53 protein-coding genes and 1 tRNA gene (1 of these 54 cut by a window edge) are annotated in these 56,108 nt (G+C 73.1%); 29 read left to right on the forward strand and 25 right to left on the reverse strand.

Features of this window, described 5'->3' with window-relative positions; genetic code table 11:
- Positions 1–65 precede the first annotated feature (65 nt).
- The 10 genes from ABD269_RS25500 to ABD269_RS25545 all read right to left on the reverse strand — a co-directional run bounded on the left by ABD269_RS25500 (position 66) and on the right by ABD269_RS25545 (position 11,917).
- Complete coding sequence (locus tag ABD269_RS25500; protein ID WP_344121391.1) at positions 66–2,231, reverse strand: 3-hydroxyacyl-CoA dehydrogenase NAD-binding domain-containing protein; 2,166 nt, start codon at positions 2,229–2,231, stop codon at positions 66–68.
- Between the two features lie 57 nt (positions 2,232–2,288).
- Complete coding sequence (locus ABD269_RS25505) at positions 2,289–3,503, reverse strand: acetyl-CoA C-acetyltransferase (protein ID WP_301891323.1); 1,215 nt, start codon at positions 3,501–3,503, stop codon at positions 2,289–2,291.
- 58 nt (positions 3,504–3,561) lie between these two features.
- Positions 3,562–4,704, reverse strand: a complete 1,143-nt coding sequence (locus ABD269_RS25510; RefSeq protein ID WP_344121394.1) for an acyl-CoA dehydrogenase family protein — start codon at positions 4,702–4,704, stop codon at positions 3,562–3,564.
- Positions 4,701–5,840: a CaiB/BaiF CoA transferase family protein gene (locus ABD269_RS25515; protein WP_344121396.1), complete on the reverse strand. Its 1,140-nt coding sequence runs from the start codon at positions 5,838–5,840 to the stop codon at positions 4,701–4,703. Before ABD269_RS25515 ends, ABD269_RS25510 begins: the two co-directional genes overlap by 4 nt.
- A gap of 223 nt (positions 5,841–6,063) precedes the next feature.
- Complete coding sequence (locus ABD269_RS25520; protein ID WP_344121398.1) at positions 6,064–6,786, reverse strand: dienelactone hydrolase family protein; 723 nt, start codon at positions 6,784–6,786, stop codon at positions 6,064–6,066.
- A gap of 207 nt (positions 6,787–6,993) precedes the next feature.
- Entirely contained in the window at positions 6,994–8,415 is a 1,422-nt protein-coding gene (locus ABD269_RS25525; RefSeq protein WP_344121400.1) for an MFS transporter, read from the reverse strand.
- Positions 8,412–9,707: an ATP-grasp domain-containing protein gene (locus ABD269_RS25530; protein WP_344121402.1), complete on the reverse strand. Its 1,296-nt coding sequence runs from the start codon at positions 9,705–9,707 to the stop codon at positions 8,412–8,414. The genes ABD269_RS25525 and ABD269_RS25530 overlap by 4 nt, the downstream gene beginning before the upstream one ends.
- Positions 9,704–10,486 (reverse strand): creatininase family protein, encoded by a 783-nt coding sequence (locus ABD269_RS25535; RefSeq protein WP_301891331.1) that lies wholly within the window; start codon positions 10,484–10,486, stop codon positions 9,704–9,706. Before ABD269_RS25535 ends, ABD269_RS25530 begins: the two co-directional genes overlap by 4 nt.
- Positions 10,483–11,391, reverse strand: a complete 909-nt coding sequence (locus ABD269_RS25540; RefSeq protein WP_344121405.1) for a beta/alpha barrel domain-containing protein — start codon at positions 11,389–11,391, stop codon at positions 10,483–10,485. The genes ABD269_RS25535 and ABD269_RS25540 overlap by 4 nt, the downstream gene beginning before the upstream one ends.
- 10 nt (positions 11,392–11,401) lie before the next feature.
- On the reverse strand, positions 11,402–11,917 hold the full coding sequence (locus tag ABD269_RS25545; RefSeq protein ID WP_301891333.1) for a nucleoside 2-deoxyribosyltransferase: 516 nt from the start codon (positions 11,915–11,917) through the stop codon (positions 11,402–11,404).
- Between the two features lie 726 nt (positions 11,918–12,643).
- Between ABD269_RS25545 and ABD269_RS25550 the strand changes: the two genes are divergently transcribed.
- The 8 genes from ABD269_RS25550 to ABD269_RS25585 are packed head-to-tail and all read left to right on the forward strand — an operon-like array spanning position 12,644 to position 19,019.
- Entirely contained in the window at positions 12,644–12,916 is a 273-nt protein-coding gene (locus ABD269_RS25550; protein ID WP_344121408.1) for an acyl carrier protein, read from the forward strand.
- Positions 12,913–14,298 (forward strand): aminotransferase class III-fold pyridoxal phosphate-dependent enzyme, encoded by a 1,386-nt coding sequence (locus ABD269_RS25555; RefSeq protein WP_344121410.1) that lies wholly within the window; start codon positions 12,913–12,915, stop codon positions 14,296–14,298. The genes ABD269_RS25550 and ABD269_RS25555 overlap by 4 nt, the downstream gene beginning before the upstream one ends.
- Before the next feature lie 11 nt (positions 14,299–14,309).
- The gene (locus ABD269_RS25560) at positions 14,310–14,864 is read left to right on the forward strand and encodes an acyl-CoA thioesterase (RefSeq protein WP_344121413.1); all 555 of its coding nucleotides are present in this window, start codon (positions 14,310–14,312) and stop codon (positions 14,862–14,864) included.
- Positions 14,815–15,255, forward strand: coding sequence for a 3-hydroxyacyl-ACP dehydratase FabZ family protein (locus ABD269_RS25565; RefSeq protein WP_301891338.1), 441 nt, complete (start codon positions 14,815–14,817; stop codon positions 15,253–15,255). Before ABD269_RS25560 ends, ABD269_RS25565 begins: the two co-directional genes overlap by 50 nt.
- Complete coding sequence (locus ABD269_RS25570; protein WP_344121417.1) at positions 15,249–16,364, forward strand: beta-ketoacyl-[acyl-carrier-protein] synthase family protein; 1,116 nt, start codon at positions 15,249–15,251, stop codon at positions 16,362–16,364. The genes ABD269_RS25565 and ABD269_RS25570 overlap by 7 nt, the downstream gene beginning before the upstream one ends.
- Entirely contained in the window at positions 16,361–16,876 is a 516-nt protein-coding gene (locus ABD269_RS25575) for a beta-ketoacyl-[acyl-carrier-protein] synthase family protein (RefSeq protein WP_344121419.1), read from the forward strand. Before ABD269_RS25570 ends, ABD269_RS25575 begins: the two co-directional genes overlap by 4 nt.
- Positions 16,873–18,207, forward strand: a complete 1,335-nt coding sequence (locus tag ABD269_RS25580) for a class I adenylate-forming enzyme family protein (RefSeq protein ID WP_344121421.1) — start codon at positions 16,873–16,875, stop codon at positions 18,205–18,207. The genes ABD269_RS25575 and ABD269_RS25580 overlap by 4 nt, the downstream gene beginning before the upstream one ends.
- The gene (locus ABD269_RS25585) at positions 18,204–19,019 is read left to right on the forward strand and encodes a TIGR03619 family F420-dependent LLM class oxidoreductase (RefSeq protein ID WP_344121423.1); all 816 of its coding nucleotides are present in this window, start codon (positions 18,204–18,206) and stop codon (positions 19,017–19,019) included. Before ABD269_RS25580 ends, ABD269_RS25585 begins: the two co-directional genes overlap by 4 nt.
- A gap of 74 nt (positions 19,020–19,093) precedes the next feature.
- Here the strand turns inward: ABD269_RS25585 and ABD269_RS25590 are convergent, their stop codons facing one another.
- Complete coding sequence (locus ABD269_RS25590; RefSeq protein ID WP_344121425.1) at positions 19,094–19,474, reverse strand: MmcQ/YjbR family DNA-binding protein; 381 nt, start codon at positions 19,472–19,474, stop codon at positions 19,094–19,096.
- Between the two features lie 53 nt (positions 19,475–19,527).
- Positions 19,528–20,463, reverse strand: a complete 936-nt coding sequence (locus ABD269_RS25595; protein WP_344121427.1) for a dihydrodipicolinate synthase family protein — start codon at positions 20,461–20,463, stop codon at positions 19,528–19,530.
- A 356-nt stretch (positions 20,464–20,819) separates the two neighbouring features.
- Here ABD269_RS25595 and ABD269_RS25600 point away from each other — a divergent pair, with 356 nt between their 5' ends.
- Complete coding sequence (locus tag ABD269_RS25600; RefSeq protein WP_301891348.1) at positions 20,820–21,326, forward strand: inorganic diphosphatase; 507 nt, start codon at positions 20,820–20,822, stop codon at positions 21,324–21,326.
- A gap of 18 nt (positions 21,327–21,344) precedes the next feature.
- A complete protein-coding gene (locus tag ABD269_RS25605; RefSeq protein WP_344121431.1) occupies positions 21,345–22,877 on the forward strand; it encodes a hypothetical protein in 1,533 nt (510 codons plus the stop codon).
- Between the two features lie 19 nt (positions 22,878–22,896).
- Here the strand turns inward: ABD269_RS25605 and ssgD are convergent, their stop codons facing one another.
- From ssgD to ABD269_RS25620, 3 genes are all read right to left on the reverse strand, one after another.
- Positions 22,897–23,313 (reverse strand): spore wall synthesis regulator SsgD, encoded by a 417-nt coding sequence (gene ssgD / locus ABD269_RS25610; RefSeq protein ID WP_344121433.1) that lies wholly within the window; start codon positions 23,311–23,313, stop codon positions 22,897–22,899.
- A gap of 130 nt (positions 23,314–23,443) precedes the next feature.
- Positions 23,444–24,628, reverse strand: coding sequence for a sensor histidine kinase (locus ABD269_RS25615; RefSeq protein ID WP_344121436.1), 1,185 nt, complete (start codon positions 24,626–24,628; stop codon positions 23,444–23,446).
- Positions 24,629–24,713: 85 nt separating this feature from the next.
- A complete protein-coding gene (locus ABD269_RS25620) occupies positions 24,714–25,013 on the reverse strand; it encodes a YciI family protein (RefSeq protein WP_344121438.1) in 300 nt (99 codons plus the stop codon).
- 81 nt (positions 25,014–25,094) lie between these two features.
- On the opposite strand from ABD269_RS25620, the gene ABD269_RS25625 reads away from it, so the two are divergent.
- Entirely contained in the window at positions 25,095–25,799 is a 705-nt protein-coding gene (locus ABD269_RS25625; protein ID WP_344121440.1) for an endonuclease V, read from the forward strand.
- Positions 25,800–25,831: 32 nt separating this feature from the next.
- Here ABD269_RS25625 and ABD269_RS25630 read toward each other — a convergent pair whose 3' ends face one another.
- Positions 25,832–26,845, reverse strand: coding sequence for a DMT family transporter (locus tag ABD269_RS25630; protein ID WP_344121442.1), 1,014 nt, complete (start codon positions 26,843–26,845; stop codon positions 25,832–25,834).
- A 304-nt stretch (positions 26,846–27,149) separates the two neighbouring features.
- On the opposite strand from ABD269_RS25630, the gene ABD269_RS25635 reads away from it, so the two are divergent.
- Positions 27,150–28,760: an FAD-dependent monooxygenase gene (locus ABD269_RS25635; protein WP_344121444.1), complete on the forward strand. Its 1,611-nt coding sequence runs from the start codon at positions 27,150–27,152 to the stop codon at positions 28,758–28,760.
- A 46-nt stretch (positions 28,761–28,806) separates the two neighbouring features.
- On the opposite strand, the gene ABD269_RS25640 is transcribed toward ABD269_RS25635, so the two are convergent.
- On the reverse strand, positions 28,807–30,375 hold the full coding sequence (locus ABD269_RS25640; RefSeq protein ID WP_344121446.1) for an FAD-dependent monooxygenase: 1,569 nt from the start codon (positions 30,373–30,375) through the stop codon (positions 28,807–28,809).
- A gap of 648 nt (positions 30,376–31,023) precedes the next feature.
- Between ABD269_RS25640 and ABD269_RS25645 the strand changes: the two genes are divergently transcribed.
- Genes ABD269_RS25645 through ABD269_RS25675 form a run of 7 tightly spaced genes read left to right on the forward strand, consistent with a single transcriptional unit; the run spans position 31,024 to position 37,935 of the window.
- A complete protein-coding gene (locus tag ABD269_RS25645) occupies positions 31,024–31,800 on the forward strand; it encodes an alpha/beta fold hydrolase (RefSeq protein ID WP_344121449.1) in 777 nt (258 codons plus the stop codon).
- A complete protein-coding gene (locus ABD269_RS25650; protein WP_344121451.1) occupies positions 31,797–33,419 on the forward strand; it encodes an AMP-binding protein in 1,623 nt (540 codons plus the stop codon). The genes ABD269_RS25645 and ABD269_RS25650 overlap by 4 nt, the downstream gene beginning before the upstream one ends.
- Before the next feature lie 25 nt (positions 33,420–33,444).
- Positions 33,445–33,708: a phosphopantetheine-binding protein gene (locus tag ABD269_RS25655; protein ID WP_344121453.1), complete on the forward strand. Its 264-nt coding sequence runs from the start codon at positions 33,445–33,447 to the stop codon at positions 33,706–33,708.
- Positions 33,705–34,874 (forward strand): acyl-CoA dehydrogenase family protein, encoded by a 1,170-nt coding sequence (locus tag ABD269_RS25660; protein WP_344121455.1) that lies wholly within the window; start codon positions 33,705–33,707, stop codon positions 34,872–34,874. Before ABD269_RS25655 ends, ABD269_RS25660 begins: the two co-directional genes overlap by 4 nt.
- A 29-nt stretch (positions 34,875–34,903) precedes the next feature.
- Positions 34,904–36,115, forward strand: a complete 1,212-nt coding sequence (locus ABD269_RS25665; protein WP_301891369.1) for an acyl-CoA dehydrogenase family protein — start codon at positions 34,904–34,906, stop codon at positions 36,113–36,115.
- A complete protein-coding gene (locus ABD269_RS25670; protein WP_344121457.1) occupies positions 36,112–37,350 on the forward strand; it encodes an MFS transporter in 1,239 nt (412 codons plus the stop codon). Before ABD269_RS25665 ends, ABD269_RS25670 begins: the two co-directional genes overlap by 4 nt.
- Positions 37,351–37,386: 36 nt before the next feature.
- The gene (locus tag ABD269_RS25675; protein WP_344121458.1) at positions 37,387–37,935 is read left to right on the forward strand and encodes a flavin reductase family protein; all 549 of its coding nucleotides are present in this window, start codon (positions 37,387–37,389) and stop codon (positions 37,933–37,935) included.
- A 55-nt stretch (positions 37,936–37,990) separates the two neighbouring features.
- Here ABD269_RS25675 and uriT read toward each other — a convergent pair whose 3' ends face one another.
- Both uriT and ABD269_RS25685 read right to left on the reverse strand, forming a co-directional pair.
- Positions 37,991–39,439: a uridine transporter UriT gene (gene uriT, locus ABD269_RS25680; RefSeq protein WP_344121460.1), complete on the reverse strand. Its 1,449-nt coding sequence runs from the start codon at positions 39,437–39,439 to the stop codon at positions 37,991–37,993.
- Between the two features lie 160 nt (positions 39,440–39,599).
- Positions 39,600–39,687, reverse strand: a tRNA-Leu gene (locus tag ABD269_RS25685).
- A gap of 106 nt (positions 39,688–39,793) precedes the next feature.
- Between ABD269_RS25685 and ABD269_RS25690 the strand changes: the two genes are divergently transcribed.
- Positions 39,794–41,125, forward strand: a complete 1,332-nt coding sequence (locus ABD269_RS25690; protein WP_344121462.1) for a DUF2254 domain-containing protein — start codon at positions 39,794–39,796, stop codon at positions 41,123–41,125.
- 99 nt (positions 41,126–41,224) lie between these two features.
- A complete protein-coding gene (gene fdhD / locus ABD269_RS25695) occupies positions 41,225–42,082 on the forward strand; it encodes a formate dehydrogenase accessory sulfurtransferase FdhD (RefSeq protein WP_344121464.1) in 858 nt (285 codons plus the stop codon).
- Positions 42,083–42,096: 14 nt separating this feature from the next.
- Here the strand turns inward: fdhD and ABD269_RS25700 are convergent, their stop codons facing one another.
- Positions 42,097–42,540, reverse strand: coding sequence for a MarR family winged helix-turn-helix transcriptional regulator (locus ABD269_RS25700; RefSeq protein ID WP_301891378.1), 444 nt, complete (start codon positions 42,538–42,540; stop codon positions 42,097–42,099).
- Between the two features lie 90 nt (positions 42,541–42,630).
- Between ABD269_RS25700 and ABD269_RS25705 the strand changes: the two genes are divergently transcribed.
- A complete protein-coding gene (locus tag ABD269_RS25705) occupies positions 42,631–43,563 on the forward strand; it encodes a quinone oxidoreductase family protein (RefSeq protein ID WP_344121465.1) in 933 nt (310 codons plus the stop codon).
- Positions 43,564–43,698: 135 nt separating this feature from the next.
- Complete coding sequence (locus ABD269_RS25710; protein WP_344121467.1) at positions 43,699–45,618, forward strand: exo-alpha-sialidase; 1,920 nt, start codon at positions 43,699–43,701, stop codon at positions 45,616–45,618.
- Between the two features lie 48 nt (positions 45,619–45,666).
- On the opposite strand, the gene ABD269_RS25715 is transcribed toward ABD269_RS25710, so the two are convergent.
- Positions 45,667–46,770, reverse strand: coding sequence for a bile acid:sodium symporter family protein (locus tag ABD269_RS25715; protein ID WP_344121469.1), 1,104 nt, complete (start codon positions 46,768–46,770; stop codon positions 45,667–45,669).
- Positions 46,771–46,855: 85 nt separating this feature from the next.
- On the opposite strand from ABD269_RS25715, the gene ABD269_RS25720 reads away from it, so the two are divergent.
- The 4 genes from ABD269_RS25720 (at position 46,856) to ABD269_RS25735 (ending at position 51,206) form a co-directional block, all read left to right on the forward strand.
- The gene (locus ABD269_RS25720; protein ID WP_344121471.1) at positions 46,856–47,731 is read left to right on the forward strand and encodes a LysR family transcriptional regulator; all 876 of its coding nucleotides are present in this window, start codon (positions 46,856–46,858) and stop codon (positions 47,729–47,731) included.
- A 168-nt stretch (positions 47,732–47,899) separates the two neighbouring features.
- Entirely contained in the window at positions 47,900–49,726 is a 1,827-nt protein-coding gene (locus ABD269_RS25725; protein WP_344121473.1) for an AMP-dependent synthetase/ligase, read from the forward strand.
- A 92-nt stretch (positions 49,727–49,818) separates the two neighbouring features.
- Positions 49,819–50,649, forward strand: a complete 831-nt coding sequence (locus ABD269_RS25730) for an aldo/keto reductase (protein ID WP_301891384.1) — start codon at positions 49,819–49,821, stop codon at positions 50,647–50,649.
- An 86-nt stretch (positions 50,650–50,735) separates the two neighbouring features.
- Positions 50,736–51,206: an Asp23/Gls24 family envelope stress response protein gene (locus tag ABD269_RS25735; RefSeq protein ID WP_301891385.1), complete on the forward strand. Its 471-nt coding sequence runs from the start codon at positions 50,736–50,738 to the stop codon at positions 51,204–51,206.
- Between the two features lie 43 nt (positions 51,207–51,249).
- On the opposite strand, the gene ABD269_RS25740 is transcribed toward ABD269_RS25735, so the two are convergent.
- Positions 51,250–51,558, reverse strand: a complete 309-nt coding sequence (locus ABD269_RS25740) for a 4a-hydroxytetrahydrobiopterin dehydratase (RefSeq protein ID WP_301891386.1) — start codon at positions 51,556–51,558, stop codon at positions 51,250–51,252.
- A gap of 177 nt (positions 51,559–51,735) precedes the next feature.
- Between ABD269_RS25740 and ABD269_RS25745 the strand changes: the two genes are divergently transcribed.
- Positions 51,736–53,511 carry a hydroxysqualene dehydroxylase gene (locus ABD269_RS25745; RefSeq protein WP_344121477.1) on the forward strand — a complete coding sequence of 592 codons (1,776 nt, stop codon included), beginning with the start codon at positions 51,736–51,738 and terminating at the stop codon, positions 53,509–53,511.
- A 41-nt stretch (positions 53,512–53,552) separates the two neighbouring features.
- Positions 53,553–54,362: a helix-turn-helix domain-containing protein gene (locus tag ABD269_RS25750; protein ID WP_344121479.1), complete on the forward strand. Its 810-nt coding sequence runs from the start codon at positions 53,553–53,555 to the stop codon at positions 54,360–54,362.
- Here ABD269_RS25750 and ABD269_RS25755 read toward each other — a convergent pair.
- The 3 genes from ABD269_RS25755 to ABD269_RS25765 all read right to left on the reverse strand — a co-directional run.
- The gene (locus ABD269_RS25755; protein ID WP_344121481.1) at positions 54,352–54,720 is read right to left on the reverse strand and encodes a nuclear transport factor 2 family protein; all 369 of its coding nucleotides are present in this window, start codon (positions 54,718–54,720) and stop codon (positions 54,352–54,354) included. The two genes, ABD269_RS25750 and ABD269_RS25755, sit on opposite strands and share 11 nt — an antisense overlap.
- A gap of 125 nt (positions 54,721–54,845) precedes the next feature.
- Positions 54,846–55,742, reverse strand: coding sequence for a nitroreductase/quinone reductase family protein (locus ABD269_RS25760; protein WP_344121483.1), 897 nt, complete (start codon positions 55,740–55,742; stop codon positions 54,846–54,848).
- Between the two features lie 319 nt (positions 55,743–56,061).
- A protein-coding gene (locus ABD269_RS25765) for a collagenase (RefSeq protein WP_344121486.1) crosses the window boundary here: on the reverse strand, positions 56,062–56,108 show its final stretch. It continues 2,272 nt past the right edge of the window; the window shows 47 of its 2,319 coding nt (coding positions 2,273–2,319); its start codon lies beyond the right edge, outside the window — the gene reads right to left on this strand; it ends in the stop codon at positions 56,062–56,064.

The raw sequence follows: 56,108 nt of genomic DNA on the forward strand, positions 1-56,108 counted from the left end.
CACCCCGGGGGTCTGGGGGCGGAGCCCCCAGTTTCGGGAAGGGGCGGGGCTGGGGAAAAATCCCCCTACTCGAAGCGTTCGCCCCGCTCCGCCTTTTCCAGGAGCAGGCGCGGCGGCGCGAAACGGTCACCGTACGCCACCTGCAAAGCGCGTGCCCGTGTCACGAACCCGGCGAGCCCGCCCTCATACCCGTTGATGTACTGAATCGCACCCCCCGTCCACCCCGGGAAGCCGATCCCCAGGATCGAGCCGATGTTCGCGTCGGCCACCGACGTCAGGACGCCCTCCTCAAGGCAGCGCACCGTGTCCAGCGCCTCGGAGAAGAGCATCCGCTCCTTCATGTCCTCGAACGGAATCGCCGCATCCGCCCGGGTGAAGTGCTCGCGCAGCCCCGGCCACAGGCCGGCCCGCTTGCCGTCGGCGTAGTCGTAGAAGCCCGCGCCGCCGCTGCGGCCGGTGCGGCCGAACTCGTCGAGCATGCGGTCGAGCACCGCGTCCGCGGGGTGCGGGGTCCAGACGCCGCCGGCCTCCTCGACCGCGCGCCGGGTCTCGTCCCGGATCCTGCGCGGGAGCGTGAAGGTGAGCTCGTCCATGAGGGAGAGCACCTTGGCGGGGTAGCCGGCCTGGGCCGCGGCCTGTTCGACGGAGGCGGGGTCGATGCCCTCGCCGACCATCGCCACGCCCTCGTTGATGAACCGGCCGATCACTCGTGAGGTGAAGAATCCGCGCGAGTCGTTGACGACGATCGGCGTCTTGCGGATCTGCCGGACCAGATCGAACGCGCGGGCCAGCGCCTCGTCCCCGGTCCGCTCGCCCTTGATGATCTCCACCAGCGGCATCTTGTCGACGGGCGAGAAGAAGTGCAGGCCGACGAAGCCGTCGGGCCGCTCGACGCCTTCGGCGAGCAAGGTGATCGGCAGGGTGGAGGTGTTGGAGCACAGCAGCGCGTCGGGGGCGACGACGTGCTGGATCTCCTGGAAGACCTTGTGCTTGAGGGACGGGTCCTCGAAGACCGCCTCGATGACGGCGTCGCAGCCCGCGAGGTCCCTCGGGTCGGCCGTGGGCGTGATCCGGGCGAGCAGCGCGTCCCGCTCGGCCTCGGTCGTACGGCCCTTGGCCAGCGCCTTCGCGAGCAGGCCCGCGGAGTAGGACTTGCCCTTCTCGGCCGCTTCGAGGGAGACGTCCTTGAGGACGACCTCGATGCCCGCCTTGGCGCAGGCGTAGGCGATGCCCGCGCCCATCATGCCCGCGCCGAGGACGGCGGCCTTCGTGACCGTGCGGGGCGCGACGTCCGCGGGCCTGCTGGCGCCGGAGTTGACGGCCTGGAGGTCGAAGAAGAACGCCTGGATCATGTTCTTGGCGGTCTGGCCGGTGACCAGCTCCGTGAAGTAGCGGGCCTCGATGACCTGCGCGTTCTCGAAGTCGACCTGCGAGCCCTCTACGGCCGCGGCCAGGATGTTGCGCGGCGCGGGGTAGGGGGCGCCGCCCAGTTGCTTCCTGAGGGTGGCGGGGAAGGCCGGGAGGTTCGCGGCGAAGCGCGGGCCGGCCGGGGTGCCGCCGGGGATCCGGTAGCCCTTCTCGTCCCAGGGCTGCCGGGACTCGGGGTGGGCGTCGATGAAGGCACGGGCCTTGGCGAGCAGTTCCTCGCCGGTGGCGGCGGTCTCGTGGACGAGGCCCGCTTCGAGGGCGCGCCGGGCGCTGTAACGGGTGCCCTGGAGCAGCACCTTGAGGAGCGCGTCGGTGATGCCGAGGAGCCGTACGGTGCGGGTGACGCCGCCGGCCGCCGGGAGGAGGCCGAGGGTGACCTCGGGCAGGCCGATCCTGACGTGCGGGGCGTCGAGGGCGACGCGGTGGTGGCAGGCGAGGGCGATCTCGTAACCGCCGCCGAGGGCCGCCCCGTTGACGGCGGCGACGACGGGCACGCCGAGGGTCTCGATGCGGCGCAGGTCGCGCTTGATGGCCATGCCGGTCTCGAAGACCTGCTGCGCGTCCCCGGGCCCGACCTTGATCATTTCCTTGAGGTCGCCGCCCGCGAAGAACGTCTTCTTCGCGGAGGTGATGACGACGCCCCGTACGGACTCCTTCTCGGCCTCCAGCCGGTCGGCGACCGCGGTGAGGGACGCCTTGAAGGCGGCGTTCATGGTGTTGGCGGACCGGCCGGGGTCGTCCAGGACGAGGGTGACGACCCCGTCGTCGCTCCGCTCCCAGCGAATGGTGTCGGGCAGGCTCATGTGGATGCTCTCCAGTGAAGGTCAAGGGGCGGGCAGGGACGGGGAATTCCCGGAGGGCTACAGGCGCTCGACGACGGTGGCGATCCCCATCCCGCCTCCGACGCAGAGCGTGACCAGCCCGTACCGCTTGCCCTGGCGTTCGAGCTCGTCGATGACCGTCCCGAGCAGCATCGCCCCGGTCGCCCCCAGCGGGTGCCCGAGCGCGATCGCCCCGCCATTGACGTTGATCTTGTCCAGGCTGATGTCCATGTCCCGGGCGAAGCGCAGCACCACCGCGGCGAACGCCTCGTTCATCTCCACCAGGTCGATGTCGTCCACGGTCAGCCCGGCCTTGGCGAGGGCCTTGCGGCAGGCGGGCGCGGGGCCGGTGAGCATGATGGTGGGGTCGTCGCCGGAGACGGCCGCGGAGACGATGCGGGCGCGGGGCGTGAGCCCGTGGCGCTCGCCGGTCTCGCGGTTGCCGATGGCGACGAGCGCGGCGCCGTCGACGATCCCGGAGGAGTTGCCCGCGTGGTGGACGTGGTCGATCTTCTCCACCCAGTGGTACTTCTGGAGCGCCACGGCGTCGAAGCCGCCCTGCTCGCCGATCGCGGCGAAGGAGGGCTTGAGGCCCGCGAGGGTCTCGGGGGTGGTGCCGGGGCGGATGTGCTCGTCGCGGTCGAGGACGACGAGGCCGTTGCGGTCGCGCACGGGCACCACGGAGCGGTCGAAGCGGCCCTCCTTCCACGCCCGGGCGGCGCGCTCCTGCGAGCGGGAGGCGAAGGTGTCGACGTCGTGGCGGGTGAAGCCGCCGATGGTGGCGATGAGGTCGGCGCCGATGCCCTGCGGCACGAAGTTCACCTGGAAGTTGGTCATGGGGTCGGCGAACCAGGCGCCGCCGTCGGAGCCCATGGGCACCCGGGACATCGATTCGACGCCACCGGCGAGCACGAGGTCCTCCCAGCCGGAGCGGACCTTGGCGGCGGCGAGGTTGACGGCTTCCAGGCCCGAGGCGCAGAAGCGGTTCTCCTGGACGCCCGCGACGGTGTCGGGCAGCCCGGCGGCGATGGCGGAGATCCGGGCGATGTCGGAGCCCTGGTCGCCGAGGGGGCTGACGACGCCGAGCACGATGTCGTCGACGGCGGCCGGGTCGAGGTCCGGGAAGCGCCGTCGCAGCTCGTGGATGAGGCCGACGACGAGGTCGACGGGCTTGGTGCCGTGCAGCGCCCCGTTGGCCTTGCCGCGGCCGCGCGGGGTGCGAATCGCGTCGTACACGTACGCTTCGGTGGTCACGGTCGTATGCCTTTCAAAGGTGGCGGCTCAGAACTGGCGGCTCGAAGTTGCGGCGGGGTCAGGCGAGCAGGGAGCGGCCGATGATCTCCTTCATGATCTCGGTGGTCCCACCGTAGATCGTCTGGATCCGGCCGTCGGTGAACGCCTTGGCGACGCGGTACTCGGTCATATAGCCGTATCCGCCGTGCAGTTGCAGGCAGCGGTCGGCGACGCGCTTCTGGAGCTCGGTCGCCCACCATTTGGCCATGGAGGCGTGGACGGCGTCGAGCTCGCCCGCGGCGTGGTCGGTGATGCAGCGGTCCAGGAACACGCGGGTGACGGCGCACTCGGTGGCCATCTCGGCGATCTCGAAGCGGATGTGCTGGAGCTTGGCGAGCGGACGGCCGAACGCCTCGCGTTCCTTGACGTAGCGGGTGGTGATCTCCAGGAGGTGCTCGGCGGCCGCGATCCCGGCGACGGCGATGGTCATGCGCTCCTGGGCGAGGTTGGCCATCAGGTGGCCGAACGCGCCGTGGAGCTCGCCCAGGAGGTTCTCCTTGGGGATCCGCACGTCCTGGAAGAAGAGCTCCGCGGTGTCCTGGGCCTTCTGGCCGATCTTGTCGAGGTTGCGGCCGCGTTCGAAGCCGGGCATGCCGCGCTCGGCCACGAACAGGCTGAGGCCCTTCGCCCCGCCCTCGGGGGTCGTCTTCGCGACGACGATGACGAGGTCGGCGAGGATCCCGTTGGAGATGAAGGTCTTGGAGCCGTTGAGCAGCCAGTGGTCGCCGCGGTCCTCGGCCGTGGTGCGGATGCCCTGGAGGTCGGAGCCCGCGCCCGGTTCGGTCATGGCGACGGCCGTGATGAGCTCGCCGGTGCAGAAGCCGGGCAGCCAGCGCCGCTTCTGCTCGTCGGTGGCCAGCGAGGTGAGATACGGCCCGATGACGTCGTTGTGCAGCCCGACCGCGAGCCCGGCGGCGCCCGCGCGGGTGAACTCCTCGGTGAGCACGGCGCTGTAGCGGAAGTCGGTGGTGCCCCCGCCGCCGTACTCCTCGGGCACCGCCAGGCCGAGCAGCCCCTGCCGCCCGGCCGCCAGCCACGCCTCGCGCGGGACGATGCCGTCCTTCTCCCACTGTCCGTGGTGCGGCTCGACCTCCTTGGCCAGGAAGGTCCGCACGGTCTTGCGGAATGCCTCGTGGTCGGCGGTGAAGATCTGACGCTTCATCGGTGCGGGCCCTTCCGGTGGGGGGCGAGGCTGCGGACGTCCCAGTCGTGTGCCACCTCGGCGGTGTCCGCGCCCGGCCGGGCGGGCGGCCGGCGCACGGAGCCGGGGGTGGCGGAGAAGCGCGGGGCGGGGGCGGGCTGGGTGAGGCCGCCGTGCTCGACGAAGGTGCCGCGGGCGGCGAGGTGCGGGTGGCCGGGGGCCTCCCGCAGGGACAGGACCGGTGCCACACAGGCGTCCGAGTGCGCGAAGACTTCCGTCCACTCGGCGCGGGTGCGCTGCTTGAAGCGTACGGCGACGGCGGTGCGCAGCGCGTCCCACTCGGCGGGGTCGTCGCGGTCGGGCACCTCGCCCGCGAGGCCGAGGCGGTCCAGGAACTCGGCGTAGAAGCGCTTCTCCAGCGCGCCCACCGCCATGTGACCGCCGTCGGCCGTCTCGTACGTCCCGTAGAAGGGCGCTCCCCCGTCGAGGAGGTTGGCGCCGCGCCGGTCCTGCCAGGCGCCCGCGGCGAGCATGCCGTGGATGAGCGCGGTCAGGTGGGCGGTGCCGTCGACGATGGCGGCGTCGACGACCTGGCCGGTGCCGGTGGCGCGGGCGTGCTGGAGGGCGGCGAGGACGCCGACGACGAGATAGAGGGAGCCGCCGGCGAAGTCGCCGAGGAGGTTGGCGGGGGCGTACGGCGGGCCGTCGGCGGGCCCGGCCAGCCCGAGGGCGCCGGTGACGGCGATGTACGCGATGTCGTGCCCGGCGGTGTCGGCCAGCGGGCCCTCCTGGCCCCAGCCGGTCATCCGGCCGTAGACGAGGCGGGGGTTGCGGGCGAGGCACGCCTCGGGGCCGATGCCCAGGCGCTCGGTCACACCGGGCCGGAAGCCCTCCAGGAGGATGTCGGCGCGCTCGGCGAGGTCCAGGACGGCCCGTGGGCCGTCCGCGGACTTCAGATCGACGATCACCGAGCGCTTGTTGCGGTTGGTGAGGTCGTGGCGGGGGTCGATGTGCAGCCCGGGCCCGTCGGGGCGGTCGACGCGGACGACGTCGGCGCCGAGGTCGGCGAGGAGCATCGCGGCGAACGGGGCGGGCCCGATCCCCGCGAGCTCGACCACGCGCACACCGGTGAGCGGACCGTTCGCCGTCTCCGTCATTCAGACCCCAGTCCTATGACACAAGTGCTGTAACACTCGTGATGTTAAGAACGGGTTCCAGTTTCCACAAGCCCCGGCCGCGGCCCGCGTTGCAGGTTCGCGCTTCGCGTGTTCCTTGGACGAACCGCCGTTCACCCGGCCACTCTTGACGGTTCTCATGCTGTTCCCGCTCCGATGCCGGGCCGGCAGCGCCTGTCGTCCGCTGCCGGCCCGGCGGCCGGCCTCACTTCAGGTGTCGGCCGAAGAACCGGTCCCCGTCCTCCCTCTCGAACCACGGGGTGCCGAGGTGCCCGCCCAGGTTGGCGTGCAGCGTCTTCTCCTTGCTGCCGAAGGCGTCGAACAGGTCCAGAGCCCGCTGCCGGGGGTTCCCTTCGTCGTCCCACTGCAGCAGGAGCAGCAGCGGAACGGTGACCTGCCGGGCCTCCTCGCGCTGGGCGCGGGGCACGTAGCCCCCGGCGAAGAAGCCGGCGGCCGCGATGCGCGGGTCGGCCACCGCGAGGCGGATGCCGAGGGCGGTCCATCCCGAGTACCCGACCGGGCCGCCGATCCCGGGCAGCGCGAGGAGGGCGTCGAGGGTGGTCCGCCATTCCGGTACCGCGTTGTCGACCAGCGGGCCGACGAGGGACTCGAGGATCTCGTCGACCGGCTCGCCGGCCTGCATCGCCCGGCGGAGGTCGGCGCGGGCCTGCTCGGCGGCGGCGGAGCGGGGCCGGTCACCGCAGCCGGGGGCGTCGATGGTGGCCACCGCGTAGCCGTACGCCGCGGACTGCCGGGCCCGGGCCACCAGCCGCGGTTCCCGCCTGGGCAGGCCGTTGTTGTGGGCCATCAGGATCAGCGGCGCCGGTGCGGCGGATTCAGGCGTCCACAGGGTGCCGGGGATCTCGCCGAGGGTGAATTCGCGCTCGAGGACGCCGTCGTCGAGGCGCTGTTCGGATGTGAAGTGCATGGTCGTGCCTTTCGGGAGTGCTCGGAGTGGCGCTCCCGGACGACCTATCGCCCGACCGTGACCCCGGAGGGGAGCACCCATGTCGATACTGCGTTCACGGGTACCACCTCCTCGTTCTCTCGCACGGCCTCCGGAAAGGTAGCAGTGGCCGTCGTGGTCCGCCAACAGGTTTTCGCGGAGGCGGCATGGTGAGCACCGCCCCGCCCCTCACTCGCGCGTTGCGCGCCTCGGGGTGGCCAGGAAGACCGTGACCAGGGTGAGGGCGGCCGCGAGCCATGTGATCGTGTGGAACGCGTCCGTGAGCACCTGGGCCGTCTCCGGGGAGTCGCCCGCCGTCAGCGGCGTCGACGACGTGCCCTCGGGGAGGAGCAGGCGGTAGGTCACCGTGGTGACCGTGCCGAAGACGGCGATGCCCAGACCGGCACCGACCTCGTAGGAGACGGATTCGATCCCGGCCGCCGCGCCCGCCTGTTCGGAGGGTGCGGTCACCATGATCAGGTTTGAGGCGACCGTCTGGACCAGCCCTTGGCCGAGGCCGATCAGCGCCAGGCCGGCCGGGACCGCCGTGCCGGACGCGACCAGGGCGTACCCCACCACCGCGAGCAGCAGGCCCGCGGGCACGCCGGTACGCGGTCCCGTGCGGTCGACGATCGGGCCGCCCGCCAGCCCCGCCACCACCGCGGCCACCGGCATCGGCAGCAGATACAGGGCGGCGTCCGCGGCCGACAGCCCCTTGGCGAACTGGAGGTACTGCACCAGCTGCAGCTCGAACCCGACCATCACCAGTACGGGCAGCACCGAGGCGACCACCCCCGCGCGCAGCAGGGGCAGCCGGAACAGGGAGAGGTCCAGCATCGGATGCTTCGCCCGCTGCTGCCGCCGTACGAACAGGACCAGGGCGGTCAGTCCGAGCGCGCCCGGCAGCAGTACCTCCGCCGGTCCGACGCCGTCGTGGGTGACGGCGATGATGGCGTAGGCGCTGCCCAGCAGTCCCACGACCGAGAGGATGGGCGACGTGGCCTCCCAGGGCTGCCGCTCGGACTCGACCTCGTTGTTCAGCAGCAGGGCCACGGCGGGCAGGGCCACCGCCACCACCGGCAGGTTGACCAGGAACGTCGAGCCCCACCAGAAGTGGTGGAGCAGGAAGCCGCCCGCCACCGGTCCCAGCGCCGAGGCGCCGGCCGCGACCGCGCTCCACGCCCCGATGGCCACCGCGTGGTCGCGGCCGCTGCTGAAGGTCTGCCGGACGATCGCCAGCGTGGCCGGGATGATCATGGCCGAGCCGACCGCCAGCGCGGCCCGGGACCCGACCAGGGCCAGCGGTCCCGATGCCGTCGCGCACAGGGCCGAGGCCGCGCCGAACACCACCAGCCCGGCCATCAGCAGCCGCTTGTGTCCGATCCGGTCGCCCAACGGCCCGGTGACCAGCACCAGTCCGACCATGAGGAGCGAGTACACGTCCACGATCCACAGCAACTGGGTCGGGGAGGCGTGCAGTTCGTCGGCCAGGGTGGGCACGGCGATGGTGAGGATGGTGACGTCCAGGGCGGCGGGCAGGAAGCACAGCAACACCACGGCCAGCACCAGCCAGCGCCGGGCCGTCGCGACGGCGGGCAGCGTGTCGGTCACAGGTCGAGGCCCAGCGCCACTCTGGCCTCGGCTATCAGATCGTGGAGCTCTGTCAGGCTCGGTGCGAAGAACATGCAGCTCAGTCTTCCGGTGTGCAGGTCGGTCAGTTCGGTCGGGACCACTCCCCGGTCGGCGTGCCGGGGCGAGGCCACGAGCTGCCCGAGCAGTCGCAGCACCTCTCCCAGCTCCAGCCCGGACGGGAGCCCGTAGAAATCGTAGTTGCCGACCGCGTGCGTGCCGATGTAGCCGGGACCGATGAACTGGTCGCCGAACTCGTGCACGTGGGTCGAGCCGGTGCGGCGGGCGTTGAGGTCGTGCATGTGGACCTCGCCGTCGCGGGCGATCGCGTCGATGCCGAAGTGCCCGCGGTAGCCGCGCCGTTGCATCTCCTCGGCCAGCCGCTGCCCGCCCTCGGTCAGCGGCTTGTACCACCACTCGTCCCGCAGTTCCCGTGCGGTGACGTTGCCGCGCAGGTGGGTGGCCCCCTCGAAGAGCATGTCGGTCGTGTAGCACAGGTGGGGCGTACCGTGCTCGGGCACCATGTACTCCACCGACGGGAACGCGATGTCCCCTTCGACGAACTCCTCGACCACCACCTGGTCCTCGCCGTAGAACGGGCTCGCGGCCAGGCGTTGGTCGATGTCGTCGTCGCCGGGCCTGAAGATCAGCAGGCCGATGCTGGCCTCGCCCCGGTCCGCCTTGACGATGCAGGGCCTTCCCGTCGCGAGCATGTCCCGCACCGCCGCCGGTATCTCCTCGCGTCCGGCGCAGTGGATGCCGGGCGGGATGCGGCAGGGTCCGTCGGTCATGCCGAGGTCGGCGGCCAGGTCGCGCAGGCCGGTCTTGGTGTCGAACGCATCGCGCAGGTCCTGTCGCGGTGTGCTCTCCGGCAGCTCGACCGCGATGCCGTGCCCGGTCCGTAGGGCCTCGGCGAAGTGCCACAGGTCGGCGGTGGTGGTGTGCGGGATCAGCCGGATCCTGCGCCCCGGTCCCGCGTAGGCGGCCACGGCGGTCATCAGCTCCGGGTCGGCGAGTGCGTCGGCGAACAGCGAGCCGGTCTTCCCGGCCGGGCTGAGGTTCACCACGTCGTCGAGCTCCAGGAACTTCCGCTGCCAGTCCAGGTCGGCGATCGGCTCGTAGGTGATGATCATCTTGGGCAGCGGGCCCCAGAACAGTGCCTGGTCCTGCTGGGCCCAGCACTCCGACAGGAGCTCGTCGACGCCGTCGGCGCGGACGGCGAAGTCCCGCAGGGTGTCGACGGCGTTGCTCACACAGACGGTGGGTACGGTCATGGCCTCTCCTCTCGCAGCAGTCCGTCGCCCTTGGACACCAGGTCGACCGCGGCCCGGACCACGTGCCAGAACAGGTCCTCGCCCAGGGCGGCGGTGGCGCCCGAAGTGCTGGACAGGACGCCCTGGTTGGTGGTGCGGTCCACGTCGACGGGGTGCAGGTAGATCCCCGGGCGGGGCGGCTCCGTGTGGTCGGGCCGCTCGGGCGAGACCAGGTCCGGGCGCAGGTAGAGCATCAGGCTGGTCTCGGTGAGCCCCGCGTGCTCGGCGTGCCACCCCGGGAAGTGCGGCACCCGCTCGGCCAGCCAGTCGGTGTCGACCAGGCTCCACCAGCTCAGCGCGATGAATTCCTTGCCCGCGGCCGCCGGCCGGCCGCTCACCTCGTCGAGGGCCTCGAAGAGGAAAGGCTCGTTCTCGAAGTGCCCGTTGACGACCAGCAGCCGCTTCCAGGGCAGTGCGCACAGCGACTGCAGCGTGTCCACCAGGAAGTCCAGCAGCGACTGGCCGCGCACATGGACGGTGCCGGGGAAGGCCAGTCCGCCGCCGCTCTGCGGCAGCGACCGTGCCGCGATGGGCTGCACCGGCAGGGTCAGCGCGGTGAGTTCGTAGGCGATCTGCCGGGCGAACGCCTCGGCCAGCACGGTGTCCACGGAGAGCGGCAGGTGCGGGCCGTGCTGTTCGGTGGCCCCGATCGGCCACACCACGGTCCGGCCGTCCGTCGCGGCCAGGACGTCGGCACTGCTCAGGTCGCTCAGCTGCGGCCCTGCCGACCGGGGGGTCACGACTGCACCTGCTCGGGCCGGCGCGCTTCGAGGGCGGGGTCCGACGGACCGGCGGTCCCGGCGGTTCCGGCGGTCTCGGCGGTCTCGGCGGTCTCGGCCACGATCCGGGCGAGCGTGTCGTACATGTCGGTGTGCAGCGCGCTGTAGACCTGTGTCACCACCGCGCCGAGCCGGAGGTAGTCGTGCACGTCCCGGCCCGACTGCACGCCGCCGGAGGCCAGTACGGGCAGCTGGAACCCGGCCCGGCGCAGCTGCCACAGCGAGGCCAGCACGAGCGGCTTGATGCCGGGCCCGGAGTAGCCGAAGACTCCGCCGAGTTCGAGTTCGCCGGTCTCCGGGTGCACCACGGCGGCGGGCAGGGTGTCGCTGATGGTGACCGCGTCCGCGCCCGCCCGGGCGGCGGCGGTTGCCCGGGCGTTCAGCCCCTCGCCGCTGGCCAGCTTGACCGAGAACGGCAGAGGGGTCGCCGCGCGGACGGCCGCGGTGTAGGAGTGCACGCGCTCGGCGGAGTCGTCGAGGCCGGCTTCCTCGTTGAGGCAGGAGATGCCCAGCTCCAGCGCCCGGCAGCCCGTCGCCTCCACCTGGACGGCCAGTTCGGCCAGTTCCGCCGGGGTGTCGGCGTGCAGCGACGCGATGACCGGCAGCCCGTCGTGTGCCAGGCTGCGCAGGATGCCCAGCCAGTGGCCGACGGACCGCTTGGAGTAGGTGGTGCTGTTGATCATTCCGGTGGGCAGCCGGAGGATGCGCTCGTCCAGACCGGTCGGCGGGCTGGGATGGATGGTCTTGGTGACCACCGCGCCCGCGCCGGTCTCCAGCAGTCTGCGGATGTTCCGTTCCTGGTCGGTGAGCAGGCCGGAGCCGACCACTACCGGATTGGCCAGGTCCAGGCCGAGCACGTGTGTCATGGCCGCCACCTCAGACCGTTGTCCGGGTCCGGGCCAGTGCCCCGAGCACGGTGTCGATCAGGCGCTCCGGGTCCAGGGCGACCTCCTCGGCGGACAGGAAGGTGGCTTCGGCGATCTGGGAGAGGCCCTTCAGCAGGTGGCTGGCCGAATCGGCGAAGGGCTGGTCGGTGATGCCGACGATGGGACGGCCCAGCGCGCTGGCCCAGCCCAGCTCGATGTGCGTGCCGTCCGTGCGCAGCAGGGTGCCGTCGAACACCGGCAGCACCGGCACGAACACGTCGCACTCGCGCATCCACCCGTAGTCGCGCACGGAGACCTGCTCGGGGGTGAACGAGGCGGTGTCGGCGCCGAAGCGCTCGGCCACGTGCGCGGACAGCACGGTGCCGCCGGCCCGCCGCACGCGGTCGATGGTCTGGCGCACGCTGTCGCGAATCGGTGCCGCCATGCCGCCGGGTACCAAGGCGTGCTGGATCGGGCCGCCGACGAACACGGTGACGCCGCTGAGGGCGTCCGGGGAGACACTCATGGCCTTTTCAATACCCCTTCGATAGAGCCTGCCGACGACCGCGCTCGACGAGTGTGGAACCGGGCGGGGTTCGGTCACCGGAAGGGAATGCACGGGCAGCGCGAAGTCCTGTGCGGCTGCGCCGAGTTTGAATGAGTCGCGGCGGAGCCCGCATACGGCGTACGGGGCCGCGCCAGTATCACCAGGGGCCCCGGGTGCATGCTCGTCCCGCACTCCGAGTTCGCCCCTGGAAAGCGAATAGGAAGCATGACCTTAGCCCTGCGACATTCGCTGCCGCAAGGGAGAACCGTGGCGCAGATCCCTGCGTCGGAATGGCGCAGAAGGGCGTGCGCCCAGCCGCGGGAACGCGGTTTCGGCCATCCTTCCTGAAGCGCCATCAGCCCACTTCAGGGGCGCGCTCACAGGGTGCGGACGGTGACCGGAGCCGGTAAATCCGCTGGTCAGTGGATCATCACGTGAGCCCTGCCGGATTCCTGCGCAAACGGCTCCCGCACCGGTGCCCGCGGCGCACGACTGGCGTGATCCGACGTCGCGTTGACAGGCCATGATCCAGCAAACTAGCTTCAGCAACCACCAACAGCCGACGTCGGCTTTATCGACGGTCGTTGACGGTGGCTATCGGCCCGCCACCGTCCGATTTGCTGCTGCATTCCCTCCGGCTTTTCCAGGCGCCGGATGCTCAGTCGTGCCCTTTAGGATAAACCCAGTCCAGAGGTGAGAACGCTGATGAACCCTTTGCAGACGATCAAACAGATTCTGTCCTCCGATGTGCTGGTGGAGGTACCGACGGACCAGATGCAGCTCGACGACAGCCTGCGCGAGGGCTACGGCATCGACTCGCTCGGCTTCGTGGAGTTGCGCGTGCGATGCGAGGAGTCCTTCGGCATCGACATCCCCGACGAGGCCTTCGCCGTGGAGGAGCTGGCCACCCTCGGCGACGTACTCGCGCTGATCGAGCGGCTGTCCGGGGCCGGCCAGTCCTCCCCGGCCACTGCATGAGTACGGCCCCGGCCGCACGCGACGACCGCACCGGGGACCTGGCCGGTGTGCTGTCGCGCGGCGCGGACCTGCACCTCAACCACTACGGGGCGGGGCGACTGCCGTTCGCCTGCGTGGGCGGGAGCGGCCTGGAGCTGGACGTGGTCGACCTGAGCCCGGAGCACCGGGGCAGGCGGCTGCGGCTGCTGGACGCCAGCGGTGGCTACGCCAGTGCGACGCTGGGCGGTGACCACCCGGTCGTGCGTGCGGCGGTGGCGCGCGGCACCGGGGTCGGCAGCGTCACCGACGAACTCGGTTCGCTGGAACGGGCGGAGCTCCTCGACCGGCTCTTCGGCCCCGGCGGACTGTGGACCGACCATTTCCCCAACGGGCAGTACCACGTCAGCGGGCGCAACTCGGGCTCGGAGGGCAACGAGTTGGCGCTGCGGCTCGTGCTGGAGTCCCGGTTCGACGCCCGGCGGCTGCAGCACCGCCCGGGCAAGGAGCGGCGCGACACCATCCTGGCCTTCCAGGGCGCCTGGCACGGCTGGACCGACGGACTGGTGCAGCTGCTCAACCGCAGGCACTACCAGGCCGGGCTGCCCACGCCGGAGACCACGGGCCCGTACGGTGTCCGGGTCGAGCACATCCCGTTCGGCGACCCCACCGCCCTGGAGGAAGCCTTCACCGCGCTCGGCGACCGGCTCCTGGCCGTGGTGGTCGAGCCGATCCAGGGCGACGCGGGCATCCTCGAGCCGCCGCCCGGCTATCTGCGCGGGCTGTCGCGGCTGTGCGCGGAGGGCGGCGTGCTGCTCGTCGCCGACGAAGTGCTGACCTTCGCCAAGACCGGCAGGTATTTCGCCATGCGGGACGCGGACGGGCCGGTGCCCACCGACATCACCGTCATCGGCAAGTACCTGGGCATGGGCGCGGTGTCCACGTCGATGGTGATCGCCCGGCGGGAGCTGACCGTCCGCGCGTCCGGGGCCGTCTCGACCTCCGACCTGCGGCCCTCGGCCTGCGCGGTGATCCGTGACGGGATCGAGCACATCGAGGCCGAAGGGCTGCTGCGCCGGTCGGCCGAGGTCGGCGCGCACCTGGCCAAGCAGCTCGACACCGTCCTGGTGGGCCGCCACCCGGAGGTGTTCACGGAGGTCCGCGGGACCGGATTCATGCTCGGCGTGGAGCTGACCGCCGCCGCGGCGGCCAAGATGGGCGCGCTGCGCAGGGCACTGATCGAAGCCGGGGTGTACGCGGAGTTCATGGCGGGCGCGGGAAAGCGGTCCGGCGGACGGCGCTACGTCCACCCCACCCTGCGGATCGTGCTGCCGCTGAACACCGGACAGGCGCTGGCCGACGAGGTCGTGGAGCGGGTGGCGGCGGGCGCCCGGGCCCTGCAGTGAACACCCCGGCGGTGAGCACGGCGTTCCGTACCCGGGTCGAGCACGTCGACACCGACGCGACCGGGATCGTGCACTTCTCCCGCTACACCTCGCTGATCGAGACCGCGGGCACGGAGTACCTGGAGGCGTACGGCGCCGGCCTGACCGCCTTCACCGCGGCGGGCGTCGACCTGGTCGCCGCCGAACTCCAGGTGACCTACCTCAACAGCGCCGTGCACCGCGACGTGGTCGTGGGGGACACCCGGGTCGAGCACGTCGGCGCGGCCTGGTTCACGCTCGCGGTGAGCCTGCTGCGCGAGGAGGGGGACGGCACCCGTACCCCGCTGGTGTCCGGCCACCTCGTCTACGCCGCCGTCGACCCCGACACCCGTCGCCCGGTGCCCCTGCCGGCACCGCCGCGACACGCCTTGAGAGGAATCGTCCCCGATGCAGCAGACGAAAGCAGCACCCTCCGCTCCCGCCCCCGCAGCGGACCGCGCACCCCGTCCGCTGGGCACCTCGGCGATCGCCGCCCTGGTGCGCGGACGCCACCCCCGGCTGTTCATCGACCGGGTGCTCGACCATGAGCCCGGCGTGTTCCTGCGCAGCATGTTCGCCGTCTCGGCGGAGATGGGCGCGGTGTCCGGGCACCTGCCCGAGCGCGGCCTGACCCCGGGGGTGATCCTGCCCGGCAGCCACACCATGCAGGCCTTCGCCCAGTCCGGGGTGCTGCTCTACCAGTTGAGCAGCGCCCCGCTCGCCGACGACGAGGTGACCCTGGTCGGCACGGTCAAGTGCCGGTTCCTCGCCCCTGTCGTGCCCGGCGACCAGGTCGTGCTCGACGTGCGTGCGGACCGGCTGTCCGGCCACACCTTCACCTTCTCCGCCACGGCGAAGGTGGAGGACCGGCCGGTCGCCCGGTTCCGTGCCGCGATGAGCCGGGCGAAGATCGACCCGGCGGGGGCCCGGCCGTGGTGACCCCGGTCGTCACCGGACTCGCCTGGGACACCCCGCTGGGCCGGGACCGGGAAGCGGTCTGGACCCGGCTGTGCGCGGGCGAATCGGGGCTGGCGCCCGTCGAATCGCCACACCCGTTGCGCAACACCCTCGCGGGCGTGGTCGAGTCGGTGCCGTACGGCACCGACTCGGGCAAGCGCCAACGGGTGCTCGCCGGGCGGGCGCTGGCCGCCGCGTTCGCCGACGCGGGCCTGTCCACGACGGACCCCGGGGTCGGCCTGGTGCTGGGCACGAGCTTCGGCGCGTCCCTGGACGAGGAGGAGCCGGCGCTGCACGCGTGGGCCGACGACGCGGCGGCGGGCATCGGGCACCCCGGTGAACCGGTGTGCGTCATGACCGCGTGCTCGGCCGGGGCGGACGCGATCGCCGTCGCGCACGCCCTGGTGCGCTCGGGACAGCGGCGCATCGTCGTGGCGGGCGGCGTGGACGTGGTGACCGAGGCCAAGCGGCTCGGGCACTCCGCACTGGGCACGATGAGTCCCACCGGCATCCGGGCGTTCGACCGGACACGCGACGGGATGCTGCTCGGCGAGGGCGCGGGTTTCGTGGTGGTCGAACACCCCGACTCCGCCCGGGAGCGCGGCGCCCGGGTGTACGCCCGGCTGCGCGGGGCCGGCGCGTCCAACGACGCCGCCGGGCTCACCGCACCTGACCCGTCCGGGTACGCGGTGGTGCGCGCGGTCCGGCGCTGCCTGGCGTCGGCGGGCCTCGCGCCCGCGGACGTCGCGGTGGTGAACGCGCACGGCACCGGGACTCCTCTCAACGACGAGGTGGAAGCACGCAGCCTGCTGGAACTGTTCGGGTCCGGGGAGAACGCGCCCCTGGTGTTCGCCACCAAGGGCGCGTTCGGGCACAGCCTGGGCGCGACCGGGGCCCTGGAGGCCGTCGCGACGGTGCTGGCGCTGCGCCACCGGCAGGTCCCGCCCGTCGTCGGGCTGCGCGAGCCGGCGGCACCGCTGCGGCTGGCGACGGGATCGGCACACCCCGTGGGCGCCGGGGTGGGGCTGAGCCTGACGCTGGGCTTCGGCGGGTTCAACACGTGTCTACTGTTCGAAGGGATGACGGCATGACACACGTGCTGCCGGGCACGCGGGTGCTGGGATCGGCGACGGTGGTCGCCGAGGACCCGGCGGAACACTCCGTGAACAAACCGTCCTTCTACGCCGACCCCGCGGCCTGGCTGGTCGCCGAGACGGTGGACCGGGCGCTGGCGGACTGCGCCGAGCCCGTGCTCGACGCCGCCGACGACACCGGGATCGTGGTCATGAGCGCGGCCGGGAGCGAGCACACGATGCGCGCCATCGCCCGGTCGGTACCGCGATCCCGGGTGTCGCCGCTGCGCTTCGCCGGGGCGAACCCGGGGGTGCTGGCCGGTCTTTCCGCCCTGCGCCACGGGCTGCGCGGACCGTCGCTGCTGCTGGCGATGCACCCGGACGCGGCCACCCCCGTGGCGCTCACGGTGATCGACGGATGGCTTGCGGACGGGCAGGCCCGCCATGTGCTCCTGGCCGGTCTGGAGCCCACCGCGGAGGGGCAGCTGTGCCGCTGCCTGGTCCTTACCGGCGCCGGGGCGGACCGGTGAACGGCATCACCCGGTCCGGTGTGGCCGACTTCCTGACGCGGATCGACGGCGCGCCGGCCGGTGTGGACGACGTGCTGGAGGACCTGGCCGGGCTGGGCCTGGCACCGGGCGACGCCGTCGTGCTCTGCATGGCCAACGGGGCCGAACTGCTGCGGGTGCAGCTGTCGTCACTGCTGCTGGGTCTGGTGCCGCTGGCCGTGCCGCCCAGCACACCGTGGCGGCGGGTCCTCGAGCTGGCCGGGCATGTCGGGGCCGGCGTGGTGGTCACCACCCGGCTGACCGGCGCGGAGTCGCGGGTGCCGGTGGGCGGCGCGTTCGCCGTACGTACCGGGCACCCCGCCACCCGGTACGAGCCGGGCGAGATCCTGCTGTCCACCTCCGGCACCTCGGGAATGTTCAGCGCGTGCGTGCACCGGGTGTCCTCGCTCCTGCACGGTGCCCGCCTGCACGCCGGGGCCACCGGCATCACCGCGGCCGACACGCTGCTGGTCAACCTGCCGCTGTACTACTCCTACGCCCTGGTGGCACAGGCACTGGCGGCCTATGTGACCGGAGCACGGCTGGTGCTCGACGGGCCTCCGTTCTCCCTCACCGCGTACCGCGACACGATCACCGCACGGGGAGTGACGCACTCGGCGGTGACACCGACGATCGCCCGCCAGCTGCTGGCCGACCCCGGGCTCGTCCCGGGTGGCCTGCGAGCGCTGGCGGTGGGCGGCGACCGGCTCGATCCCGCGGAAGTGGCGGGCCTGCTCGCCGCGCGGCCGTCCGGCGAGCTGTATGTGACCTACGGGCTGACCGAGGCCGGGCCCCGCGTGTCGACACTGGCCGCGCATGCCGAGCCCGCGCACCGGTACGGCTCGGTCGGCCGCCCGCTGCCGGGGGTACGCGCGTCGCTGCGCGAGGCGCACGACGGGGTGGGCGAGCTGCTGGTCGAGTCGGACACCGTGCTGCTGCGGCGGGTCGGGCAACGCAGCAGGCGGGTCCTGGTGGGACCGCGGACCGTCGCCACCGGGGACGCCTTCTCGATCGACGACGGTTATCTGACCTTCCACGGACGGCTGTCGGACTTCGTGGTGCTGCGCGGTGAGAAGGTCTCGCTGAACACGGTCCGCCAGGCCGCGCACGCCATCCCGGGAGTCGTGCACTGCGTGCCCAAGGTGGTGAACGAGGGCGGCACCCAAGTGCTCGACGTGCACCTGTCGGTCACCGACCCCGTGCCCGGCGGGGAGAAGGCGGTACGGCACATCCTCAACTCCCGGCTCCTGCCCGCCGAACGCCCGCGCGCGGTCTTCATCTCCGCCGCCGACCCCGAAACCTTCCGCAAATGACCCTCCGCCTCGGCTGCACCCTCCCGACGTCCCTCTCCCCCACCGCTCTCCGCGAGTTCGCGGTGACCGCGGAAGGCCTGGGATACGACCACCTGTCCGTCCCGGAACACCTGGTGTCCACCGAACCCGCCTACGAGAGCCTGACGCTGGTGGCGTTCCTGGCAGCGGTGACGACCCGGATCGAGCTGGCCACCGCGATGACGATCCTGCCGCACCGCCCGGTGGTGCTCGCCGCCAAGCAGGCCGCGCAACTGGCCCTCCTCAGCGGGGACCGGCTGCGGCTGGGCGTCGCCATCGGGTCCGACCTCGCGGAGTCCGCCGCCCTCGGCGTCGCCCGGGAGACCCGCGGAGCCCTCTTCGAGGAACAGGTCCGCGCGCTGCGCCTGCTGTGGACGGAACCGGAAGCGCACTACGACGGCGAACACGTCGCGTTCTCCGGCGTCACCCTCACCCCGCGGCCGCGCCCCATCCCCCTCTGGATGGGCGGCGGCACCCTGCGCACCGGCGGCAGACCCCGTTCGCTGCACCGGATCGCCGCCCTCGCCGACGGCTTCACCATGTCCGCTCTGCTCGCCAACCGGGTCAACCGCGCCGCCGGTCTCATCACCGAACTGCGTACGGCGGTCGCCGAAGCGGGCCGCGACGCGGCCGCCTTCGGCATCGAGGCCCGCCTTCGCCCCGAACCCGGAAAACGGTCGGCGACCTGGCGCTCCTTCGCCGACGCCTGGCGGTCCGCCGGCGCCACCCACCTCACCGTCACGACCGACGACGTCTCCCTGCTGGCCCCCCTGCACGCAACGCTCACCGGGTGAGGGGCCCGCTGCCAGGCAGCGCTCGGCGATGGCCGCATCCGCAGTACCGGCGGCACTCGGCGCCCCCTCCCGGGTCAGCCCGCGTCGAGCTGGGCGACGAGCTTCTTGGGGGCGATCGTGCGGTAGCTCTCCTCGACCCAGTCGCAGAGCAGCTCGACCGGGGTGTCCCCGCCGGTCAGCGGGATCGACACCCAGCCCGAGCGCCCCAGTCCGTAGCCCGTGGGCGCGGCGCCGGGCACGGCGAGGGCGTGGCCGTGCGCCTCCTCGTCCTTGAGCTTGACGCTGATGCCGGGCGTCTCGGTGTTCCTCTCGGAGCCCAGGAAGACGAAGATCTTCTTGTTGACCTTGATCACGGCGTCCTCCTCCCAGGGGAACTCCTCGCCGGCCCCCGGGAGCCCGAGCGCGAACGCGCGGATCTTCGCCCGTGCCTTGAGGGGAGCTGAGGTCGTGGCCATGGGTGCCTCCGGGAAGGGTGGGACGGGAGCCCCACGCTAACCCGCGGGCCCGCTCAGAGCAGGCCGGCCTCTTCGAGGAGTCGGCGCACGGTCCGTACGGATGCCTCCGGCAGGGGGTCCGGGTGCGCGGCGGTCGCCGGGCAGTCGATGACGCCGAGCAGGTGCAGGGCGGTCTTGAAGCCGCGGAGCGCGGAGGAGCCGCTGCTCATCACGGCCGGGTCGCCCGTCTCGGTGAGCGCGAACAGCGCCCTCAGCCGGTCCTGTTCGGCGGCGGCCTCGCGGCCGCGGCCCGCGCGGGCGTGCCCGTACAGCCGTACGTATCCCGCGGGGTCCACGTTGCCCAGCCCCGGCACGACGCCGTGGGCGCCCGCCAGCAGGGCGGCGTCGGCGGCCCGTTCGGAGCCGGTCAGCACGCTGAACGTCCGGTCGAGGCCGCGCTCGCGCAGCCCGGCGAGCAGCACGCGCAGCGCGTCGAGGTCGCCGCTGCTGTCCTTCAGCCCGGCGAGGGTGCCGTCCTCCACGAGCGGCAGGAGGGTGGCGGCGGTGAGCTTGCTGTGGACGGCGGACGGGATGTCGTACGCGATCAGCGGCAGCCCCGTGCCGGCCCGGACGCGGCGGAAGTGCCCGGCGGTCTCGACGGGGTGCGCGAGCGCGTAGAAGGGGGCGGTGACGACGAGCGCGTCCGCGCCGAGCGCCTCCGCGGCGCGTGCGTGCGCCCGCACCCGGGCCGTCGTCATGTCGATGGCGCCCGCCAGCACGGGCACCCGCCCGCCGACCGCCTCGACGACGGCCCGCAGCGCGGTGCCGCGCCGGTCGTCGGTCAGGAAGGCGGCCTCCCCGCTGGATCCCAGCGCGAACACGGCCTCCGCGCCCGCCGACAGCACATGCTCCACGAGCGCGCCGAGCGAGCGGACGTCCACGTCGCCGCCGGACGTGAGCGGCGTGCAGAGCGGAGGCACGACCCCGCGAAGGGGCACGGGCAGCGGCATGCGGATCCCCTTTCACCGTCTTCACAGCAGGCTGGGGTTTGCGTACCCACCCTCGGCCGGATCAAGCCCCCGCCCTGCCCGTCCCCCGGCAAGCCGGACACCTTCCCGCCTGCGGCGGGCGGCCCCGGAATCCCCTGGCCCCCCGGACTCCGTCCGGGGCCCCAGAGGTGCCCTCACGGGGCTGGATGTGCAGCACGCAATCGCCGACCTGCAGCCCGTCCAAGCCCGTCCGGCGATTGAGGACACCGCGCGGCAGCGCGGTCCGGGGGCTCGTGCCCCGGCAGAGCCGACACCTTCCCGCCGCACCCGCGCCGCGCCACCATGGGAGGCAGCCGACCGCCAACGGAAGGGCACCCGTGGACTTCGACGTCGTCGTGGAGATCCCGCAAGGCAGCCGCAACAAATACGAGATGGATCACGAGCGCGGCCGGATCCGCCTGGACCGGCTGCTGTTCACCTCCACCCGCTATCCCGCGGACTACGGCTTCGTCGAGGAGACCCTCGGCGCGGACGGCGAGCCCCTCGACGCCCTCGTGCTCGCCGGGGAGCCGACCTTCCCCGGGGTGGTCATCCGGTGTCGCGCGATCGGGATGTACCGAATGAGGGACGAGCAGGGCGAGGACGACAAGGTCCTGTGCGTGCCCGCCAACGACCCCCGCCATGAACACATGAGAGATCTGCGGCACTTGCCCGAGTACGACCGGCTGGAGATCCAGCACTTCTTCGAGGTCTACAAGGAGCTCGAACCCGGCAAATCGGTGGACAGCGGCGCACGCTGGGCCGACCGCGCGGCGGCCGAGGCGGAGATCGCGGCGTCGGTCGAGCGGGCGGCGGCCGCGAAGCGGGGGCAACAGCGGCCGTAAGTGCGGTAGATAGGGGGCATGGCCCCCACGGAACGGCACTCCGACCTCACGCCGACGGCGCCCCACCGGAGGGCCGGGGCGCTCCTTCCCGTCCGGCCGGCGCCCGAGGGCCGGGCGCCGGTGCGGCCGCGGATACCGCCGCTCGCCGGCGTCGCCCTCCTCTACGCCCTCGCGCAACTCTGCTACGCCGTCGTCCATATGAACCTCGGCTGGGACGAGACGGTCTATCTCTCCCAGGTCGACCCCCGGCACCCCGCCGCGTTCTTCAGCGCGCCCCGTTCCCGCGGCGTCTCGTTCCTCGTAGCCCCCGTCGTGGCCGCGACCTCCTCGGCGCTCGCCGTGCGCGTGGCGCTCGTACTGCTGTCGTCGGCGGCGCTGTACGCGGCGTTCAAGGTGTGGGAGCCGCTGCTCGGGCGGTTGCGGCCGGCGCTCGCGACCGCGCTCTTCGGCAGTCTGTGGATCACGGTGCTCAGCGGGCCGCAGGTCATGCCGAACCTCTGGGTCGCGCTGACGTCGGTCGCCGCCGTCGGCTGGTTCCTGCGCGCCCGCGAGGAAAGCGATAGGCCGCGCCGCGCCCTCACCGGCCTCGCCCTCTCGCTCGCCGCCGCCACTCTCTTCCGCGCGCCGGACGGCGTCTGGCTCGCCCTGCCCCTGCTCGCGGTCTGCGCGACCGTACGCGCCTGGCGGCGCCCGGGCACCGTGGCCGCCGTGCTCGGCGGGCTCGCGCTGGGCGGGGTGCAGTGGGCGGTCGAGGCGTACGTCCGCTTCGGCGGGATCACCCGGCGGCTCGACATCTCCAGCGACACCGAGGGCGGCATGGGCGCCCACCTCGGCGGCGGGGTGTCGGCGACGTTCCGCGCGCTCGACGGGCCGCTGCTCTGCCGCCCCTGCCGCATCGCCGCGCCGCCGCTCACCCACTCGCTGTGGTGGCTGCTGCTGCCCGTGCTCGCCGCCGCGGCCTGCGCGCTCGCGCTGAGGGCGCGCCGCCGCGCGGCGGTGACCCTGCTGCCCGTCGCCTGCGCGCTGTCCGTCGCGGTGCCCTATCTGCTCCTGCTGGACTACTCCGCGCCGCGCTTCCTGCTTCCCGCGTACGCGCTGGCGGCCCTGCCGGTGGCCGGGCTCGCGGCCCACGCGCTCCGGGCCGTGCGCGACGCCCGGGTGCGTACCGGCGTGGCCGCGCTGCTGTGCGCCGTGCTGGCCGCGCATCTCGCCGTACAGGTCGAGGAGCTGCGGGTGAACGCGGCGGACGCGCGGGACACCACGGTGCGCTACCGGCGCGCCGCGGACGGCCTGGAGCGGCTGGGCCTGCGGGCGCCGTGCCTGGTCAGCGGCCCGCGGGCGCAGCCGATCGCCTATGAGGCGGGGTGCGCGTCCGCGCAGACCATGGGGAACAACCGGTCGACGACGACGGCGGCCCTGGTGCGCGCCGCGGCGCGGGAGCCGATGGCCGTGCTGTACGACCCGGGTGACGGGTATCTGCCGCCGTACGCCCGCGGGTGGCGGGCGCATCCGCTGCGCGGCACGGACTGGGTGGCGTACGTGGCCCCGTGACGCTCGCCACGGGGCGCTCTCAGGGGCTGGAGTCCAGCAGTGCCGTCAGGTCGGTGTCCATGTCGAGGTGCGCGGTCTCCATGCCGGCGGGGACGAGTGCGTAGGAGCGGGCCAGGAAGCGGCGGAGTTCGGCGGTGTCGATCTGGACCATGGCGATGCCCTCGGGCGCGTGGAACTCCAGCACGGTGCGGTCCGGGCCGCACGGCCAGACGTGGACGTCGCCGCCGCCCGCCGGGGAGATCAAACCGCACGCCAGGAGCTCGCGCGCGAACGCCCACGCCACGTCCGCCCCGTCGAGGGACGCCATTGGGGGGAAAGCGATGTGCACCGCGAAGGGATCTGAGGGCACATAGCGGAGCTGCGCGGGAACGGCGCGGTCCTTCGGGGCCGATGCGATCAGCCGTGCCTGGACAGCCTGGTCGATGACGGTGGACAACGCGTGCTCCCTTGCGGTCGGTTTGGGGTGGTGCGGGTCCTTGCCTCTCTCTGCTTCTCCTGGAGAGACGGCGGATCGAATCCCTCAGCCACATGAATCCGATGTGACCTGCGTCACTCTCGCGCCGCCGTCAGTGCCGGACCGGCAGCACGGCGAGCACTTCCCAGCCCCCGCCCGGCACCGGCCCCGCGGTCAGGGAGCCGCCGATCGCGTCGGCCCGCTCGGTGAGGCCCACCAGCCCCAGCCCGCCGCTGTCCTCGGGGGTGCGGCGGGCGGGCTGCGGGCCGCGGCCGTTGTCGCGCACGGAGACGAACAGGCGCGGGCCCGCGCCCCGGAGCGCCACCTCCACGGCCGACGCTCCGGGGCTGTGCTTGGCCACGTTGGCCAGGGCCTCGGTGACGATGCGGTGGACGGAGGCGGCCAGTTCGGGGGCCAGCCCGGCGTCGAAGCGGGGGTCGACGTACAGGGAGACGCGCGGGGCGCCGGGGCTCGTACGGGAGAAGTCGTCGACCAGCCCGGCGATCCGGTCCAGGCCGGGCAGCGGCTCGCGGTGGGCCTCGTCCTGCTGGAGCACGCGCAGCAGCCGCCGGGCCGTGGTCATCGCCTCGTCGCCCGCCTCCTCGATGTCCCGCAGCGAGGCCGCGATCCGCTCGTCCCGGGCCAGCGAGCCGGTGGCCTTCGCCAGCAGGGTCATCGCGGCGACGTGGTGCGAGACGAAGTCGTGCAACTCGCCCGCCAGCTCCAGCCGTTCGGCCTCCCGCGCGGCGGCCACGGCCCTGGCCCGTTCGGCGTCCCGGTAGCGCAGGCACAGCCCCAGCGCGGCGACCCCGGCCACGACGAGGGAGTAGGCGACCACGGTGGTGCTCAGCGCGTCGGCGTCCCGCACCGGCGCGGCGAGCACGCCCGCGGACAGCGCGATCCCCAGCGGCACGGCGGCCCGTACGGGCGTGCGCCAGGCGACGAGCGCCAGCAGGACGAGCAGCGCCGCGCTCTCGGTCAGGCCCCAGACGGGCACGTGCGCGCCGACGGCCAGCAGATAGCCGGTCGCCGACCAGGAGACGACGACGGCCGCCACCGCGCGGACGGCGAGCTGGGCCCACGGCAGCACGCACGCGGCGACCAGCAGGCCCGCGCACCACACCACGAGGTGCGCGTGGTGCCCGCCGCCGTGGCCCGAATACGCGGCACCCCGGCTCAGCAGCCGCCCCTCGACCACCCACAGCCCGCAGAGACCGGCCAGCAGCCACCCGTAGCGGCGCCGCAGCCGGGCGGTCGGGGGGCGGTCGAGGGCCGAAGGCAGGGTTATGGGGGTCATGCATTCACGTTATGGGCGCCCCCGGGGCCGGGGGATCGCCCTTACAGCCACCCGCCATGGGCCGAAAGGATGAATCTTTGACAGTTCAGGACGGCAGCTCCTGGCGGTACGGCTCCAGCGGCGGCGCCGTCTTCGTCGCGACGAACTCGGTGATCGAGTACTCGCACACCCCCGCCACGCTGAACGGGTCGCTCTTGGTGATCTCCTCGATCTTCGCCCGGTCGTCGCCGATGGCGAGGATGATCCCGCCGTCGCGCGGGACCTTGCGGCCCGAGGCGATGAAGACGCCCGAGGCGTAGTGCGCGTCGAGCCAGGCGACGTGCTCGGCGAGGGCGGCGTCGATGCGCTCGATCGGCGCGATGTAGGTCAGCTCAAGTACGAACATGATCCACAGGCTACGCGCGCGGACCCGCCCACGGGACCCCGGGCCTCCCCGGCGCGCCCGGCCGGTAGCGTGAGGCCCACCATGAGCGACACACCTGACGAACTGCCCGCGGGCTGGCCCACGACCGAGGCGGAAGCGACCGCCGTCCAGGACGAGTTGCGGGGCCGGGTGGTGCGGGACGAGCCGGGGCCGTCCCCCGACGCACCCCTGATCGCCGTCGGCGTGGACGTCGCCTACGACGACGAGCACGACCTCGTCGCGGCGGCGGCCGTCGCCCTCGACAGCGACACCCTGGAGGTCGTGGCGGAGGCGACGGCGGTCGGCCGGGTCGCCTTCCCCTACGTGCCCGGGCTGCTCGCCTTCCGCGAGATACCCACCGTCCTGGCCGCGCTGGACCGGCTGCCGGTCTCCCCCGGCCTGGTGGTCTGCGACGGCTACGGGCTCGCGCACCCGCGCCGCTTCGGCCTGGCCAGCCACCTCGGGGTCCTGACGGGCCTGCCGACGATCGGCGTCGCCAAGAACCCCTTCACCTTCCGCCACGCCGACCCGGGCCCGCTCCGCGGCGACACCTCGCCCCTGCTGGACGGCGCCGAGGAGGTCGGCCGGGCCGTCCGCACCCGGTCCGGCGTGAAACCGGTCTTCGTATCGGTCGGCCACCGGGTGAGCCTGGACCGCGCCTGCGCGTTCACCCTGCGACTGGCCCGCGAATTCCGTCTGCCGGAGACGACGCGGAGAGCGGACGCGCTGTGCCGCGCCGCTCTGCGAGCGGCGTCCGCGGATGCGTGAGGGCGGGGGCTTCTCGTGCTGCTTCCTCTTCCTCAGTCTCCGGACGAGCTCGAATGCGCCGCGGCTCGGCGGTCGCAGGTGGCAAATCCAGCCCGGCCGGCGTTTGAGGCCGCCCGCCGCAGGCGCAGCGGGCTCGCGCCCGAGATGTGGCGGTCCGCCGGTCCGAGATCGTCCGGGGCGAAGCCCCGCGGCTCGGGAAGAGATGCCTGCTCGGGCGGCGCGCGCTCCGCGTCGCGCGCCGTCAGCGTGATCACGCCGCTCGCGGCCACCGCGCCGGCCACCGCGGCCAGCACACCTCCGAGCAGCCCATGGCGGAAGCCCTCGCCGAGCACTGTTATCCCGATGGCGGCGGCCACCGCGGGATTGACGACGGTGAGCATGGCGAGCGGGGCGGCGAGGCCCGCGCCGCGGTAGGAGGACTGGGAGAGCAGCAGTCCGGCAGAGGCGAAGAACACCACGCAGGCCAGCACCAGCGGCAGGGAGCCGGTCTCGTGCGAGGTCCAGTCCTCGGCGGCGGCCTTGGTGAAGACGGAGGCCAGGCCGAAGGCGACACCGGCCGCCGAGGCCAGCACCACGCCCCGGAGCACCGGGCGGTAGACCCAGCGCGCGGCGAGCGTGAGGGCGACGACGGCGCCCAGCCCGGCCGCGGCGAGCACCGGTCTCGCGGTGCGGTCGAGTGACTCGGTGCGCGGCGGCCCCGTGAGCGTCAGCAGTGCCGCCAGCCCTCCGGTGGCGAGCAGCGCGCCGCGCCAGCCGACGGCGCCGACAGGTCTACGGACGAACACCGCCGCCATCGGCAGGGCGAAGACGATGGTGAGCGCGCCCAGCGGCTGCACCAGGCTCAGCGGGCCGTAGGCCAGGGCCAGCACGTGCAGCGCGGCACCCACTCCGGTCAGCCCGACCGCGCCCCACCAGCTCGCGTGCCGCAGCGGACCGCAGGCGCCGCCGCCGCTTGTGGTGGCGACACGCTCCTGCACGATGGCCGCGCCCGCGTAGCAGACGGCGGACACCAGACACAGCAGCACCGACATCGCCAGCGAACTCACGTCGCCCCTCGCCGGTCCGTCCCGAAGCCCCTCATACCTCCACCTTGCCTCGGTGCGCCGGGTACGTCGTCGTACCTGAGAACGGACTGTCGGGTACTACGGATGGAGTACGGGGCCACAACGGTACGTAGGGGGCCACCCCGAGACGCCGCCGCCCCGGAGAAATGCTATTTACATTTCTTTCCGTGCGGAATTGACGATTGAGGAATCCCATTGCCTTTTCGTACGGCCGACTGAAATCCTCGATCGCGGAATCAATTCCCGATTCCGTATTCGAGGGCCGACGACACCTGGAGGGGGAACGGTGACCCGGCTGCACCACGAGACCGACGTGCTGATCGTGGGCGGCGGTCCGGTCGGGCTGGCGCTGGCGCTCGACCTGCGGTACCGAGGCGTGCGGTTCCTCGTGCTCGACGCCTCCGACGGCGGCGTACCGCACCAGGGGGCGAGCACGGTCGGGGCCCGGTCGATGGAGCTGTTCCGGCGCTGGGGCGTCGCCGACGCGATCCGGGTGTCCGGCTGGCCCGGCGACCACCCCCTGGACGTCGCCTGGGTGACGTCCGTCGGCGGACACGAGATCCACCGCGTGCGCCGCGGCACCGTCGACAGCCGGCCGCCCCTGCCGCACACCCCCGAGCCCGAACAGGTCTGCCCGCAGCACCGGCTCACCCCCCTGCTCGCGCGGGAAGTGGGGGCGGATCCCGAGGGGCCGCTGCGGCTCCGCTGCCGGTTCGACGGCTTCACCCAGGACGCCGGCCTCGTCACCGCCTCGGCGACCGACCTGCGCGACGGGGCGCGCCTGACGTTCCGGGCGCGCTATCTGGTCGGCTGCGACGGCGCGGAATCGGCCGTGCGCGCGGCGGTGGGCATCGCCGCCCCGACGCGGCACGGTACGCGCCTCCTGCGCGACATCCTCTTCCGCGCGCCCCGGCTGCGCGGCCGGCTCGGCCCGCGCGGCGCCCTGGTGCACCTCCTGGTCCGGCCACCGGCGCTGCGCTTCCCCGTGCGGGCGGTCGACGGACGGGAGCTGTACCGGCTGACGGTGGGGGCGGAGCGCGGGCAGCAGGAGCGCGGCGCCTTCGGACAGGACGCGATGAGCCTGGTCCGTACGGCGGTTGGGCTCGACACGCCGCTGGAACTCGTCTCCGAGAGGGTCTGGCATCTGACCCACCGCGTCGCCGACCGCTTCCGGCAGGGCCGCGTCCTGCTCGCGGGAGACGCCGCCCGGTGTCTGCCGCCGCCCGGTGGCGCGGGTCTGGAGGCCGGCCTCTGCGACGCCGCCGACCTCGGCTGGAAGCTCACCGCGGAGCTGGCGGGCTGGGCGGGCCCCGGCCTGCTCGACACGTACGACACCGAACGGCGCCCGGTGGCCGGACACGGCGCTCCCTGGCGGGGCCTGCGCCGCGAGGTGCCCGAGGCGGTCCTGGCGGACTCCCCGGAGGGTGTGCGTGCCAGGGCCGAGCTGGCGGGGCGGCTGGAACGCGGCGGGGCCCAGGGTGAGTTCATTTCGCCGGATACGGTCTTCGGCGTCCGATATGACTCGCCTGTCGTCGTCCCCGACGGGCCCGGCGACTTCGACTGGCGTACGGACGCCGTGCCCGGGGCCCGGGCCCCGCACGCGTGGCTGGGCGCGGGGATCTCCACCCTCGATCTCTACGGCCTGTCCTACCGTCTGCTGCTGCTCGCCGGTTCCGAACGCCGACACGACTACGCGCAGTTGAACGGCTTCGAGCGCGCGTTCACCGATCGGGGCGTGCCCCTGCGGATGACCCACTGCTACGCGCCACAGGTGGCCGCGTGCCATCGTCTGCCGTACGTCCTGGTACGTCCCGACGGGCATGTCGCTTGGCGCGGAACGCGGCTGCCGCCGGATCCGGGGGCACTGGCGGACACGGTGCGGGGCGGGCGGCGGTGAGATCCGGTACGGCCGGCGTCCGTATGAGTGTCGGCCGCCGGGCAGTTCAGACCGGCTGTGCCCGCCGGGCGAACCATCGGCCCAGGTAGGCCGCCAGCGCCCGCCCGTCCCCCAGCCGCGCCCGCAGGCCCACATGCCCGTCCGGCCGGACGAGGAGCATGCCACCGGGCCGGCCCCTTTCGTCCGACACCGGCCGGACGTGGAACACCTCCGCCGGCACCGCGTAGTCCGCCAGCACCCGCCGCATCCCCATCGCGTCGCCGACGTCGCTCCCCTGATGGCCCGGGACGACCAACAGCGTCCACCGCGTGTACGAGAGCAGGTCGTGCAGCCCGCACCGCCGCCCGCCCTGGACGACGGGGAGGTCCGGCAGGCGGTCGCCCGCGCGGAGCGGGCCGGGGCCGCCGGCGTCGGCCGACAGGACGCTGGTGCGGTGGTCCACGACGAAGTGGCTGAGGACGGCCCGGCTCCGTCGGTCCATCCGGCCGTCCGCCCGCACGGCGGGGCCGACGATCCCCAGCGCGGCGAGGACGGGCGGGGCGGCGGGCAGTTCGGGGAGGGTGCGGCTCAGCCACCGTGCGAGCTGCCGCGCGGTCCGGCGCTGTTCGGTGGCGTAGGTGTCGAGGAGGGCGGGCGCCGCCCAGCCGTGGTGCACGGCCGCCAGCTTCCAGCCGAGGTTGTGCGCGCCGCGCAGCCCGGCGTCCAGGCCATGGCCGCCGACCGGGGCCCACACGTGGGCACTGCCGCCCACCAGCAGAGCGCGGCCCACGCGCAGCGAGGCCGCGGCGCGGTCGTGGAAGCGGGCACGGCAGGCCCATGGCGGGTCGGTCGGCATCAGGTGCAGGCCGGGGTCGTGGGTGCCGCGGGCCAGCAGGTCGCGCACCTCGTCGGGGCAGGGCGCCGCGGTGATCCGGGGGTCGGGGTCCCGCAGGAAGCACAGGAGCCGGTAGCCGCCGCCCGGCCTGGGGGTGGCTACGGCGCACAGCCGGCGTTCGAGGAAGACGCGGACGGTGTCGCGGGCGTCGCCGTACTTCCAGTCGACCTCGGCGTTGATCTGCAGGGCCTGGAGGCCGGGGCGGGGCTCGCCCTCGCAGGGGATGCCGAGCGTGGTGCGGACGAGGCCGCGGGCGCCGTCGCAGCCCACGACCCAGCGACAGCCGAGCGTCCGGGACCGGCCGTCGGGGCCGCGGACGTCCACCTCGGCGCCGTCGCCCCGCAGGCGCACGGCCAGCGCCTCGGTGCCCCGGCGGACGTCGCCGCCGAGCGCCCGGAGGCGGCGTTCCAACAGGGGCCGCACGGCGCCCTGTTCGACGGACAGCGGGCGGGGGAAGGCCGTGCCGGGCACGTCCGTCGGGCGGCATCCGATGTGCCGCCCCCGGACGTACACCTCGGCCCGGCTCAGCAGCAGGCCGTCGGCCAGGAGTCCCTCCGCGCAGCCGAGGTCGCGCAGCACTTCCAGGGCCCGCTGCCGCAGCACGCCGACCCGGGGCTCCCGCCCGGGGCGGCACTCCTTCTCGACGACGGTCACGCCCACCCCGTACATCCGCAGCGCGACGGCCAGCGCGAGGCCCGCGGGCCCGCCGCCGACGACCACGACATCCTGGAAGTCGCTCATGGGCATCCCCCTCCCCCCTTGTCGTGATTGTCGGGGTGCGTCAGGCGCCGCTCAACGGGGCCGTACGGCCTCGGCCCGGGGCGGATGGAGGGGCCGGGCGGCGGCCGGACCGGAAGGAGTGGATTCGGCGGACCGGGGGATTTCGCCCCGGACGGTCCCGGAGGGTCTCGTGGCCGGCCCTGCGAATAAATGCGTCCGGTGGGCGATGCGACGCGAACTCCGGGAAATCAAAGGAAAGTTCATGATAACCCCTGCACACGGCGCGGAGCCAGCACTTTTCCGCGGCCGTGACGCCTTTCACTCCCTGGCGTCCAGCGTCCCGAGCGGCCCCCGGAGGATCGGCCCGAATGGGGAGGGATACCGCAACTGGAGGACGTTCACCGCGATTTGCCGCTTGATCACGGAAGTCCGGACTCCCCCTGCTCGTACACCGGGAAGAACGCCGCAGGACCGGCGCGGCACACCCCGGCGCGGCAGGAATTTCATATTCCGCGGTTCGCGCAGTTTACCGCGGTCCTCGTCGCATTGGATTCAACTCACCGAATCCAGAAAGCAGTTGACGACGACATTGACGTGAGCAAGTATCGGTTCGGCCGATGGTCGGCGTTCCCCTGTTCACCCAACCGGCACTCACAGCGAGGACATCGGATGTCCACCATCGAGTTATCGCGCGGGCCCGTCGAATACACGGTGCTCGGCGGCGATCCCGAAGCGGCGCCTCTGGTTCTCCTTCACGAAGGACTCGGCTGCATCGCCATGTGGCGGCGCTTTCCCGCACGCCTGGCGGCGGCCACCGGGCGGCGCGCCCTGGTCTTCTCCCGGCACGGTTACGGAAGTTCGGGCCCGGCCCGGCTGCCGAGGTCACCCCGCTATATGCACGAGGAGGCGCACGAGGTCCTGCCCGAGCTCCTCGACCGGCTCGGCCTGCACCGGCCCGTGCTCGTCGGGCACAGCGACGGCGCCTCGATCGCGCTGCTGCACGCGGCCGCGCACCCCGTCGAGGCGGCCGTGGTGATGGCCCCGCACCTCTTCGTCGAGGACCGCACCCTGCGGGGCATCGAAGTGGCCCGCGCCGCCTTCGCGTCCGGGCCGCTGGCCCGGGAGCTGGCCTTCTACCACCAGGACCCGGGGGCCGTCTTCCACGGCTGGAGCCAGGTGTGGCTCTCCCCGGAGTTCCGCGACTGGGACATCGGGCCCGACCTCGCCGGGGTCACCGCCCCCGTCCTCCTCGTCCAGGGCGACCGCGACCAGTACGGCACCACGGCCCACCTCGACGCGGCACAGCACGCCCTGCCCGGCCCCGTACGGCGGCTGGAGCTGTCCGACTGCGGCCACACCCCGCACCTGGAACGGACCGACGACGTGATCGAAGCCGTCCACACCTTCCTTGTCGACCCCGCGTTGCGCCAGGAGACCCGACCATGAGCGACACCGACGACATCCGCCTGGACGCCCTGCTCACCGCCGCCGCCCGCCGCCATCCCGGCCGGCCGGCCCTGACCGCCGAGGGACGCACCTGGACGTACGCCGAACTGGACGACGCCGTCGATGCGTTGGCGGGCCGGCTGGCCGCCGCCGGGGTGACACCCGGCGACCGGGTGGGCGTCCACGCGCCCAAGGGGACGGCCGCGGTCCTCGGCATCTACGCGGGCCTGCGGGCCGGGGCGGTCGTGGCCCCGCTCGACGTGGCGGACCCGCCGGTACGGACCGCGCACATGGTGCGCGGCGCGGGAATCTCCGTGCTGCTCACCTCGGACCGGGCGCTGGAGACGAGCCGCAGGGCCGCGAAGGAGGCGATGACACGTGAAAAGGACCTGCAGTCAAGCGACAACGGTCCGGAAAAACCAGCCCGTCCGGCGTTTGAGGACCGGGGTCCGGGGCAGAGCCCCGCGGCAACGGAAGGCGCACTGGACCACGGCCTGCATTGGATCCGCACCCTCCCCACGGCCGAGAAGCCGCACCCACTGCCCGCCCCAACAGACCGCGGCGGCTACGTCCTGTTCACTTCCGGAAGCACCGGCCGCCCCAAAGGCGTCCTGCTCTCCCACGCCAACGTCGCCCACTTCGCCCTCTGGGCCGCCGAGGAGCTCGGCCTGACCGGGACGGACCGGGTCGGCTCGCAGGCCGCGCTCACCTTCGACCTCACGACCTTCGACCTGTTCAGCACGGCCGCGGCGGGCGCCTGCGCCGTCCTGATGCCCGACGTGCTGCGGGCCTTCCCGCGCGACGTCGTCGGCTGGCTCACGGAGCAGCGGATCACCGCGTTCTACGCGGTGCCCTCGCTCTATCAGGGCATGCTCGAACAGGGCGGCATCGAGGGGAACTTCCCGGCCTCGCTGCGGGTCGCGGCCTTCGCGGGCGAGCCCTTCGCGCCGCGCCCGCTGGAGCGGTATCTGGGCCTCCTGGGCGACGTGCCCTTCTACAACCTCTACGGGCCCACCGAGACCAATGTGTGCACCTACAGCCGGGTGCCCGCCGACTGGACCGCCGACCAGGAGATCACCATCGGCCGGGCCGTCGACGGCGACACCGTCGACGTCTTCGACGAGGACGGCCGGCCCACGGACGGCCAGGGCGAGATCCTCGTCGCCGGGGCCACCGTCTTCCAGGGCTATCTCCAGGACGGCGCGCTGGTCGACCCCACCCGTACCGTCGTCTTCCGCGACGGCGTCCCGCGCCGCGCGTACGCCACCGGCGACATCGGCCGGATCACCGGGGACGGCCGCGTCTTCCTGCGCGGTCGCGGCGACTCGCAGGTCAAGCGGCGCGGCCACCGCATCGACCTGCTCGACGTCGAGAGCGCCGTGCTCGGCCTGCCACAGGTCGCCGCCGCCGCGGTCGTCGCCAAGGACGGCCCGCACCGCGGCGAGATCTGGGCGTACGTCCGGACCGCCGCGAGCGCCGAGGACGTCCTGGCCGGGCTGCGCGGCGTCCTGCCCCTGCGCATGCTGCCCGACCGGGTGGTCACCACCGACTCGCTGCCCGTCAACGCCCGCGGCAAGGTCGACCGCCGCGCGCTCGCCACCTCCACCGCCACCGCCTGAACCCTCCCACCGAAGGAGCCCGACCGTGCACTCCGTGGAAGACCTCTGCGCCCTCATCAGCAGCAAGATCACCTGGGGTCGTGGGGAGGAGCCGCAGCGGCTCCTCCCCGACACCCCGCTGCTCGAACTGGGCCTGCTGGACTCGCTCACCATCATGCAGATCGTCACCGCCCTCGACACCGAGGCCGGTCTCAGCCTGCCGGACACCGAGATCGTCGCGGCCAACTTCCGCAGCCCGGGGGCCCTGTGGGCCGTTCTGGAGAACATCGGGGCGGGGGCCGCGCGATGACCGCCACGGACCGTCTGCTGCGCACCGGTCCCACCGCGACCGAGGCCGTGGTGAGCGAATACCGCGACCGGGCCCGGCCGCTGGCCGAGCAGCTGGCCGGCAAGGGCTTCCGCGACCAGTGGGAGGCGCTGGCCGGGCTCGGGGTGCTGCGGCTGGATCCGCCGGAGCCGGACCGGGCGGGTGACGCCCCCGGGCCCGTCACCCGCTCCTTGGCCATGGTGGAGGGCATCGGCCTGGCGGGCGTCGACCCCGGTGTCGTCTACGCCCTGGCGTCCCAGGTGTTCGGCATGCAGTACCCCCTGCGCGCGGTGCTCCCCGAGGAGGCGTGGCGATCCCTCGCCCACCTCCAGGAGGGCCGGGTCCTGTTGTGTCACGCGCTGACCGAGCGCCGGGGCGGCAGCGACCCGCTGTCGATGGACACCCGGGCCCGCCGCGACGGCGACGGCTATGTGCTGGACGGCGCCAAGACCTTCATCACGGCCGCGCCGGTGGCCGACCTGGCCCTGGTCTTCGCCCGCACCGAGGAGAACCGTTCGCCGTTCGCCCTGTCCGCCTTCCTCTTCCCCGTCGACACACCGGGGGTGACCCGCGCCGACGCGTTCGCCAAGACCGCCCTGCCGGGTGTGCCCATGGGGGAGCTGGCCTTCGAGGGCGTACGCCTGACCGCGGACCACCGGATCGGCGCGGAGGGCTCGGGACTTGCCATCCTCTCCTCCACCACCACCTGGGAGCGGGCCCTGCTGCTCGGTTACGCCCTCGGCCCGATGCGCATCACGCTCCAGCGGATCACCACTTGGGCGTCCGAGCGCGACCACTTCGGGCGCAGGATGGGCGCGAGTCACCAAGTGGCCGCGCGGGTCAGCGACATGGCGCTGGCCCTGCACCGCTCGCGCAGCCTGCTGTACGCCATGGCGGCGCGGCTCGACGCGGGCACGCCCACGCGCCGGCTGTCGGCCGAGGCGGCGCTCACCAAGATCTCCGTGTCGGAGGACTACGTACGGCTGACCGGGCACGCCACCGCGCTGTCGGGCGTACGGGCCTTCATCGCCGACTCGGAACTCCCCGCCGACCTGCACAGCCCGATGGCGGCCCTCACCTATGCCGGCCCGAACGACCTGCTGCGCGTCGGCGTCGCACGGGAATTCGGCCTTCCCGTAGAGAACTGATTCCCGAAAGGCCCCTCATGGCCCTGTCCGTGCCCACCGAGTCCCTGACCGAAGAGTCCCTGCCCACCGATATCGAAGAACTCCTGAAACTCGCCGAGAAGACGGGCGCTGCCCTCGCGCCGCTGGCCGCCGACGTGGACGCCGGCCGTGCCGACGGCCACGAGACGTACCGCATCCTGCGGGACGCGGGCCTGCTGGGGCTGCTCGTGCCGCGGGAGGCGGGCGGCGCCGGGCTCGGCTTCGCCGGGTACTCCCGCGTGCTGGCCGTGCTGGGCGCCCACAACGGCGCCGCCGCCCTCGGCTTCAACATGCACAACGTCGCCATCGGCTCGCTGTGCGAGTCGGCCGCCACACCGCTGCCGCCCGCGGCGGACGCCTTCCGGTCCTGGCTGTACGACGAGGTGGTCCGCGGCCGGAAGATGTTCGCGTCCGCCACCTCCGAGGCCGGGAGCGGGGCGAAGCTGCGGGGGGTGCGCACGACGTACCGCCCCTATGCCGACGGCCGGGGCTATGTCCTCACCGGGGAGAAGTCGTTCGTCTCGCTGGCGGGCGTGGCCGACTACTACGTGGTCGCGGCCCGCGCCGAGGGGACGGAGGGCAGCGGCGAGGTCTCGCACTTCGTGGTGGCCGCCGACGACCCGGGCGTCCGCTTCGGCGAGGTGCACAGCCTGTCCGCGATGTACGGCACCAGCACCGCGGGCATGGTCCTCGACGCCGTGCCCGTACCGCGCTCCCGGCTCTTCCTCGGGGTCGAGGGGATGTCGATGTACAAGCTGGTGCGCGAGCCGCACTGGATGATCTCCGGCTACACCGGCGCGTATCTGGGCATCGCCGAGGCGGTGCTCCGCTTCACCACCGACTACGTCGCCGCCTCGCCCCGCCGGGCCGCCTCCCCGGTGCTGCAGCGGGAGCTCGGCCGGATGGCCGCGCGGCTCGGCGCGGCGCGCGCGCTGGTCCACGAGGCGGGCGCGCGGATCGACAGCGGGCGGGGCACGGTCGGCGCCAACGCCGCGGTGCACGCGGCGAAGTACATCGTCGGCGAGGTCGGCCCGGAGCTCGCCCAGGACGCCGTCCGCATCTGCGGGTCGGCCGCCGTCAACCGCTCGCAGCCGCTGGAACGGCTGCTGCGGGAGGCGTCGTTCGCCTCCGTCATGCCCGCCAAGCCGGAGGAGTGCCTGGAGTACCTCGGCAAGGCGGCCCTCGGTGTCAACCTCCACGACGCGACGGCCTTCGACTGGTGAGCGCCATCCGACCCCGGCCGGCCGCCCCCGCGGGCGCGCCCGCCACCGCCGCGCCGGCGCCCTCCAGGGCGTCGCGCGCCGCCGTGCCCACCGTCACCTACGTGCTGTTGGTGGTGATGGCGGGCGGCACCGTTCCCACACCCGTCTATTCCGTGTACGCGCAGCGGCTGCACCTGTCCCCGCCGGTCGTGGCCCTGGTCTTCGCGGCGTACGCGGGCGGCATCCTGGTCTCCCTGCTGCTGTTCGGGGGGCTGTCGGACCAGATCGGGCGGCGGGCCACGCTCGCCCCGGCGCTGCTGGTGGCCGCGGTCAGCGGCGTCGTCTTCATCGCCTTCCCCACGCTGCCCGGGCTGTTCGCCGGGCGCGTGCTGTCCGGTGTCTCCGTGGGGCTGACCACGGGCGCCGCCACCGCCTATCTGGGGGAGCTGCACCCGGACCGGCCCCGCGCGGCGCTGATCGCGTCGGTCACCAACATGGCCGGTCTGGGCAGCGGTTCCCTGCTGTCGGGGCTGCTGGTGGAGTACGCCCCCTCCCCCACCGTCCTGCCGTACGTCGTCCTGACCGCGCTGCTGCTGCCGGGGCTCGCCCTGGCGTGGCTGCCCGAGCCCGTCGCGCCGCGCGGCGGGGGGATCCGGCCGCAGCGGCTGAGCGTGCCCGCCGCGGCCCGCCGTACGTTCGCCGCCGCGGCGGTCGCGGTCTTCGCGTCCTTCGCGCTGCTGGGGCTGCTGGCCTCGCTTGCGGGGAACTTCCTGGTCGAGGGGCTGCACGACCACAGTCATCTCGCGGTCGGGCTGGTGGCGTTCAGCGCCTTCGGCTCCGCCGGGACGGCCCAGCTGTTCGCGGTGCGGCTGCCGCCACGCACCGGTCTGGCGGTGGGCATGGCCTGTGTGCCGCTGGGGCTCGGGCTGATCGTGGCGGGGCTGTCCGCCGCCTCGCTGCCGCTCTTCCTGTGCGGCTCGGTGCTCGGCGGCGCGGGCGCGGGCACTTCCTTCAAGTCCGGTCTGGCGCTGGTGGCGGCACAGGCGCGGCCCGGCCGCGTCTCGGAGCTGGTCTCCGGCTATTTCGTCGCCGCGTATCTGGGCCTGACCCTGCCGGTCGTCGGGGTGGCCGTGCTGCTGTCGCACGGCACGCTCATGGCGGCCGCGGGCATTTTCGCCGGGGTGGTCACGGTGCTGTGCGCGGCGAGCATCGCGGTCACGGCGGCGGTCGGCTCCCGGCCGCCGCGCCCGACGTGAGGACGTCATGATCACCACCCACGAGAGGACCCCGCCATGACCACCGCATCCGGCAGGAGCGGTGCCGTCGACGACGGCACCGCCATGCTCACCCTCGTCGATCCCGACGGCTTCCGCGCCCTGATGGCCTCCCATCCCGGCGGGGTGGCCGTGGTGACCACCCAGGACGGGCTCGGCAACCCCTACGGCTTCGCGTGCACCGCCTGGTGCGGTGTCTCGCTGGCGCCGCCGCTGCTGCTGTTCTGCGCCTCCAACTCCGGCAGCACGCTCCCGGTGCTCGCGGAGCACGGCTGGTTCGCCCTGAACCTGCTGCACGGGGCGGGCCGCCGCGCGGCGGAGGCGTTCGCCACCCGGGACGCGGGCCGCTTCACGAAGATCCCCTGGCACCTGTCCCCGGACCTCGGTCTCCCCGTACTCCCGGAGGACGCGCACACCTGGGCGGAGTGCCGCGTGATACGCCTCACCCGGGCGGGCGACCACACGATCGTCCTGGGCGAGGTCGTCCGCACGGACGAGGCGCCGGAGCCCCGCCCGGCGCCGTTGCTGTACGGCATGCGCAGGTACGCCACATGGCCCGCGACATGACCGTGCGGGGGCTGCCACGGGGGCAGCCCCCGCACGGGGGTCCGGGAGGTAGGCGTCAGGCGTGCGCTTCGGCCGCCACCGGCTTCGGGATGAGGAAGGACGTCGCGATAGCCACGGCCAGGATGACCACGCCGGCGATCATGCCGGAGGTGTAGCCGGTGGACGACGCCGGGTCCGAGGGCATGGCCGCGGTCTTGACCGCGTACAGGAGGGCGAAGCTGAGACCGGCGCCGAGGTTGAAGGCGCCCGCGTTGAGCCCGGGCAGGAAGCCCGGGTTCTCGCTCGGGGACAGCACGATGCCGAGCCCGTTGAGGACGATGTTCGCCACGCCCGCGTAGGTGATGCCCACCAGGACCGAGGCCACCAGCAGCAGCACGCGGGAGTGGGCGGGCATCGTCAGGATCATCAGGACGACGGAGGCCACTGCCCCGACGAGCCCGATGCGCAGGATCCGCCCGTAGCCGTAGGTGGCGGCGAGCCGGCCCGCGACCGGGCCCATGGCCAGTCCGGCCAGCGCGTACGGCGTGAGGGTCCACCACGCGGACTGCTCGGCGGTCATGCCGAGACCCGCCTTGGCATCCTGCGCGAAGGCGGGGATCAGCCCGTTCATGACGGCGAACACACCGGTCATGGTGAGCACGGTGGTCAGCAGGGTCGCCCAGGTCGAGCGCTGGCGCAGGTGCCGGGTGGCGACCAGGGGGTGGGTGCTGCGGTCCTCGGTCCGCCAGAACAGGGCGAAGGCTACGGCGGAGACGACGACGAGGACGCCGACGAGCGTCCAGTTCGCGGCGCCGAGCTTGCCCGCCTCGTTGAGCGCGATGAGCAGCGCCCCGACCGAGACGACCAGAAGGCCGACGCCCGGCCAGTCCATCCGGTCGGCGGCGGGCACCTTGGACTCGGGGGTCAGGGTGGCGACGAGGACGGTGGCGACGACCGCCACGACCGCCATCGCCCAGAAGACGGACCCGAAGCCGTGGTTGTCGGCGAGGTAGCCGCCGGCGAGGGAGTCGACACCGGCGATGCCGCCGTTGACGGCGGTGATCACGCCCAGGAGGGTGCCGTACTTCTTGGGCTCGGTCACCTCCTGCCGCAGCATGATCAGGCACAGCGGGACGACCGGGCCGGACGCGCCCTGGATGACACGGCCGACGAAGAGCATGGGCACGCTGGTCGCCAGCGCGGCCACGACGCATCCGACGGCCATCAGGGCCAGCATCCCGGCCAGGACCTTGCGGCGGCCGATGACGTCGCCGAGGCGCGGCAGGAAGAGCGAGAACAGGGCGGCCGAGGTGAAGAAGGCGGTCTGGGTGAGACCGATCTCGGCGGAGCTGGCGCCGAGGCTGTCCTCGATGCTCTTCAGCGCGGGGCTGAGCATGCTCGCGTTCAGCTGGAAGGCGATGCAGGCCGTGAGGAGAGCGGTGACGAGCACGCCCACGCGGACGGGGCGGTGGCCGGTCACGTCGGGCCGGTCACCGTGGATGCGGTCGGTACGGGAAACGTTCATGCCTCGTGGATCTCTGGGAACGCAGCGATCGGCTGCTACCGGAGTGGACAAAGTTACCGTCTCCGGTCAAAAGGGGCTGTATCTCTGGGGCAGCCGGTCACGCTCCTGGCGCACCGCCTCCCAAACACAGAAAAACCCCAGCAAATGCTGGGGTTCTTCGTGGTGTCCGAGGGGGGACTTGAACCCCCACGCCCGATAAAGGGCACTAGCACCTCAAGCTAGCGCGTCTGCCATTCCGCCACCCGGACAAGGTGTCTGTCTCTGCGGGGTGTTCCCCGCGGCGACATGGATAACAATACCAAGGTTTCGGAGTGCCTTTCACCTGGGTATCCATGCGGGCCATAAGCTCCATTTATGGGCAATGCTGGACAAACCGTGACGCCGAACGGCGTCGCACGGCGCAGACCCCGGCCGCTGTCGCCGCTGCGGGAGCATCTGCGGGACACCTTCTGGTTCGCCCCGGCCGTGGGGCTGGTGGGGGCCGCGGTGACGGCGGTGGTGGCCCTGGAGCTCGACGGGCTGCTGATCGAGACCCTCCAGCGGGAGGGCGACTACGACACCGTCTCCTCCCTGATCGACCTCGCCGACGACACGAAGTCGATCATCACCACCGTGGGGTCCGCGATGCTGACCTTCATCGGCGTGGTGTTCTCCATCAGCCTGGTCGCGCTCCAGATGGCCAGCGGGCAGTTCTCGCCGCGCGTGGTGCGGCTCTACGTCCGCAGCCGGATCACCAAGTGCACGTTCGCGGTCTTCCTCGCGACGTTCCTGTTCGCGCTGCTGGTGCAGGCCTCGTACCAGGGGGACACCGATCCCCGCACGGTGCAGACGGTGCCGTTCCTCTCCAGCATCGCCTGCGTGGTGATGGTCATGGTGAGCCTGGTGCTGTTCATCGCCTATGTGAACTCCACGATCCGGCTGATGCGGGTCAGCCACGTCATCGACCGGATCGCCTGGGAGTCCTTCCGGGTGCTGGACAAGCACGGCGCGGCGGGCGCCGAGGCCCCGGCCCTCGGCCCCGCCTCGGCCGAGGTCGCCCACCGGGGCCGGGCCGGGGTGCTGCGGGACGTGAACATCGCGCGGCTGGTGCGGGTGGCCCGGCGGTACGGGGTCGTGCTGCGGCTCATCCCCCGGATCGGGGACTTCGTCGTGCCGGGCACGCCGGTGCTCGCGGTGCACGGCGGTACGGGGCCGCCGCCGCGGGCGCTGCGCTACACCGTCTCGGTGGGCGTGGAGCGCACCTTCCACCAGGACCTGGGGTTCGGGCTGCGGCAGTTGTCCGACATCGCGCAGCGGGCCCTGTCCCCCGCCGTCAACGACCCCACGACCGCCGTGCAGTGCCTGGACCGGATCGTACAGATCCTGGCCGCCGTCGCCGGCCGCCCCCTGGGCGCGCTGCGCCACTGCGACCGCCGGGGAACGGTGCGGCTGGTGCAGGACCTGCCCGGCTGGACGGACCTCGTCGACCTGGGCTTCGCCGAGATCCGCGGCTGCGCGACGGGTGCGCCGCAGGTGACCCGGCGCCTGATGGCGGCGCTGGAGGACCTGACCGCCCTGGCCCCGGAGGGGCGGCGCCCACCGTTGCTGCGCCACCGCGAGTTGCTGCGGCAGGCGGTGGAACGCCACGTACGGGAGCCGGCGGACCGGGAGTTCGCGCTCCTCCCGGACCGCCAGGGGATCGGCTAGGCAGGGCTTTTCTTCCCCCAAGCCCCGCCGCCAGAGCGTCCGGCGCCGCCGGGGAGAATGAGGCGTTCACCGCCACCACCAGCACCGGGACTGATCGCCATGGGACGGGTCACCGCACGACGCCGAGTCATCCGCATCCGGGACGGGGCCGTCGGCGCCCGCCCCGACACCTTGGTGGCCGAGGAGCCGATGGAGATCCGGCTGAACGGCAAGCCGCTCGCGATCACCATGCGCACCCCCGGCGACGACTTCGCGCTCGCGGCGGGGTTCCTGGTCAGCGAGGGCGTGCTGGGCGGCGCGGAGGAGCTGGCCAACATCGTCTACTGCGCGGGGGCGACGGTGGGGGCACCCCCAGCGGTAGCTGGGGGAGGCTCGAACACGTACAACGTCGTGGACGTGCGGCTCGCGCCCGGGGTGCCGTTGCCCGACATCGCGCTGGAGCGCAACGTCTACACCACGTCGTCGTGCGGCCTGTGCGGCAAGGCGAGCCTGGACGCCGTACGGACGACCGCACGGCACGCCATTTCCGACGGTCCGTCACCGATGCGGCTGGAACCGGCACTTCTGGCCGCCCTGCCCGACCGGCTGCGGGCGGCACAGCAGGTCTTCGAGCGGACGGGCGGCCTGCACGGTGCGGCGCTGTTCTCCGCGGAGGGCGAACTGCTCGATGTGCGCGAGGACGTGGGCCGGCACAACGCGGTCGACAAGATCGTCGGGCGGGCGCTCCAGCAGGGGCTGCTGCCGCTGTCGGGCACGGTGCTGCTGGTGTCGGGGCGCGCCTCGTTCGAGCTGGCGCAGAAGGCGGTCATGGCGGGCATCCCGGTGCTCGCGGCGGTGTCGGCGCCGTCGTCGCTGGCGGTGGACCTGGCCGCGGAGACCGGGCTGACGCTGGTGGGCTTCCTGCGCGGGTCGTCGATGAACGTGTACGCGGGTGAGCAGCGGGTGGTGCTGGACTGACGGCTGCGGCGCCCTCAGTCGGTCGCCTCCGCGACCCGGGTCAGGAGCGCCAGGAACTGTTCGCGCTCGGCGGGCGAGAGGACGGCGAGCAGCGTCTCGTTGGCCTCCTCGCCCAGGGCCGCGAGGCGGGCCAGGAGCCGGCGGCCCTCGGGGGTGAGGGAGATCGCGTTCTTGCGGCGGTCGGTGGGGTCGGGGGCGCGGGTGACGAGCTCGGCGGCCTGGAGGTCGTTGAGGATGCCGACCATGTCCTTGGGATCGAAGCCCGTGGTGCGGCCGAGCTCCGCCTGGGCGACGGGGCCGCGGTCGGCGACGGCGGACAGCACGGCGTGGTGCGGCATGCGCATGCCCTCGCGGGCGAGGGCCTCGCCGACGAGGCGGCGGCCGCGCGCGGAGGCGCGGTTGAGCAGCCAGCTGGGGAGGGCGCGGATCCGGGTGAGCGCGGGCTCGTTCTCTGCCATGGCACGAGCCTACCGAAGAAACCATTGGACCTCCCAACGAAACAGGGATACCGTTGGGCTCACCAACGACTCCTGTGAGGTGAGGTGCCCATGCGTCGCGTCCGGTATCACGAGAACGGCGGCCCCGAGGTCCTGCGCGTCGAGACGACGGACGTCCCCCGCCCCGGCCCCGGCGAACTCCTGCTGCGCACCGAGGCCGTCGGCGTCACCCTCCCGGTCGTGCGGAAGGTGCGCGAGGGCGGCCTCCCGCTGCCCGCGAGCCTGGGCGGCGAGGTCGCCGGGGAGATCGTCGCCGTCGGCCCGGAGGTGACCGGCTTCGCCGTCGGCGACCGCGTCACGGGCCTGTGCTTCGCCGACGGCTACGCCGACCACTCCCTCCTCCACTCCTCCATGGCCTCCCCCGTGCCCGCCTCGGCAAGCGCCGTGGACGCCGTCGCGCTCGTACGCTGCGGCCTCGTCGCCCTCGGTGCCTACGAGGCCGCCCGCCCGGCCGAGGGCGAGTCGGTGCTCGTGACGGCCGCGGCGAGCGGGGCGGGCCACCTCGCCGTACAGCTCGCCAAGGCGCGCGGCGCGAAGCGGGTGGTGGGCGCGGTGAGCTCGGCCGCGAAGGCCGACTTCGTGCGGTCGCTGGGCGCGGACGAGGTCGTGACGTACGACGCGCTCGCGGACGTCGCACCGGTCGACATCGTCCTGGACGCCGTCGGCGGCGCGCTCCTGACCCCCGCGCTCGCGGCGCTCGCGCCCGGCGGGCGGCTGGTGGCGTACAGCTCGGGCGGCGGCACGATCGAGGCGTACGACCTGCTGGTCGGCGCGAAGTCCGCCATCGGCTTCCAGATGGCGCTCATCGCCCGGCACCGGCCCGCGCTGATGGAGCAGTGGCGCCTTGAGCTGTGGGAACTCCTCGCCGCCGGGCGGCTGCGACCCCGGATCCACGCCGAACTGCCGCTGGAGGAAGCCGCCGAGGCGCACCGGATCATCGAGTCGCGCGTCAACCTCGGCAAGGTGGTGCTGCGCCCCGTGTGAGCTCATTGGCGCAACCGGCCTTGTGGGACCACGGCCCGCCCCGTACGTTCGGCCTCACCGGGCAGGCGTACGCGCCGCCCGGTTTCCGCGTGTCACGACAGCTCCCGCACTGCCTCGACGCGAAAGGGCCGGGCCATGGCGCCGCTCCCCCGCACAGGTCCCCGACACACCGTCACTTACGCTCCTTCCCGCGCCCGCCGCGCCGCGGGGCGCACGGCGGCGGCCGCGCTGTCGATCACGCTGCTCGCGCTCGCGCTCCAGCCCGTACGGGCCGGGGCGTCCGGTCCGGGCGGGTTCGAGGAGCGCGTGCTGTTCAAGGCGGGGCAGACAGAGGGCGAGGCGGAAGGGGACTACGCCTGCTTCCGCATCCCCGCGCTCGTGGCCACGGCCCGCGGCGCCCTGCTCGCCTTCGCCGAGGGCCGAAGACACAACTGCGGCGACGCCACCGACATCGACATCGTCCTCAGGCGCTCCACCGACGGGGGCCGTACGTGGGGTCCGCTGCGGGTCGTCGACGAGGGCCGGGGCGACACCCACGGCAACCCGGCGCCCGTCGTCGACCGGCGCACCGGCCGGATCGTGCTCGCCACGACCTACAACGCGGGCCGCCCGGACGCGGGCAACTGCGACGTGCCCTGCGACCGCACCCCGCACGTGCAGTACAGCGACGACGACGGCACGACCTGGTCGCGGCCGCGCGACATCACCCGGGAGATCCGGCCGCGCGGCTGGAACTCCTGGTACGCCACCGGCCCCGGCCACGGCATCCAGCTCGTCCACGGGCCGCACCGCGGCCGCCTCGTCGTCGGGGTCAACGCCGAGAGCCACGACGGCACCCGGGTCACCGCCGACCACGCCGCGCTCGCCCTCAGCGACGACGGGGGCGCACATTGGCGGCTGGGCGCCGTGGACACCCACCGCATCGCGCGCGACGGCACGTACCGCCAGATGCCCTCCGAACTCATCCTCGCCGAGCGGAGCGACGGGGCGATCCACGTCAACGGCCGCGAGCAGGGCGGCACCGACCTCGGCAACCGCGACGTCGCGGTCAGCCGCGACGCGGGGAACACCTTCGACGCCCCTTTCCAGGCGGTTCCCGACCTCTACGCCCCCATGGTCCAGGGGGCCGTCCTGCCGCTGCGCGACGGCCGCTGGCTGCTGTCCCTGCCCGCGGACCCCGACCGCCGCCGCACGATGACCATCCGCTCCTCCTACGACCAGGGGCGCACCTGGGAGAGCGTGGAACGCGGCAGGCGCGTCACCGCCGACTGGTCCGGCTACTCCGACATGGCCGTCGTCTCCCCCGGGACGGCCGGGCTGCTCTACGAGGCGGGCAAGGCCGACGCGCACGACGAGATCCGCTTCGCCCGCTTCACCGAGAGGTGGCTGGGCCCGCGCCGCGGCCCCGACCCCACAACACCGGACCTGGCGCCGGGCGCGCCGGGCGCCACCGTCCTCGGCGGGGCGCGCCCGGTCGCGGGCCGCTTCGGCGGAGCGCTGTCGTTCGACGGCACGGACGCCGCGGTGCGGCTCCCCTACCGGCGGGAACTCCCGCTGGGTGAACGGGACTTCACGGCGTCGCTGTGGTTCCGGGCGCCGGCCGCCGTGCGCGGGGAGCAGCCGCTGCTGTGGATGGGCGGGGTCGGCGGCGCGCCCCAGGTGTCCCTGCGGAGCGACGCCCGGGGCGTCACCGGCTCCCTCACCGCCGTGACCGGCCCGGGCCCGGCCCGGTCGGCCACGGCACGGGCGGCGGGCGCGTACGAGGACGGTAACTGGCACTTCGTGGCCCTGCGGCGCGGGGGCGGGCGCCTCACTCTCACGGTGGACGGCGCGTCCGTGGCGGTGGCGGGCGTGCGGGGGTCTGTGAGCCGGACGTCTCCGTTCGGCGTGCACGTGGGGCAACGGCCGGATGGTCGTGGGTTCTTCCGCGGTGAACTGGACGAAGTTCGGGTGTATGGGCGGGGGTTGTCGGATGCGGAGCTGGCGCGATTGCGCGGGTCGAACGACGGGGTGTCGCCGCGGGCGCTGCGCGTCTGGCTGCCGCTGGACAGCTAGGGGAAGGTCCGTTGCCGCCTGCGGCGGGGGCGCCCTGCGGGCGCGTCCTCAATCGCCGGACGGGCTGGATTTCGCGGGCCGTAGCCGGAAATCAGCCTGTCCGGCGTTTGAGGACACCGCGCGGTCCGGGGTCCGGGGCGGAGCCCCGGTTTCGGGAAGGGGCGGGGCTGGGGAAGAGCCCGCCGCAGGCGTCCTCGCGTACCGCTTCGCCAACACCGCGCACACCATCAACTGCATCTGATGGAAAAGCATCAACGGCAACACCGCCAGACTCGCCTGCGCCCCAAAGAGCACGCCGGCCATGGGCAGCCCCCCGGCCAAGCTCTTCTTCGAGCCGCAGAAGATGATCGCGATGCGGTCCTCGCGGCTGAAGCCGAGCCGGCGCGAAGCGTAGGTCGTGATCGTGAGCATGAGCGCGAGGAGCACCGCCTCGACGCCGAGCAGCGCCAGCAGGCGTACGGGGGTGACCTGGTGCCAGATGCCGCGGATGACGCCCTCGCTGAACGCGGCGTAGACGACGAGGAGGATCGAGCCCCGGTCGACGTATCCCAGCACCTTCTTGTGCCGGACGAGGAAGCCGCTCACCCAGCGGCGCAGCAGCTGGCCGGCCAGGAAGGGGATGAGCAGCTGGGTGACGATCGAGAGCAGGGAGTGCGCGGAGAAGCCGCCGCCGCTGTTGCCCAGGAGAAGGGCGGCGAGGAGCGGGGTGAGGATGATGCCGACGATGCTGGAGAAGGAGCCCGCGCAGACCGCCGCCGCCACGTTGCCGCGCGCGATGGAGGTGAAGGCGATGGACGACTGGATGGTCGAGGGCACCAGGCACAGGAAGAGCAGCCCCGAGTGGAGCTGTGGGGTCAGGACGTACGGGACGAGGCCGCGGGCGGCCAGCCCGAGCAGCGGGAAGAGCACGAACGTACAGGCCAGGACGGTCAGGTGCAGCCGCCAGTGGCGCAGCCCGTCCATCGCCTCGCGGGCGGAGAGCCGGGCGCCGTAGAGGAAGAACAGGAGCGCGACCGCCGCCGTGGCGGTGCCGCCGGCGACCGGCGCGGCGGCGCCGCGGGCGGGCAGCAGGGCGGCGAGGAGGACCGTGCCGAGCAGGGCGGCTATATAGGGGTCCAGGGGGACGCGGGAGAGGAAGGCAGGGCGTCGCATGCCGTTGAGCCTGCCTCTGACCTGCGATATCGGGAACCCCGCTCACCGCACTGACTGTTATCACAGATGGAGATAGCATGGACTGGTGTTCGATCCCGTGCAGCTCCGTACGTTCCTCACCGTCGCGCAGACGCTGAGCTTCACGCAGGCCGCCGGGCGGCTGGGGCTGCGGCAGTCGACGGTGAGCCAGCAGGTGCGCAGGCTGGAGGCGGCGGCCGGGCGGCAGCTGTTCGCCCGGGACACCCACGGGGTGGAGCTGACCGAGGACGGCGAGGCGATGCTCGGCTTCGCCCGCACGATCCTGGAGGCGAACGAGCGCGCCACGGGCTGGTTCGCGGGGACGCGGCTGCGCGGCCGACTGCGGTTCGGGGCGTCGGAGGACTTCGTGCTGACCCGGCTGCCCGAGATCCTGGAGGGCTTCCGGCGCGACCACCCGGAGGTCGACCTGGAGCTGACCGTCGACCTCTCCGGGACGCTGCACCAGCAGCTGGCGGCGGGGCGCTTCGACCTGGTGCTGGTCAAGCGGCACCCCGACGAGCCGCACGGGCGGCTGGTCTGGCGGGACCGGCTGGTGTGGATCGGCAGCGAGCGGCTGCGCCTGGACCCGCACCGGCCGCTGCCCCTGGTCGTCTTCCCGCCGCCCGCGGTGACCCGGGCCCGCGCCCTGGAGGTGCTGGAGCGGCACGGGCGCGCCTGGCGGGTGACGTGTACGAGCGGCAGCCTCAACGGCCTGGTGGCGGCGGCCCGTGCGGGTCTTGGGGTGATGGCCCATACGCAGGGCATGATCCCGCCGGGCCTGTCGCGGATCCCGGCCCGGGCCGGGCTGCCGGAGCTGGGCGGCATCGACGTAGTGCTGCTGTACGGGGCCGCGCCCGCCGCCCGGGGGCCCGCGGAGGCGCTGGCGGAGGCGATCCTGGCGTCCGGCGACCGCCTCCAGACCCCGGGGCTCCGGCAGGCCTGAACGCGCGGGTCCGACGCGCCGCGCTTTTGCCTCTGAGGTACACATCAAGCGCAGACCCGGTGAGGGATTGGCACAGGGTCGTACGGAAAAGGGTTCGGGACCCGCCCGGACCGGGTACGGTCACCGCGCTGCACGGAGCGTCACGAGAAACAAGCAGGAGCTGGCCAGTTGCGCGAGTTCACCGTCCCACCCCTGGTGACGTCGCCCCACGTCGGAGGGCTGGCGGACGTCGTCTTCGACCGCGCGGCCGCACACCCGGAGGAAGTCGCGTTCGGCCGCAAGGGCCCGGACGGCCGGTGGCGGGACGTGACCGCCGCGGCCTTCAGGGACGAGGTGCTGGCGCTGGCGAAGGGCCTGCTCGCGGAGGGGATCCGGTTCGGCGACCGGGTCGCCGTCATGTCCCGTACGCGCTACGAGTGGACGCTCTTCGACTTCGCCCTGTGGACGGTCGGCGCGCAGTCCGTGCCGCTGTACCCCACCTCCTCGGCCGAGCAGGTCCGCTGGATCCTGCACGACGCGGGCGTCACCGCCTGTGTCGTCGAGCACGAGGACCACGCGATGACGGTGGGTTCCGTCGTCGACGGGCTGCCACGGCTGTCCCGGCTGTGGCAGCTGGACGACGGTGCCGTCGAGACGCTGAGCGCCGCGGGCGGGCGGATCGCGGACGAGGTCGTGCACCGGCACCGGATGGCGCTCACCCCCTCGACCCCGGCGACCGTCATCTACACCTCCGGCACCACGGGCCGACCCAAGGGCTGTGTGCTCACCCACGCCAATTTCATGGCGGAGGCCGACAACGTCCTCGAACGCTACGCGAGCGTCTTCCGCTCCCGGCCCGGCGAGGCGGCGGCCACCCTGCTCTTCCTGCCGCTGGCGCATGTCTTCGGGCGGATGGTGCAGGTCGCGGCGGTGCGGGGCGGGGTCAAGCTGGGCCACCAGCCCCAGCTGACAGCCGCCGCGCTGCTGCCCGACCTGCGGGACTTCCGGCCGACGTTCGTGCTCGCCGTGCCGTACGTCTTCGAGAAGATCTTCGCGACGGCCCGCCGCGCGGCGGAGTCCGAGGGGCGCGGCGGCCCCTTCGACAAGGCCGTCGAGGTCGCCGTGCGGTACGCGGAGGCGCTGGAGCAGCGGGCCTTCGGCACCGGGCCGGGGCCGGGCGCCGCGCTGCGCGTGCGGCACCAGGTCTTCGACCGGCTCGTCTACGCCCGGGTGCGCGCGGCCCTGGGCGGCCGGGTCCGGTACGCGATGTCGGGCGGCTCGGCGATGGACCGGCGGCTGGGGCTGTTCCTCGCGGGCGCGGGCGTCACCGTGCTGGAGGGGTACGGCCTGACGGAGACGACCGGCGCCGCGACCGCCAACCCGCCCGAGCGGACCCGCTTCGGGACGGTGGGGCAGCCCGTGCCGGGCACGACCGTGCGCATCGCCGACGACGGCGAGATCTGGCTGCGCGGCGGGCAGGTCTTCTCCGGCTATCTGGGCGACCCGAGGGGGACGGACGCGGTGCTGCGCGACGGCTGGTTCGCCACCGGGGACCTGGGCGCGCTGGACGCGGACGGCTATCTGACCATCACCGGGCGGAAGAAGGAGATCCTGGTGACGTCGGGCGGCAAGAGCGTGTCACCGCTGCCGCTGGAGGAGCGGGTGCGCTCCCACCCGCTGGTCGCGCACTGCCTCGTCGTCGGCAACGACCGCCCGTACGTGGCCGCGCTGGTCACCCTCGACATGGAGGCGGTGGCGCACTGGCTGAGGCTGCGGGGCGAGCCGCGGCCGGACCCGGGCGAGCTGGTGCGCGACCCGGGTCTGGAGGCCGCGGTGCGGCGGGCGGTCGTCGCGGCCAACACCCAGGTCTCCCAGGCGGAGTCGATCCGTACGTTCCGGATACTGGCCGCCCAGTTCACCGAGGAGCACGGGCTGCTGACGCCGTCGCTGAAGCTCAGGCGGCGGGCGATCGAGCAGGCGTACGCCCGGGAGGTCGAGGCGCTGTACCGGACGTGACCTCCGTCGGCGTGGGCGAACCGGGAATGCGGCGATGGGGATTCCGGTTGACGATGGACGTCACTGCACGACCGACGTAAGGATCCATGCTCGTGAGCAAGGTGCCCTCCCTCACCCTGAACAACGGCGTCGAGATGCCCCAGCTGGGCTACGGCGTCTGGCAGGTGCCGGACGATCAGGCGTTCGACGCCGTCACCACCGCCCTGGAGACCGGGTACCGCAGCATCGACACCGCCGCCGTCTACGGCAACGAGGAGGGCGTCGGCAAGGCACTCGCCGCGACCGACGTCCCGCGCGGCGAGATCTTCGTGACCACCAAGGTGTGGAACTCCGACCACGGCCACGACGCCACCCTGCGCGCCTTCGACGCGTCGATGGACCGGCTCGGCCTGGACTACGCGGACCTCTATCTCATCCACTGGCCCGTGCCGTCGCGCGACACCTTCGTCGACACCTACAAGGCCCTGGAGAAGCTCCTGGCCGACGGCCGCGCCAAGGCCATCGGCGTCTGCAACTTCCAGCCCGCCCACCTGGAGCGGCTGCTCGCCGAGACGTCCGTGGTCCCGGCCGTCAACCAGATCGAGCTGCACCCGAACCTGGCACAGGCCGAGCTGCGCGCCCTGCACGCGCGGCACGGCATCGCCACCGAGGCGTGGTCGCCGCTCGGCCAGGGCAAGGGGCTGCTCTCCGACCCGACGATCGTCCGGCTCGCGGACAAGCACGGCCGGACCCCGGCCCAGATCGTGCTGCGCTGGCACCTCCAGCTCGGCAACGTGGTCATCCCCAAGTCCGTGACCCCGTCCCGCATCCGCGAGAACCTCGACGTCTTCGGCTTCGAGCTGGACGCCGACGACCTCCGGGCCGTCGCGGCGCTCGACAGCGGCAAGCGACTGGGTCCGGATCCGGACGAGTTCGACCTCTGACACGCGGGCATGGATGAGCTCGGCGGAAACGGACAGAACTCCGGTCAGGAAGACCGGCCGTACCACCGAGTCGAGGAGTGACGGTCATGACGACGAGCCCGTCCATTGCCACGTACGGCGAACCGGGCACGACGGTCCAGCCCAGCACGCCCGGCGCCGACGCGCCGGCGGCCACCCGCGGCCGGACCACGATCGCCGACGGCGTCGTGGAGAAGATCGCGGGACTGGCCGCCCGCGAGGTGCCGGGCGTGCACACCCTCGGCGGCGGGTTCGCCCGCACGCTGGGCGCGGTGCGCGAGCGGGTGCCCGGCGCGCGCTCCAGCGTCACCCGCGGGGTGAAGGTCGAGGTCGGCGAGCGCCAGACGGCGGTCGACCTCGACATCGTGGTCGAGTACGGCGTCCCGATCACGGCCGTCGCGGGCGAGGTCCGCGAGAACGTGATCGCCGCGGTGGAGCGGATGACGGGGCTGGAGGTGGTGGAGGTCAACATCGCGGTGGTGGACGTCCGCCTGCCGGACGACGACGACCCGGTGGAGTCGGAGGTCCGCGTCCACTGACGCGCGGGCGCGCCGGGCGGTCGCGCCCCGCGAGGACCGAGCGCTAGGGCCGCGCGCCGTGCAGGGGCGCGATCGCCTCCACCCGCCGTGCCAGCTCCACGTCGAGCCCCGTCACCTTCCCCCCGACGCTGTGCGTGTTCACGCTCAGACCCACCGTGTTGTAACCCAGCGTCAGATCCGAGTGATGCCCCAACTCCTCCTGGATCTGGGCGATGTGAATCACCATCGCCGCAGCCGGGAAGTGCCCTTCGAAGGAGTACGTGCGGCTGATCCGATCGCCGTCCGTCGTCCAGCCGGGCAGCTCCTGGAGGCGCTGTTCGACGTCCTTCTGCGAGAGCGGTTCGACGGCCATGAGGAATCCCCTTCGTCGTGGGTGCCGGTGACTCAAGCGTCCCACGTGACGGGGGCGGTTTCGCGTCAATGTGCCGGGCGGCGCACGGCGAGTTCACGGATCCCTTCCGGGGTGAGGGTGGCCCTCCTATGCTCCGGCGCCGGACGTGACGGGTCATCGGCGGCAGGGGACGGACACATGGACGGTACGGGCAGCACCCGCAGGGGCTTCATCGGCGGCGCGGCGGCCGTCGCCGCGGCGGCCGGGACGACCGCGCTCGGCGGCGGCAGGGCGGCAGCGGCCCCGCGCAGAAGATCCGGCGGACGGAGCGTCGCCGTGCTCGGCGGCGGCGTCGCCGGGCTGACCGCGGCCCACGAACTCGCCGAGCGCGGCTTCCAGGTGACGGTGTACGAGAAGAAGGCACCCGGCGGCAAGGCCCGCAGCATGGACGTGCCGGGCAGCGCGCGGGGCAACCGCAGGCCCCTGCCCGCCGAGCACGGCTTCCGCTTCTTCCCCGGCTTCTACCGCAACCTCCCCGACACCATGCGCCGGATCCCCTTCCCCGGCAACGCGGGCGGCTGCCACGACAACCTCGTGCCGTCCTCCGAGGAGCTGTTCGCCCGCGTCGGCCACGAGGACATCCGGCTGCCCTTCCACACCATCGGCGAACCGCCCGCCGTGCTCACCCCGGACGCCCTGCGCCGCGCGCTCATCGGCTTCTTCGACGCGTTCGGGAACATCCCCGCCACCGAGATGGCGTACTTCGCGAGCCGCATGCTCGTCTGGTTCACCAGCTGCGAGCGGCGCCGGCTCGATGCGTGGGAGCGGATGCCCTGGTGGGAGTTCATCCGCGCCGCGCGGATGTCGCCGAACTACCAGCGGCTGCTGGCGATCGGCATCACCCGCAACATCGTGGCGACGAAGGCGGAGGTCGCCAGCACCCGGACCGTCTGCACCTGTGTGGAGGCGTTCTTCCTCAATGTGCTGGGGCGGGGCGCGGACGGCGAGCCCGACCGGGTGCTCAACGCGCCCACCGACGAGGCGTGGATCGACCCGTGGGTGACGTATCTGCGCTCGCTCGGCGTCACCTTCCGCGTCGGCTGGACCGTACGGGACCTCCGCCTGGAGGGCGGCCGGATCGCCGAGGCCGTCGTCCAGGACCCGGCCGGGGCCCGGCAGTCGGTGACCGCCGACCACTTCGTCTCGGCCATGCCGGTCGAGCACGCGCGGACCACCTGGAACGCCCAAGTCAGGGCAGCCGACCCGCAGCTGGGGCGCTGCGACGAGCTGCGGACGGACTGGATGACGGGCATTCAGTTCTATCTGACGGAGCCGACGCCCATCGTCCACGGCCACATCAACCACATCGACTCCCCCTGGTCGATCACCTCCGTGGGCCAGGCCCAGTTCTGGTCCGGCCGCGACTTCCCCGCGCAATACGGTGACGGTGTGGCCGTCGACTGCCTGTCGGCGGACGTCTCCGAGTGGGACAGGCCCGGCATCCTCTACGGCAAGACGGCCAAGCAGTGCACCCGCGAGGAGGTCGCCCGCGAGGTGTGGGCGCAGATGAAAGCGGGGCTCAACGACACCGGGCGCACGGTGCTGAGCGACGCGTCGCTGCACTCGTGGTTCCTCGACCCGGCCGTGGAGATCGGCGGCCCGCGCCCGGCCAACGACGAGCAGCTCCTCATCCACCCCGTGGGCACCTGGTTCAACCGCCCCCAGGCGCGCACGGCGATCCCCAACTTCTTCCTCTGCGGGGACTACGTGGCGACCGACATCGACCTGGCCACGATGGAGGGGGCGAACGCGTCCGCCCGCGCGGCGGTGAACGCGCTGCTGGACGAGGCGGGTTCGGGGGCGGAGCGGTGTGCGGTCATTCCGCTGTACCGCGCGCCGGAGCTCGAACTCTTCCGCGCGACGGACGAGCTGCGCCATCGGCTGGGCCTGCCGAACGCGCTCGACCTGGGGTAGCCCGCGCCCGCCGGACGGCGACGGCGGGTTACGGTCGGTCCATGACGACTGTCGTGGATGCCCCCGGGGTGGGCGCGCTCCTGCGCGAGTGGCGGGAGCGGCGCCGGATCAGCCAGCTGGAACTGGCCCTGCGCGCCGACTCCTCCGCCCGGCACATCAGCTTTGTCGAGACGGGGCGTTCCCGGCCGAGCCGCGAGATGGTCCTGCGCCTCGCGGACCACCTCGACGTGCCCGTGCGGGAGCGGAACGCGCTCCTCGTCGCGGCCGGCTACGCCCCGCACTTCCCCGAACGCCCCCTGGGCGACCCGGCGCTGGCCGGGGTGCGGGAGGCTCTGGAGCGGCTGCTGCGGGCGTACGAGCCGTACCCGGCGCTGGTCGTCGACGGCGCGTACGACGTGGTCGCCGCCAACCGCGGCATCGCCCTGCTGCTGGAGGGCGTCGCCGAGCCGCTGCTCGCGGCCCCGCTGAACGCGATGCGCGTCACCATGCACCCCCGTGGCCTGGCGCCGCGCATCCGCAACTACCGCGAGTGGCGCGAGCATCTGCTGCACCAGATGGAGCGTCAGCTCGCCCTGATGCGGTCCGCTCCCCTGCGCGCCCTGTACGAGGAGGTCAGCGGCTATCCACTGCCGGAGGGCGGCGAGGAGCGGGTGGCGAGTGGTGAGGTGGTGCCGTTCGCGCTGCCGATGGTGATCGAGCACGGGGGCCACGTCCTGTCGTTCGTCTCGTCCATCGCCACGTTCAACACCCCGATGGACGTGACCGTCTCCGAACTGGCGGTGGAGACGTTCCTCCCCGCCGACCCGGAGACGGCCGCCCGCCTTCAGGAGCTGCACGCGCTCATGCCGTAGGCACCCGGTCCAGGAAACCGAGGACGGACCGGATCCGCCCGTCCTCGGCCAGGGTGAGCACGTCGGATCCTGCGACGGGCGCGGACCCGTCGGCGAGCGAGACCAGCTCCCAGCCGAATCGCGCGACGCCGTGGTGCCCGTCGACCTGCCCGAGGAGCCGGAACTCGAACCCCGGGAACTGCTCGTGCGCCCCGGCTATGACGGCGACGACCCGGTCGTGCCCGCTCACCTCGACGAGGGGATCGGTGTAGGACCCGCCCTCGACCCAGGCAGCGGCGACGGCCTTGGCGAGCGCGTCCGCGCCGGTGGCGTTCCACGCCTCGAAGTAGCGGGCGACGGCGGTCTCGTACTGCGACATGGTGAATCTCCTCGATGCGGAAGCGGTCCAGGTGCGCGGCCCCCGGGCCGGAGTGCGCCGGCCCGGGTTCCGCTGCGCCCACTCTGCCGGGGCGGGGCGGACGGGGCGATTACCTGTGAGGTAGGTCAGGCCGCTCCGGGGGCTCTCGGGGGGAACGGGATCGCCGCGAGGGTGGGGATCAGGCTCTTCTCCTCGTGGTCCAGATGGACCGTCAGCTCCTCGGTCATGCGGTCGAGTTCGGCGAGGAAGCGGGCGGGGTCGGCAGCGGTGATGTCCGCGAGGTGGGCGAGGAGTTCGCCCTTGATGCGGGAGACCGTGCGGTGTTCGTCGCGGAGCCGGTCGAGGGTCCCGCGCAGGTGCGGGTGGTGGGCGGCCAGGCCGGGGAACATGTGCGCGTCCTCACTGGTGTGGTGGAACTCCAGCGACTGGCAGAACGCCAGGCAGTGCTGCCTGATCTGGAAACCGAGCCCCGCGAGGGCCGGGTCGCCGGGCCCCTGGTGCGCGGCGAAGTGGGCTTCGGCCTCGGCGCGCACGTGGCACAGCTGTGCGCGGAGCCAGGTGTGGACCTCCAGCAGCTTGTCGGCGACGCTGGTGATCTCGCGGGGGTTCTCCTCCGCCACGCGTTCCAGGGCGACGACCGGCAGGGTCCGGGTGGTGGCCGCCTGGTAGTCGCCGTATCCGGGTGCCGCGCTCACGACGTGCGCGAAGAGCCGGTCGCGGCGGGCTCCTTCGGCCGGGACCGCGATCGCGGCGAAGGTCTCGGTGCCGGCCTCCACCCGCACCTGGGGGTGGGCGAGGAGGTTGTGGTACCAGTCGGGGTGGCGTGGCGCGCCGAGGTTGGAGCCGACGATCAGCAGCAGGCCGTCGTGGCGGACGTAGCCGAGCGGGGTGGTGTGTTCGGTGCCCGATTTCGCGCCGGTGGTGGTCAGCAGGAGCAGGTCGCCGCCCTCGAAGGGGCCGCCGACCTTTCCGCCTCCGGCCCGGAACTGTTCGATGACGGACTGGTTGAAGGACATGGGCATGCGGTGTCGAATTCTCCGGGAAGAGTGTGTGGTCCGCGGCGGGCCGCGAAGAAGGCATGGCGTACTGACGCGGCGTCACACGGCGGTGCGGGGCACCGCGGAGGACGGAACGCTGAAGGTCAGCCGCAGGATGCGAGGAGTGAACTCATGGCTTGTTCCCTGAGTGAAGGTGCTCGCCCGGTCGCCGACCCGCCCACTGCTCTTCGGTCGGCACCACGCTGCACAGGGGCCATTACAGCCACCCGGCGATCGTCTGTCAACGCGGGAGCGGCCCCCGCTCCACCGATGGGAGAGCGGGGGCCGCAGGGGACGCGTGGTGTCAGCTGCGCAGCGGGCCTTCGCAGGTGAAGGGGGCCGTGCCCGCTC

The sequence above is a fragment of the Streptomyces blastmyceticus genome (genome assembly GCF_039521185.1).
Classification (GTDB): Bacteria; Actinomycetota; Actinomycetes; order Streptomycetales; family Streptomycetaceae; genus Streptomyces; species Streptomyces blastmyceticus.

What these genes read in the sequence shown, in the direction of transcription:
- ABD269_RS25500 (WP_344121391.1), bottom strand. Translation starts at nt 2,231, where the DNA reads ATGAGCCTGCCCGACACCATTCGCTGGGAGCGGAGCGACGACGGGGTC.
- ABD269_RS25510 (WP_344121394.1), bottom strand. Translation starts at nt 4,704, where the DNA reads ATGAAGCGTCAGATCTTCACCGCCGACCACGAGGCATTCCGCAAGACC.
- ABD269_RS25515 (WP_344121396.1), bottom strand. Translation starts at nt 5,840, where the DNA reads ATGACGGAGACGGCGAACGGTCCGCTCACCGGTGTGCGCGTGGTCGAG.
- ABD269_RS25520 (WP_344121398.1), bottom strand. Translation starts at nt 6,786, where the DNA reads ATGCACTTCACATCCGAACAGCGCCTCGACGACGGCGTCCTCGAGCGC.
- ABD269_RS25530 (WP_344121402.1), bottom strand. Translation starts at nt 9,707, where the DNA reads ATGACCGTACCCACCGTCTGTGTGAGCAACGCCGTCGACACCCTGCGG.
- ABD269_RS25540 (WP_344121405.1), bottom strand. Translation starts at nt 11,391, where the DNA reads ATGACACACGTGCTCGGCCTGGACCTGGCCAATCCGGTAGTGGTCGGC.
- ABD269_RS25545 (WP_301891333.1), bottom strand. Translation starts at nt 11,917, where the DNA reads ATGAGTGTCTCCCCGGACGCCCTCAGCGGCGTCACCGTGTTCGTCGGC.
- ABD269_RS25550 (WP_344121408.1), top strand. Translation starts at nt 12,644, where the DNA reads ATGAACCCTTTGCAGACGATCAAACAGATTCTGTCCTCCGATGTGCTG.
- ABD269_RS25555 (WP_344121410.1), top strand. Translation starts at nt 12,913, where the DNA reads ATGAGTACGGCCCCGGCCGCACGCGACGACCGCACCGGGGACCTGGCC.
- ABD269_RS25575 (WP_344121419.1), top strand. Translation starts at nt 16,361, where the DNA reads ATGACACACGTGCTGCCGGGCACGCGGGTGCTGGGATCGGCGACGGTG.
- ABD269_RS25585 (WP_344121423.1), top strand. Translation starts at nt 18,204, where the DNA reads ATGACCCTCCGCCTCGGCTGCACCCTCCCGACGTCCCTCTCCCCCACC.
- ABD269_RS25590 (WP_344121425.1), bottom strand. Translation starts at nt 19,474, where the DNA reads ATGGCCACGACCTCAGCTCCCCTCAAGGCACGGGCGAAGATCCGCGCG.
- ABD269_RS25595 (WP_344121427.1), bottom strand. Translation starts at nt 20,463, where the DNA reads ATGCCGCTGCCCGTGCCCCTTCGCGGGGTCGTGCCTCCGCTCTGCACG.
- ABD269_RS25605 (WP_344121431.1), top strand. Translation starts at nt 21,345, where the DNA reads ATGGCCCCCACGGAACGGCACTCCGACCTCACGCCGACGGCGCCCCAC.
- ABD269_RS25615 (WP_344121436.1), bottom strand. Translation starts at nt 24,628, where the DNA reads ATGACCCCCATAACCCTGCCTTCGGCCCTCGACCGCCCCCCGACCGCC.
- ABD269_RS25620 (WP_344121438.1), bottom strand. Translation starts at nt 25,013, where the DNA reads ATGTTCGTACTTGAGCTGACCTACATCGCGCCGATCGAGCGCATCGAC.
- ABD269_RS25625 (WP_344121440.1), top strand. Translation starts at nt 25,095, where the DNA reads ATGAGCGACACACCTGACGAACTGCCCGCGGGCTGGCCCACGACCGAG.
- ABD269_RS25640 (WP_344121446.1), bottom strand. Translation starts at nt 30,375, where the DNA reads ATGAGCGACTTCCAGGATGTCGTGGTCGTCGGCGGCGGGCCCGCGGGC.
- ABD269_RS25645 (WP_344121449.1), top strand. Translation starts at nt 31,024, where the DNA reads ATGTCCACCATCGAGTTATCGCGCGGGCCCGTCGAATACACGGTGCTC.
- ABD269_RS25650 (WP_344121451.1), top strand. Translation starts at nt 31,797, where the DNA reads ATGAGCGACACCGACGACATCCGCCTGGACGCCCTGCTCACCGCCGCC.
- ABD269_RS25660 (WP_344121455.1), top strand. Translation starts at nt 33,705, where the DNA reads ATGACCGCCACGGACCGTCTGCTGCGCACCGGTCCCACCGCGACCGAG.
- ABD269_RS25675 (WP_344121458.1), top strand. Translation starts at nt 37,387, where the DNA reads ATGACCACCGCATCCGGCAGGAGCGGTGCCGTCGACGACGGCACCGCC.
- uriT (WP_344121460.1), bottom strand. Translation starts at nt 39,439, where the DNA reads ATGAACGTTTCCCGTACCGACCGCATCCACGGTGACCGGCCCGACGTG.
- ABD269_RS25690 (WP_344121462.1), top strand. Translation starts at nt 39,794, where the DNA reads ATGGGCAATGCTGGACAAACCGTGACGCCGAACGGCGTCGCACGGCGC.
- fdhD (WP_344121464.1), top strand. Translation starts at nt 41,225, where the DNA reads ATGGGACGGGTCACCGCACGACGCCGAGTCATCCGCATCCGGGACGGG.
- ABD269_RS25700 (WP_301891378.1), bottom strand. Translation starts at nt 42,540, where the DNA reads ATGGCAGAGAACGAGCCCGCGCTCACCCGGATCCGCGCCCTCCCCAGC.
- ABD269_RS25705 (WP_344121465.1), top strand. Translation starts at nt 42,631, where the DNA reads ATGCGTCGCGTCCGGTATCACGAGAACGGCGGCCCCGAGGTCCTGCGC.
- ABD269_RS25710 (WP_344121467.1), top strand. Translation starts at nt 43,699, where the DNA reads ATGGCGCCGCTCCCCCGCACAGGTCCCCGACACACCGTCACTTACGCT.
- ABD269_RS25715 (WP_344121469.1), bottom strand. Translation starts at nt 46,770, where the DNA reads ATGCGACGCCCTGCCTTCCTCTCCCGCGTCCCCCTGGACCCCTATATA.
- ABD269_RS25735 (WP_301891385.1), top strand. Translation starts at nt 50,736, where the DNA reads ATGACGACGAGCCCGTCCATTGCCACGTACGGCGAACCGGGCACGACG.
- ABD269_RS25740 (WP_301891386.1), bottom strand. Translation starts at nt 51,558, where the DNA reads ATGGCCGTCGAACCGCTCTCGCAGAAGGACGTCGAACAGCGCCTCCAG.
- ABD269_RS25745 (WP_344121477.1), top strand. Translation starts at nt 51,736, where the DNA reads ATGGACGGTACGGGCAGCACCCGCAGGGGCTTCATCGGCGGCGCGGCG.
- ABD269_RS25750 (WP_344121479.1), top strand. Translation starts at nt 53,553, where the DNA reads ATGACGACTGTCGTGGATGCCCCCGGGGTGGGCGCGCTCCTGCGCGAG.
- ABD269_RS25755 (WP_344121481.1), bottom strand. Translation starts at nt 54,720, where the DNA reads ATGTCGCAGTACGAGACCGCCGTCGCCCGCTACTTCGAGGCGTGGAAC.
- ABD269_RS25760 (WP_344121483.1), bottom strand. Translation starts at nt 55,742, where the DNA reads ATGCCCATGTCCTTCAACCAGTCCGTCATCGAACAGTTCCGGGCCGGA.